The sequence below is a fragment of the Rhodopila sp. genome (assembly GCF_965276935.1).
In the GTDB taxonomy this organism is placed as follows: domain Bacteria; phylum Pseudomonadota; class Alphaproteobacteria; order Acetobacterales; family Acetobacteraceae; genus Rhodopila.
Genome location: NZ_CBDIBS010000002.1, coordinates 113,856 through 170,283, shown reverse-complemented (window position 1 = coordinate 170,283; position 56,428 = coordinate 113,856). Strand labels below are relative to the sequence as shown.

Genomic DNA, 56,428 nt, shown 5'->3' with positions numbered 1-56,428 from the left:
CAGCCTGCCAGTTCCGGGCGGCGCACCCGCTGCGGCATCCGCCAGTCAATCCCTTCCAGCAGCATCGACACCTGTGCAGCCGTCAGCGACACCCGCCCAGTGGTCGTCACCGGCCACACGAAGTGGCCCTTCTCCAGCCGTTTGCTGAACAGGCACAGGCCCTGACCATCATACCAAAGCAGCTTGACCAGACTACCGCGCTTGCCGCGGAAGGCGAACAAGGCGCCGCTGAACGGGTCCTCCGCCAGCACCTGCTGGGCCAGCATCGCCAAGCCATCCATCCCTTTGCGCATATCGGTGTGCCCGCAGGCCAGCCACACCCGCGCACCCAATGGCAAGCTGATCATCCGCGCAGCGCCGACAGCACGCGTCGCAAGGCACGGGGATCGACTTGCGCGTCCACACGCAACGTCGTGCCGTTCGGCAGAACGATCTCGATCAGACCGGCCGGTTGGGCCGATGTAGGGGGTGGCGTCGGCGCCGGGATCATGCTGCCTTCGACGTGCGGCATTGTCCTGCCAGCCGCCACTTCAACCCGGGCAAAGCGTCCAAGCATCGGCGCCGCGACACTCGGCTGCGCCGCCAGCAAGGCCTGTCGCCAGCTATAAAGTTGACCGGTGCCGATGCCGTGCTGACGCGCCACCTCGGTCGGTGACGCACCAGGCGCCAGGCTCTGCGCCGCGATCGTCTGCTTCTGCTCAACCGTCCAGCGTCGGCGCCGCTCACCGCGGGTAATCAACTCGACCGGCGGCGTGCGAGCGCTCTTATGACTGCTCGTATGAGCGCTCTTTGGCGCCGCAGGCATCGCGGCTGGGTTCGCGTTCGTCTCCATGAGACAAACCCATCACATTTTCAGCCGTCAGCGCCAGGTGGGCCGAACGCGACGCTTACCAAACATCGTCCGTGCCGCCGCTGGGATCGCCGTCTCGGCACCCAGCCTGTCCAGCAACGGTTGGACATGCGCCGTGCCTTTGCCGGCAATGACGCCGAACTCGGTGGCATGCCCGCGCAGGGCGTTTATTAATTGAGTGCGTTGGCCGACCAGCATCTCACGGTGGCGCAGAATGACCAGCGCGGCTTGCCGCTCGGCGCTCTTGACCGGCACCGAGGCCATGCCAGGGCGCGACGCCGCGTCATTGATCGCTTCGGCATCGGCGCGATCGTTTTTGGCGCGCTTGACGAACGGCTTGACGTACTGAGCCGGTATCAGGCGCACCGTATGGCCCAGCCGGGCCAGCAAGCGCCCCCAATGATGCGCGCCGCCGCACGCCTCCATGATCACCTCGGTGCTGGGAAGCTTGCCAAAGAAGGTTTCCATTTCTGCGCGCCTGAGATTCCTGCGCACAACAGGATGTTCCTGCTCATCGACGCCGTGCAGCGTGAAAACATGCTTGGAGGTATCAATGGCAATGCGCTTAAGCTTCATCTGGACGGTCCTCTTGTTGGAGCTATGACAACCCAACTTTGGCACGCGATGCCGTGGGGCCGTCCACCCCAACAACTGGCGCAGGAAGTGACACATTGGCGACGCCACCTCGTCATGCCGACGCAGGTCGGCATCCACGCCTTTTCTTTGCACATACAAAGGCGTGGATGGCGGGCGACCGAGCACGCGAGGGAGGGCTTCGCCCGCCATGACGGTTGAGGTCGCCACGCTGACCGGTCAACATCCAAGGCCATCGGTATTAAGCATGCGACGCAGCAGTGCGTAACGGCTGGATCGGGTGTAGCGGGACCGCAACGTCGGCCGCGGAGGCAGTGATTGATCGTCACCGCAATGCATCATGGGACCTTCGGCGGCAATCTGTTGTTATGGATCTGTCGGCTGCAAGCTGTATCAGGCTTCAACCGAGGCAACATTACCGGCGAAGTTATGGTCGCTCCGCCGGAGGTCATTCAAGGGCGAGGTGGATCCGAATGCCGACAGTGAAATACAGATCACTCAACCCAAACCTGCGGCCGCGCCGGACCCGACTGGAGGTTCCAGGCTGGGCCGGCGAATCCGAGCCAAGAGCCAACGGTTCTCATGAATACCCCTGGCACTGCATTCCGTTCTCCGAGGCTGCCAGGGCGGGCCTGGAGCTATGCTATCCGTACGACAACGAATTGCGCGTCACGGTGAGAGATGGGCTGCTCCGCTTCGAGGGAGATTTCGGCGATGCGCCGGAGCCGGATGCGAGGCGACCGCCGTTCCGCAGCTTCGGCAAGGCCTACTATACCTATCAGATCCTCATTGATCTCAAGGTCGAGAAGGATTTCGCCATCAAGACCGAAACCCACCCCCGCTTCTATACCGATCGCACGGGGACCGTACCGATTGCAGTACCGGCCGTGCTCCAGCACTGGTGGCCAATGGTCTTCTTTGTTGTCTTCAAGGCGCCGGCTGAAGGTCAGACCCACATCTTCCGGCCTGGCGAACCATTTATCCAGGTGACGATCGTGCAGGCCGAGACAAGGTTCGACCTCATCGAGATGACGGAGGAAGAAGCGGCCGAGCGTGAGCTGCAATCCCAGCGGATCTATGCGAGCCGCAGCACCCTCTCGGCCGACACGCAATGGATCTCCGCGTCGGATACCGTGTTTGACGGCACCTACCGCCGCATCTTCGGGGCCGCCAGAAGTGCCAGGGAGAAGTAGCCTTCCAGCAGCCCGCGGCAGTCACAGGACAGACGCCCCTACGCGATTTCCTGACCGATCACCCAGGAGCGGACGGCTAATCAATCATAGTCATGATGGTGGTGGTGATGGTGGTGATGGTGGTGGTGATGATGGTGATGGTATTGCACCTGCTGAACCGTTGCTCGTTCATGACTACTCGGCGCCTGAGAGGCGGCTTCGGCCCGTGCTTTAAGCAACGCGAGTGCGTTCGGGATCGGCTTCAACAGGTCGGAATATGAACTTGCCTGCATTTCAGCGTCGAGCCTGACGGGGCGAACAGTCGCCGCTTGCGTGGAACCGGCCACCGCGAGCGCACTCACGGCCCCGATGAAGCCGGATATCCCTTTGTCCATGTCCTGTCTCCAATTCGATCTACGTTCGTGCCTGAAGGCCGTCAGGCACTGTTCAGATATCGTGCGAAAAACGCTACGGCAACGTATCTTTCACCGACACAACGCAATCCTGGTTTGATCGGCCCAGTCTCAAGACCTATTGTGCGTGATTTTGAGTAGACCCCGGCGCAGGTTGTGACTGACTTGCGGTGTTGTTCCGTTCAGCCTTATTAGCCTCATGATGTCCAACGGCGCATCCGCCCGCTGCGCCTAACACGCCGTGACCCGCCAGATGTCCGGCAGCGCCGCCGACGACCGCGCCCTTCAGGCAACCTTTGGCCTCGGCGGGCGACGCCGTTGCGATCAGCAGGCCACATGCAGCAGTCGCGAGTATGACTTTGAGAGTATGTTTCACGTCCGATCCCTCCAGCCAGATGAGGCTTCATCCGGCGACGGCCTGGATGTGGGGAGGCGTCCTGTCTGACCGATGGCAACATTGTGTCAGAACAACGACATCGCGCGCTCGTGCGCTTCACGAGACAGCCGTGGCACACGGTCCAAGCGTTTGCTCATCGATAAATGTGTCGTTGATCCCGATGCATCACGTTGACAACGTCATGGCGGGTGGCCTCTCCTCGCATGAGCCACCCCGTTGATTTGCCACCCGGTCGATTTGCCACGTTGTCACCAGCCATCACGACGTTCCGCTTCTGGCGTCGCTACTGATGCAACCTTGGACGCGTCGGTTCCTTTCAGCTTGCCGCCGCCGCCAGCGCAGCGCCAGCCCAGGCCGTCAGCGTCCACAGCGCCAGCAGCAGGATCACGGCCCGTGCTGTCAAAACCGGCGCCGGCGCATCCGGCGCCAGCGCGCGTCCGCCATTCAGCGTCAGGGCTGTCATCGGCAGGTAAATCACGAAGCTGGCCAATGTCGCGAGCAGCAAGCCGGTCACGCAGGCCTGTGCACCAAACGCGAAATAGGTCGCGATCCCGGCCGTTGCATGCGGCAGTCCGGGAAGCCAGGGCCGGTCGGCGGAAGAACCTGGGCCGCCGGTCAGGACACGCACAGCACGCATCGTTCAGTTCCTTGCTTCAGGTAAGCGGGCCTCGGATGACAGGTTTTCATGAAAATCCAGACCGGCCGCGGTTTCGCGCACGATGCCGGCACGGATCACGTAGTCGCCGAAGCGTTCACCATGCCGCCGCTCCCGCGCGAACGACCCGAACAGTGACGACAGCGCGGCGACGATCGCATCGCCATCCACATCGCGGCGGTGCAGCTTGTTCAGCCGGACGCCTTCATGCGCGCCGCCAAGATACAGATTATAGATACCGGGCGTCCGACCCACCAAGCCAATCTCGGAGATGTAAGGCCGAGCGCAACCGTTCGGGCAGCCGGTCATGCGGATGGTGATATCATCGTCGCGTAGACCGGAACGTTCAAGCTCATCTTCCAATCGGGTTATCAAATCGGGTAAATAACGTTCGCTCTCCGCTAGCGCCAGGCCGCAGGTCGGCAGCGCGACGCAGGCCATGGCGTTGCGCCGCAGTCCGCTGACCGGGATGTCCAGTCTGTGTGCCGCCAGCAGCGCCTCAACATCGCCGCGCCGTGTCGCCGGAATGTCGGCGACAATCAAATTCTGGTTTGGCGTCATGATGAACCGCCCAACGTCGAGCTCGGCGATGGCGTGCAAACCAGTCAGCAACGCCCGCCCCGGCAGGTCGCGAATACGCCCGTTCTCGACGAACAATGTGAAATGCGCGGTGCCGTCAGCGTCCAGCGCCCAGGTCAGCCGGTCACCGGTGGATTCGAACGCGAACGGTTGCGCCGGTTCCAGCGGAACCGCCAGCCGTTCATGCAGGATCGCAACGAACTGATCGAGCCCCATTGCATCGATGGTGTACTTCAGCCGCGCGTGCTTGCGGTTGGCGCGATCGCCATGGTCGCGCTGCACGGTGACGACCGCTTCGGCCACCGCCAGCGCGTCCTGGGCTTGGCAGAAGCCGATCACATCGCCGGTGCGCGGATAGGTCTCGATCTCGCCATGCGTCATGCCCATGCCACCGCCGACCACCACGTTGTAGCCGATGATCCGATCCTGCCGCACGATCGCGATGAACCCAAGGTCATGCGCGAACACGTCCACATCGTTGTGCGGCGGCAGCGCGATGGCGATCTTGAATTTGCGCGGCAGGTAGGTCCGCCCAAGGATCGGCTCGTCTTCCACCACGCCGCCGGCGAGCTTTTCCTCGCCTAGCCAGATCTCATGCCAGGCGCGGGTACGCGGCAGCAGATGCAGGGAGATCGCGCGCGCCAGTTCGCTGACCGTCGCATGATGCGCCCGTCGCCACGGATCGGCGGTCGCGATCACGTTGCGGTTGACGTCGCCGCAGGCTGCGATGGTGTCCAGCATGGCGTCGTGCAGCCCCTGCATCAGCGGACGGATGTTGCCCTTCAGAATGCCGTGGAACTGCACCGTCTCCCGCGTCGTCAGCCGAATCGTGCCGTTCGCGCGCTCCCGCGCGATCCTGTCGACCGCCAGCCATTGCGCGGGCGTCAGGATACCGGCGGGCACCCGCATCCGCGCCATGAAGCTGAACGCCTTCTCCATGCGCTGCTTGCCGCGTTCGGCGCGCAGGTCGCGATCATCCTGCTGGTAGAACCCATGGAACTTCGTCAGTTGCGTGTCGTCATCCGCCAGCGCGCCGGTCGCCACATGCGTCAACCCCTCGGCGATCGTGCCGCGCAGCAGGTCGCTGTTTTGCTTGATGCGCTCGTTCGGTGAAAGCGGCCGTTCGATGTCCATGTCGGAGAATCCTCAATACACGTCGCGCAGATAACGGCCGTCGCGGCGAATTGCGTCCAGTTCGGCCTTCGCCGCGGCTGGGTCCTGCCGGCCCTGGTCGGCCAGGATGCGCAGCAGCATCGTATGCACGTCCTTGGCCATCGCATTGGCGTCGCCGCAGACATAAAGCGCCGCCCCGTCCTTCAGCCACGCGTGCAAATCGTGGCGCGCATCCCACAGCGTGTCCTGCACATACCGCTTCTCCGGCTGATCGCGGGAGAACGCGACATCCAGCCGAGTCAGCAGGCCGCTCTTGAGCCAATCCTGCCATTCAAGCTGGTACAGGAAGTCGTGCAGGTAATTGCGATGGCCGAACACAAGCCAGTTGCGGCCGCCGGCGCCAACGGCCTCGCGTTCCTGCAGAAAGCCGCGGAATGGTGCCACGCCGGTGCCGGGTCCGATCATGATGACCGGGCGATCCGTATCGATCGGCAGTCGGAAATGCGGATTGGGACGCAGGAACACCTTCAGGCTGTCACCGTCCTGGTGGCGTTCGGCGATGTCGACCGAAGCCACGCCCCCGCGCTGCCGTCCATGCGCGGCATAATGCAGCGCCGCGACCAGCACATGCGCTTCCTCGCCCACCGCCTTGCGGCTGGAGGCAATCGAGTAGTAGCGCGGCGGCAGCGGCCGTAGCAGCGTGGTCAACTGCTCGGTCGATATCCTTCCGGGAGCCAGCTCCAGCAGGTCGATGATCTGCCGCCCGGCAACCCAGTCCGCCGGCGGCGTCGGTATCTCGGTCAGCCTGACAAAATTCTCGGCCTGCCTGGTCGTCAGCGTCGTGATGTCCAGCCGGTTGATCAACGCCCCGCGCAGAATGGCATCGCCGGACAGCCCGGCCGCGGCCAGCACCGCGTCGGCCAGCGCAGGGTCATTGGACGGCAGCACGCCAAGCGAATCTCCCGGCTCGTAGGCAATGGCGGAGCCTTCCAGCGACAGTGCGACATGATAGGTCCGGGAGGTCGATCGGCTGCCTGACAACCGCACATGCTCGGTGATTTCGGCCTCGAACGGGCGTGCCCGCGTCGGCGGATCAACCGCCGCCGGGTCAAGTCCAGGGCGTGCGAAGTCGACATGGATGACGGAGGCGCCGGCATCCTTCAAGCCAACCTCGGCGGTCAGCCGCTCCAGCGTCTGCTCGATCCAGCCAGTGGCTGGCGTTTCGTAATCCAGGTCGCATTCGATCCGGTCGGCGATACGGGCGCCCCCCAGCGCGGTCAAGCGTTCATCGATGCGCCTGCCGATCTCGCAGAACTGGGCATAGGCGCGGTCGCCCAAGGCCAGGACGGCGTACCGGGTCTTGTCGAACCTCGGCGCGCCATCCGCCATCAGGGCTTCGTAAAAATCCACTGCGCGTTGCGGCGGGTCGCCCTCGCCCCAGGTGCTGGCGATAATCAGCAGGTTCTCGACCGCCGCCTGGGTGGGACTGAGGTCGGCCATGTCGACCACCTTGGGCGCGAAGCCGAGCCTGGCGGCGATCTTGCGGACCTGTGCGGCCAAAGCCTCGGCATTACCCGATTCGGTGCCGTACAGAATGGTCAGCGGCGCGCGGCGGGCAGGCGGCGCGGCCGGGACCGCCGCCTGCGGATCGTTGGCCGCCTTCAGTCCGGCCAGGAAGCCCGATAGCCAGCTACGCTGCTCCGCCGTCGTCACCGAGATCACTTGATTGAGCGCGGCGATCTGCTCTTCGGCGAACGGGGCGGTGCTTGGCAGCAAGGGAGAGATCTGCATGGCGTGTCCTTTAGCTTTTTGCCCGAACCGGCGCGGAAGGGTCCGCCGCCATCGTCATCGGCGTTGTCTGTTGCCACTCCGTCAGCAGCGGGCGCAGCGCGATGACGGGTCCGACAACAATCAATGTCGCGGCGCCCGCCGGAATGCCGGCAACAGCGTCACCGGCGGTTTGCAGCGTCGCGATCCGTACGTCCTGGTCTGGCCGGGTCGCATTGCTGATCAACGCCACCACATCGGACGGCGCGCGTCCGGCTTCAATCAGGCGCGCCGCGATCTGGCCGATCCGGCGCTGTGCCATGTAGAAGACCAGCACCTCTGACCCGCGCGACAGCGCCAGCCAATCGACATCGGCCAGATTGCCGCTGGAATCATGCCCGGTGGCGAAGGCGACGCTGCGGGCAAGCTGGCGATGCGTCAGCGGGATGCCGGCCGCGGCGGTGCCGCCGATGCCGGCGCTGATGCCGGGGACGATCCGGAACGCGATGCCGGCTGCGGCGAGCGCCACCGCTTCCTCTCCACCACGGCCGAAGATCATCGGATCGCCGCCCTTCAGCCGCACCACGCGCAGCCCCTGGCGGGCCAACTGGATTAGCCGGTCGTTGATGTGAAGCTGCTGGGTACGCACACCGCCGGCGCGCTTGCCAGCCCGTTCATGGCGCGCTTGCGGGGCGAGCATCAGGATCGCATCCGGCACCAGCGCGTCGTGCACCACCACATCCGCGGCCGCCAGCGCGTGCGCCGCGTGCAGCGTCAGCAAGCCAGGATCGCCAGGTCCGGCGCCGACCAGCCACACCGAGCCTGGATCGAACCGCGGGGCTGTCAAGCCGGGAAAAACCATCGAAACGGAGCGCCTTGGAACGGATGGTCGTGGAGTCGGAAGCCTCAAAGAGGGTATTTTTCTAAAAATCGCAAGATTAGAAATGGCAATTAGGCCAAACCTCACGAAAGACCATAAAACAAGAAAGAAAATTCTTTCTGTCCACCTCATCAAGAAAATCCAATCCTTGGTTGCCACCGCCGCGTCCGCCCCGCATGTTGCACGTCTCTAACCGGATCTTGGCGAGACACGAATGGACGAGGATTTCCGTAAGGCCGCACTTGATTACCACCGGCTTCCCCAGCCAGGGAAACTGGCCATCGAGCCGACCAAGCGCATGGCGACGCAGCGCGACCTGGCACTGGCCTACTCCCCCGGTGTCGCCGCCGCCTGCGAGGCGATCAAGGCCGATCCGAACGCCGCCTATGACTACACCGTCCGCGGCAACCTGGTCGCCGTCATCTCCAACGGCACCGCCGTGCTCGGGCTTGGCAACATCGGCGCGCTGGCCGGCAAGCCGGTGATGGAAGGCAAGGCCGTCCTGTTCAAGAAGTTCGCCGGCATCGACGTCTTCGACATCGAGGTCGATGCCGAGGACCCGGCCCGCTTCTGCGACGTGGTGGCGGCGCTGGAACCGACCTTCGGCGCGATCAACCTGGAAGACATCAAGGCGCCGGAATGCTTCGCCATCGAGGCGGAGCTGCGCGCGCGCATGCGCATCCCGGTATTCCACGACGACCAGCACGGCACCGCCATCACCGTCGCCGCCGCCGTGCGCAACGGCCTGCTGCTGCAAGGCAAGGAGCTGTCCGACGTCCGGCTGGTGACCTCCGGCGCCGGCGCCGCGGCGCTGGCCTGCGTCGATCTGCTGGTATCCATGGGTCTGCGCCCGGAGAACGTGACCCTGACCGACATCAAGGGCGTCGTCCGCCGCGACCGGACCGACATGCTGCCCAACATGGCCCGTTACGCCCGCGATACCAATGCCGTCACCCTGCACGACGCGCTGCCCGGCTGCGACATCTTCATGGGCCTGTCGGCGCCGCGGGTGCTGAAGCCGGAGTGGCTGCCGCTGCTGGCCGACAAGCCGCTGATCCTCGCGCTGGCCAATCCAGAGCCGGAGATCGACCCCGACCTGGTCAGCGCCGCTCGTCCCGACGCGATCATCGCCACCGGCCGCAGCGACTACGCCAACCAGGTCAACAACGTCCTGTGCTTTCCGTTCATCTTCCGCGGCGCGCTGGACGTCTGGGCGACCACGATCAACGAGGCCATGAAGATCGCCGCCGTGGAGGCCATCGCCAGGCTGGCCCGCGCCGAGGCCAGCGAAGTCGTCGCCGCCGCCTACGGCGGCAACGCGCCAGTGTTTGGTCCGGACTACATCATCCCCAAGCCATTCGACCCGCGCCTGATCCTGGAGGTCGCCCCCGCCGTGGCGCGTGCCGCGATGTCGAGCGGCGTCGCCCGCCGCCCGATCGAGGACTTCCAGATCTACAAGAGCGAACTGGAACGCTTCGTCTTCCGCTCCGGCACCGTGATGCGTCCGGTGTTCGAGGCCGCCTCCCGCGATCCCAGGCGCATCGTCTTTGCCGAAGGCGAGGATGAGCGGGTGCTGCGCGCCGCCCAGACCTTGGTGGACGACGACATTGCTCGCCCCATTCTGCTCGGCCGGCGCGACGTGATCGCCGCCAAGGTCAAGGACATGGGCTTGCGCCTCGATCTTGGCCACGCGGTGCGCGTGCTGGACCCGGCGGCGGACCGGGACATCTTCGACCCGTTGATCCCACGCTACCAGCTTGTCGCCGGCCGTCGCGGCACCCCGCCCGAATCCGCCGCCCGGCGGGTCTCCACTCGGCCTTCCGTCGCCGCGGCGATGCTGCTGCACGCCGGCCAGGCGGACGCGGCGATCTGTGGCGGCACCGGTGCCTGGTGGCGGCAGATCCAGTATATCCTGCCGATCATCCCGCGCCGGTCGGACGTCAACCGCGTCTATGCCCTGTCCTGCCTGATCCTGCAGACCGGCGTGCTGTTCCTGTGTGACACCTTCATGGTGGTCGATCCAACTGCGGAGCAGATTACCGAGATGACGCTGCTGGCGGCCGAAGCGATGCACGCGTTCGGCCTGCATCCGAAGGCCGCCCTGCTGTCGCATTCCAACTTCGGCGCCAGCGACAGCGAATCCGCCCGCAAGATGCGCCGGTCCCTGGCGATGATCCGGGCCCGTGCGCCAGGTCTGGAAATCGATGGGGAGATGCACGCCGACGCCGCCCTGGTCCAGGTGATCCGCGATCGGGCGGTGCCCGACAGCCGCCTGAGCGGCAGCGCCAACCTGCTGATCATGCCCAATCTGGACGCCGCGCATATCGCCTTCAATGTGCTCAAGGCCGCCGCCGATGGGCTGCCGGTCGGGCCGATCCTGCTGGGCATGTCCAAGCCGATCCATGTCGTGGTGCCCAGCGTCACGGCGCGCGGCATCGTCAACCTGAGCGCCCTGGCGGTGGTTGAAGCGCAGGCGCAGAGCCCCAGGCTCTCCGGCCCGGCCTGATCCATGCTCTGGCTGCTGATCGGCGCGGTGGTGCTGTTCGCTTTCCTGGGCGGGCTGCGCGCGTTCGAGCAGGCTTCGGTCACCTCTATCAAGGCGTTGACCGCGTGGATCGCCGCCTTGGGCGGCCTTAGTCTCGCCCTGCTGCTGATCCTCTCCGGGCGCGGCGGCATGGCACTCGGTGCATTGGCCATGTTTGGGCCATTGCTATGGCAGAAATTCCAGCAGGCCCGCGGCGGTCGCGTTGGCGGGGGCCCCGCCGGCCCTGGCCCGCAGTCCGCCAGCCGGCCGCGCGGCGGTCCCATGACGCGGGAGGAGGCGTATGAGGTTCTAGGACTCCGACCCGGCGCTTCGGCGGCGTCTATCCGCGAGGCGCATATCCGCTTGATGCGAGCGGCGCACCCGGACGTCGGCGGCTCCGACTGGATCGCCGCGCGGATCAATCAGGCGCGCGACATCCTGCTAGGCTAGTTGAAGGCATCATGGCAACTGGCGGGTTAGGAAAGATGCGATAATGCAGGATCTGTTAGTTGTCGTGCCGCTCGTTCTTGTGGGCTTGACTATGATTGTCATGGCCCTGGTTCTTGGCCGCCGGACCATGCTCTCTGGCCGGAAGGTGGATGCGATGATCGCAGACAGGCATAAAGTCTTTTGGGTTTGAATAGAGGCGATCAGGTCACAGGTCGGACTGATCTCAATGACAAATCCTCAGAGGTGCGCCGCAATGCTCCGAAACATTACGAGGCGCACACCTAATCACTGGGTTGCCCATAGGTCACACAGGTTACGCAGCAGGCGGCAGCACCCTTGCCTCCGTGACCAGATGATAGAACCGCCCGTCGAACAGCTTCATCACCTCAACGGTGGCCGCGTGCGATTCAGGCCGGATGGATGAGGCGAGGCAGGCATCGATCGCCGCCATGTCAGGAAAGTCCATCTCCAGGATCATTGCGATCGGCCGAGCGTCCTGATCGGCCGACTTCATGCGCTGGACCCGGACTGCGGTCACGTTCGGAAACCGCTGCCAGAGAGGCTCGAGTTCATCCCGCACGCGGCTGAAGAATTCTTCCTCCCGGCCAGCCTGCACCGTTCCCTCGTAGATCGCGGTCCTGGTCAACATCGTCGCGTTCCTTGGCCATGATGGACCTGCAACGCACAGCGGGCCGCAATGGTTCACAGGCAGGTCCGCGCTCCAATCAGGAGTCACCGGTTCTAGCCGCGCGGCTGACTTCGAAACGCTGTCGGCGACATGCCAAAGCGCCTTGTGAATGCGGTCCCGAAATGGGCTGGTCGAACGAAGCCGCAACGCGCCGCGATCTCCGCCACGCTCAGGTCAGTGGTCATCAGCATGCGTCGCGCCGCCGTCATCCTGATCTGAACGAGGAAGGCGTGCGGGGTGGCTCCCGTCCTTTCGCGGAACAATCGCGTGAAGTGGAATTTGCTGACTCCCGCTTCGCCCGCGAGATCGTCCAGCGCCAGCGGTTCGGCGAAATTCGCGCTTATATATTCAACAACTCTTGCCAGCCGCTTGTCAGCGATCACGCCTGGATCCCGTCGATCCTCCTGCATGTCGAGCCAGGAACCATGGGCGGAAAGCAGATGGATCGAGAGCCACTGCATGGCTGTTTGCGCATACAGATCAGGCGCGCCAGCTTCCATGCCCCGCAACAATGCGAAGACCGTCTGCGCAATTAATGGATCGTTGAACGCGAGCGCCGTTAATGAATTCCCGCGCCAGCGATGACCAACGTGCCGATAGTGATCGGCGGCTTCGTCGAAGAAGCCTTGGGGGATGTATAGATTCGCTTTTTCAAACGGCACGGCCTTCCGCATGCGCCGGCGCAGGCGGTCGATTTCGCCGGTCGGCGTCATGCCGATGGTTCCAGCTCGATAGATCGCATGCCGCCAGGTCCCGGCGTTGAACGATTCGATCTCCTGCTCGCCCCGCGTCATCACGACGATTGTCTGGTCGGGTGTAGGGCGAGTCTCGAAGGGTTCGTCACCAGGATCGACCCGATGGTGGTCAACGAGTACTGAAGTCCAACTATTCTCGCGGCTGGTCGCCATGACGGTGGACGGCAGGGAATGCCTGCACAGCAGGCTTGCTTTTGAGAAATGGAGTGTTTCTTCCGCTGTCGTCACTTGGCTTAACCTCGAAGTGCGGTGCCCTGATCAGGCCGCCAAAGTCAAGCCCGGTGCCACGGCCCAAGACTCCCGCAACCTTGGCAGGACAGGTTACGACGAGCCGGACCCCTCAATGAGGTCGCCAAACCGGTCCCACGTCTTGCCTGTCCACTTCTCCAACTGCATTGCCCGGATCGGATGGTAGTTGGTGGGACTGGTTTCCACCTTGATTCCCGGCAGCAGAACCGGATCGTAGGGATCGTGCAGGTTGGTCACCTGCTTCATGACGTTGGCGCGAGAGAAGTCGCCATTGCACTGCTTGAGTATATCCAGCATCACCATGCTCACGCCGTAGGCATAGCTGAGGTTGCCATCGGTCAGGTCACCGTCCGGCATATATTTCGCCATGAACGCTCGCCACTCATTCATTCCCGGATCGTTCTTGAACGCCGGATCGGTCGGGTCCTTCATGTAGGCGGTGGTAATGATGCCGATGCCGTTCTCTGGTCCGGCCGGAGTCATGACCGAGCCGACCGAGATCGACACGTTCGACATGAAGAACGTCGGGTGCCAGCCAAGGTCATGCACCTTCTTGATCGCCTGAGCGGCGAATTTCGGTGTCGCCGCCACCAGCAGGTAGTCCGCGCCTGATCCTTGCAATGAGGTCAATTGGCTGTCGACCGTTGCGTCTGACGTCTCGTAGCTGGCTTGCTTGATCACGATGCTGTTGTACTTGTCGCCGAGAACATCCTTTACCCCGGACAGGTAATCCTTGCCGAAATCATCGTTCTGATAAAGGATAGCCAGCTTCGCCTGCGGATCATGCGCCAACATGTATTTCGTGTAGATTTGCGCTTCGGTACGGTAGCTGGGCTGGTAGCCGATGGTCCACGGATACTGCTTGTAGTTGCCCCACTTGTTCGCCCCCGTGGCGACCAGCAATACCGGCACCTTTTTCATGTTGGTGTACCGCTCGATCGCCGTATTGCTGGGCGTGCCGAGGGTATTGAACAGAAACGCGACCTGATCTTCTTCGATCAGGCGGCGAACCTGCTCGACCGTCCTGGGCGGACTATAGCCATCGTCGTAGGAGATGAAGTTGATCTTGTGGCCGGCGACGCCGCCCTGATCGTTGACCATCTTGAAAAACGCCGCCTCGGCCTTGCCCTCCACGCCATAGGCCGAAGCCGGACCGCTATAGGGCATTGTGTTGCCGATTTTGATCTCGGTCGCCGTCACTCCCGGTTCGGCGGCCAGGGCACCTTGAACGACCGGCGATACGGTCAATCCGAAACTCAGTAAACCAGCCCCGAGGAGCGAACGCTTTAACCGGCCAATCCGCGCATCAGCCAAAACTCGCACCATCGTTTAGTCCTCCATTGGCAGGTCAGGTCGCCCCTTGATGACTGAAATTCCACGCTGATGCTTTGCCAAAGTCAAGGTAACTATGCGCGTGGGCGCCAGCGGCACGAGTGGACCGGAGCGACAGCACGTCAAACGGGATAATCGATGTCTTGCTGAATTGACTCGATGAATTGCGGAAGCCGGAACCGGGTCGCCAGTAGCGGGTAAATGCTTGTGATCGCTTTGACCAACGGCAGGTACACACCACGGCAGCCGAGTCGGTTCCGGCCCGCGTCGCGGACCTGCATCATATTGAGTGCGCCGAATGAGCAAGGGACGAGTTCATGGCTGAAACCTCGGGGATCGATATCCGATGAGCAGCGCGACCGACATAACCTCTGACAACGTCGCGATGTCGGTCACCGACATCGATAGCTCGGCGGATTGGTATGGGCGCGGCTTCGGGTTTACGCCAGAACACCGCGCAGTTATCGAGCCGTTACAGGCTGACCTCCTGATCCTGCGGCGACCCGGACTGCAGGTGGAACTGTTCTCACGGCGCGGCACACCGCGGGCTCCGGATATGATTCCGGGGTCGCATTTAGATGCCAGCGGCCTGAAGGCGATCGTCATTCGTTTCGATGACATCGGGGCGGTCACATCGTATTCGGAGGGCGAGCAGGCCATTCTTGCGTGGAAATTGCAGCCGCTGTCCCTGGACGGCCTGCGATCAACGATGATGCGCGATCCTGACGGCAGGTTGATCAACGTGCTCTGCTATTCGGCGGCGGCCGGCTGCAACCCGATCCACGGAGGTGTCCGGTGCTGCTGAAGGACAAGGTGATCGTCGTCACCGGCGCGGACTCCGGGATCGGGCGCGCCACATCACGCATCCTCGCCCACGTTGGCGCTCGGCTTATAGTCACCGGCCGCGATGCCCCAAGGATTGAGCAGGCGGCCACGGAAATCCGCGGCGCGGGTGGCGTCGCAACCGCGCTCCAGGCAGACGTGACCAAGGAGGCCGACGTCATCGCGATGGTCGACCGGGCACTCTCCGAGCACGGGCGGTTGGACGGCGCCTTCAACAACGCCGGCGTCAACATGCGCAACAAACCTACTGCGGACCTCGAAGCCGCCGAATGGGACGCCGTGCTCGATGTCAACCTCAAGGGCGTCTTCCTCTGCATGAAGTACGAAATCAAGGCCATGCAGACGTCGGGCGGCGGGGCGATCGTCAATAACGCGTCGAACATTGGCGCCGTCGGCATGCCGTTCGCCACCGAATACGCGGCGTCCAAGCATGGCGTGATCGGTGCGACCCGAGCGGCGTCGTGCGAGGCGGCCAAGACCGGTGTGCGCGTGAATGCCGTGCTGCCTGGCATGGTCATGACGCCCATGATCGATGACCTCGTGAAAAACCCCGACTTCAAGGATTTTTATGATGCCGCATTGGCCAGGCACTCCATCGGCCGGTTCGGTCAGCCCGAGGAGATCGGTCACGCGGTGAAGTGGCTGCTATCGGACGAAGCCAGCTTCGTGAACGGCGCGGCCTTCGCGGTGGACGGAGGTTACACGGCGAGATGATGCACGGGCGCCGGCGCGGCCGCCGTCCTTGGGCCGCATGATCGTGGAGCCCCACTCTGAGGTTCATATACAGAATGAGCAGAATGACATGTCGAAAACCTTCCTGATCACCGGCGTGAGCAGCGGTTTCGGCCGCGCATTTGCGGAGGCGGCGCTGAACGCCGGGCACAAGGTCGCGGGCACCGTTCGCACGGCCGAGGCCGCCTCGGCCTTTGAGGCGCTCGATAGCCACGCGGCTCTGGCCATCGTGCTCGACGTAACCGATTTCGCCGCGATCCCGGACGCCGTCGAGCGCGTCGAGAAAAAGGTCGGACCGATCGACGTCCTCATCAACAACGCAGGCTATGGCCATGAGGGGCCGATCGAGGAATCCTCGCTCGACGCGCTCAAACACCAGTTCGACGTCAACGTGTTCGGGGCGGTCGCCATGATCAAGGCGGTCCTGCCCTACATGCGCCAGCGCCGGACCGGGCACATCATCAACATGACTTCGGTGGGTGGCTTGAGCACCACGCCAGGCCTCGGCTTCTACCACGGCAGCAAGTTTGCGCTGGAGGGCATTAACGAGACGCTCGCGCAGGAAGTGAAGGGCTTCGGCATCCACGTGACCGCGATCGAACCCGGCCCGTTCCGCACCGCCTGGGCCGGTAGCTCGATGGTCCGTGCCAAACGTTCGATCCCTGATTATGACGAGGTGTTCGCACCGGTGCGCAGGAACCGCGAGGGCTATTCCGGCCAGCAGCCAGGCGATCCCAGAAAGGCGGCTGAGGCGATGCTCAAGGTGGTCGCCGCTGAGAACCCGCCCGTCCATCTGCTTCTCGGCAAGGCTGCGCTCAAGATGCTCGACGACAAGCTTGCCGCCCTGAAGGCCGAGATGGTCGAATGGCAGGAGGTCAGCCGCTCCACCGATTTCAAGCCCGGCGCCGCGTGACGCCGGACTGCGTCTAGTCTGGCAACGGCAATCCACACCTGAAGAGGATCATGCGTCCGACCGGCACCCAAGCTGGGCCGGGTGCCGTTTTCGACACCTGCTCGCGGATCAGCCGTCGGGGGAACAAGGTTTTCGAGATCGATGTCATCGTCGTGGGTGACGGTCTCAATCCTTTGTTCTCGTAAACAAACGACAACATCTATCGCAACATGGTCAAGGAAGCACATAATGGACGTTGGGTTCATCGGACTTGGCAGGATGGGCAGCGCGATGGCGCGCAACATCGTGAAGGCTGGCCATAAAGTTCGCGCGTGGAACCGCTCGTCGGATGCCGCCAAAGCAATCGACGGCGTGGAAATGGTGTCTTCACCGATCGACGCGTTCCAGGCGGATGTCGTTTTCACAATGCTCTCCGATGACACCGCGATCCGCGGGGTGCTGCTGTCGTCGCAGGTTCTTCAAGGCGCGCGCCGCGACGTCGTTCACGTGGTGACATCGACCATCTCGGTCGACTTCGCCGATGAACTTCGCGCAAGGCATATCGAGGCTGGTATCGGCTATATCTCGGCGCCCGTGTTCGGCCGACCGGATGTCGCTGAGGCGGGGCAGCTCAATATCATGGTTGCCGGAGAAAATGGCGCTGTCGACAAGGTGCGTCCTCTGCTCGACGTCCTCGGCAGGAAGACGTGGGTGCTCGGTGAGGATCCGAAGCAGGCAAATGCCGCCAAGATCGCCGGCAACATGATGATCACAATGGCGATCGAAGCGATGGCGGAGGCGGTTGTCCTGACAAGCAGCAACGGCTTGGCGCCGGAAGCTTTTTTCGATCTGATCCTGAATACGCTATTCTCGGGCCGGTCATACGAGACTTACAGCACGAAGATCATGAAAGGCGATTACCAGGCCGGTTTCCGGATGCATCTAGGCTTGAAAGACCTGAGGCTTGCCACCGCCGCCGCTGAGAAGGCGGCAAAGCAACTGCCAATGCTGGATGCGGTGCGCACGCGCATGACCGAGGCGATCGAGGCGGGGATGGGTGACAAGGATTGGTCGGGAATCGCCGACTACACGCTCCACCATCAAGGTTAAGAGCTGGTCGAACCCGTCGCCGCTACAGACCGTTACTAAAGGAGCACATTATGGAAATGGTTTTCGTGACCTACCCCGGCGACGCAAGCACGCGCTTCGATCGCGACTACTACGTCAGCACCCACCTGCCGCTGGTGCGTCAGGCTTGGAGCCCGCACGGGCTCGAGATCGTTGCCGCCTTCTTTCCGCACGGCGACGGCGCGGGCACGATCGCGGTCGCGGTATGCGGGTTCCGAAACGAGGCAGCGATCGGCGCCGCACTTGGCTCGCCGCTGACTGAGCGTGTCATGGCCGACGTCAAGAACTTCACCGACGCAGCACCGTCGCAAAGCCGTGCCGCACCGATCTGATACCAGCCGACTTGTTTGTGATCGGTCGCCCGCCATCCGCGCCTTTGTCTGTGCAATAGAACCGCATAGATGCGGAGTGCGGCCTGCACTTCGGCTTGACCCGAAGGTCGACAGCACAAGAATGCGGCGCTGTCGCGCTCCATTCAAGAATAAGGTATGAGCACAGAGCGTTCCACTGGCCCCAAAGTATTTGAGTACAATGATGGACAAGTCACCCATTGATGTCGTCAGGGCGATCCTGGACGATCCCACCAACCCTGATGTCGTCGGACGCCTGGTTGCCCCGGACGCGACCTACGTTTCGCTGAACTACGACAATCCGGAGCTGAAGAAGATCATGCCATGGACCGGGACCCGCATGGGGCCGGAGGCTGTACTCGATACCTACATGCGGGTGGGCCGCTACTGGACCAATGAGGCCTTCGAGATCCGCGAAATATTTGGGTCGGGCGAGAACGTCGCGGTCTTCGGCAGCTTCACCTACCGGTCGTCCACGATCGGCAAGGCGATCACCTCGCCCTTCTCGATCCTCGCGAAGGTTCGCGATGGCAAGGTGACCTACATGCAGTTCATGGAGGACACCTTTGGCACGGCGTCGACCTTCCGCACCGGCGGAACCGCGATATTCCGCAGCGATCTGGACGGCGGCGAGGTCGTCGCTTGAAACCTGCCGGGGTTTGCGGCCGTTTGGCTGAACATCTTGCGAGAAGATCAGCATGAAGGATGACCGGTTCGTTCTGCTCGTTACCATACCCGTCAAGCCAGGCTGCGAGCACGAGTGTCTGGCCCTCATCAATGAGGTCATCGACGCAATGCGGCACGAGCCGACGTTCGTTAATACGGTGCTGCATCGCAGCGCTGACGATCCGGGCCTGTTCATGCTGCACGAGACCTGGATGGATCGGGATGACTTCTTCTCCGTCCAGTTGAAGCGGCCCTACCGCGCTGACTACGAAGCGCGGCTGCCGGATCTGCTGCGCGCGCCACGTGAAATGACGGTGTTCGAACCGCTCCGCGCCGATTACATCGCCCCGACCGGCCTGAAGGCGAACGAGCGGGACAGGTCTCGGGACGTGGATATCGTCGCTGCCGAGCCCATTGCCGTCATCCAGCGTTTCCACGAGGCGGAGAACGCCTACATGAACGCCGGCGGCGCGAGCGGTGGCGCCAGCTTCAGGCACATGGCGGACACGCTCGATCCTCAGGTCGTGCTGCACCAGTCGCCGGACCTTCCCTGGGGCGGCGAGTATCGCGGTCACGCCGGCTATGAGGAGTGGGCGCGGACGATGAGCGACGCTTTCGACCAGTTGGAGGTGAGGGACGCGCGCTTTCTCACCGCCGATGACATCGTCATCATCCTGTGTCGGCTGGTGACCCGGTCCCGGAAACACGGCGATACGCTCGACCTGCCGATGACGCAGATGGTCAAGGTCCGGTCGGGCAAGATTGTCGAGTTCAGGCCATTCTACTGGAACGTGCCGGCATACCGTTCCGCTGTGTGATGCTCGCCTGAACCGTTCTGTTCCATGGCGAAAGAATGCTGCAGAGCCTTCGCAAGACCGTGCCCCTCTAGCGGGGCGGGCTCGTTGCCGCAAACGTCGCACCGGTCGGCATGATCAAACTGGCGGCGCTTACCGGCGGCCGGCACTTGTGTCCCTCAATCGAATTTCGGTCGCTTGACCTGCCAACGCAGGAAGCTTGTAGCAGATTACGCGACATGCAGCCGTCAACCACGGTCGGCAACAGGCAGGAGCATGATGATGGCTAGTCAGGACGCCTCCCCAGGGCTAGGCCGCCGCCGCTTCGTCCGGGGCGCATCCGCAATCGGCGCCGGTGCCGCACTCGGCTTGCGCGGCCGCTCGGTTCAGGCCTTCACCGGCACCGGGCAGCCACCGGCGCTGCGTGGACAGCAATTCGATCTCGGCCTCGACCGTGTCACCGTCAACAAGACCGGCACCCCTTCATGGGCCAACGCCATCAACGGCGGCGTGCCCGGACCCGTGTTGCATTGGCGGGAAGGCGACGTCGTTACCATCAACCTGACCAACAACCTGCCGGTGATGACCGGCGTCCATTGGCACGGGATCATCCTGCCCAACCCGATGGACGGCGTGCCCGGCCTCGAGTTCCCCGGCATCCAGCCCGGTGAGACCTTTACCTATCGCTTTCCGGTCGTGCAAAGCGGCACCTACTGGTACCACAGCCACATGGGCTACCAGGAGCAGAAGGGCGCCTATGGCGCGCTGATCATTGAGCCGGACGATACGCCGCTGATCAAGGCCGGCCGTGATTATCCGGTCGTGCTCAGCGACTGGATGGACGGCGATCCACTGACCGTGGCGAGCGAGCTCAAGCAGTCCAGCGACTATTATAACTTTTGGCGACGGACGCTGGGCACCTTCGTCTCGGATGCCCGGCAAAGCGGACTCGGCGCGACAATCAAGGAGCGTCAGCGCTGGGGCGACATGCGCATGGACCCGTCCGGCCTCGCCGAACCGACGGGTACGCTCTACACCTACCTGATGAACGGAACGCCGCCAGCCGCCAACTGGACGGCGGTATTCAATCCCGGCGAGCGGGTGCGGCTGCGCTTCATCAATGCCTCCGCGATCACCTACTACGATATCCGCATCCCCGGCCTGACCATGCAGGTCGTGCACGTCCACGGCAACGACGTGGTGCCGGTCCGGGTGGACGAGCTACGCATCGGAGTCGCCGAAACCTACGACGTGATCGTCGAGCCACGCGAGAACCGTGCCTACACGATCTTCGCCCAGGACGTGGAGCGCAGCGGCTACGCCCGCGGAACGCTGGCGCCGCGGGCGGGCATGGCAGCGCCGATCCCGGCAATGGACCCACGCCCGCTGCGCAGCATGGCCGATATGGGCATGGGCATGATGAAGAAGGAGATTGGTGCTTCCCACGCGAATGACACAAGGATCGGCGGCATCATGGGGATGATGGCACCGAACGTTCCGACGTCGCGCCGTGTCGGCGAGCAGCCAATGCACCCAAACAAGCCGGACAATCCGGCAATGGGCGTCGAGGTTCAATCGAACGCCAAGATGGTCAGCACACGACTCGACTTGCCCGGCGACGGCCTCAACCTGCTCAACCGCCGGGTGCTCACCGTGGCGGAGCTGCGGTCCGTCCATGCCGGCGTCGATCCGCGTCCACCCGGACGCGAGATCCTGCTGCACCTGACCGGCAACATGCGGCGCTTCATCTGGGGCTTCGACGGCAAGAAGTTCAGCGAGGTCGGACCGATCGACGTGAAACTCGGCGAACGGTTCCGGCTGCGGTTCATCAACGACACCATGATGAGCCATCCTATCCACCTGCACGGCATGTGGATGGAGCTGGAGAACGGCGGCGGCGAGCACAGGCCGTATCTCCACACCATCAATGTGAAGCCGGCGGAAGATGTCAGCCTGCTCGTCACCCCACTGGCGACCGGGCAATGGCCGTTGCACTGCCATATTCTTTACCACTTCGAGGCGGGCATGTTCCGCACCCTGCGCGTGCTGCCGGCATGACGGCGGTGACAGCCGGTCGACTGGCCGGTTGGATCGCCGCGTCGCTGGTCCTCGTCGTGGTGCCGGCCGGCGCGCAGGTAATCGGCACCGGGCTTTCGTCGAACACGCTGAATGGCGCGGCGCCCTATGGCAGCCCGATCCGCGACAACCGCGTCTACATTCATGGCATCCTCAACCAGTTCGAGGGCCGGTCCGGCGACGGCAACTATTTCCGCTGGGATGGCGAGGCCTGGGCCGGCGACGACTGGAACCGCATCTGGCTGAAATCGGAAGGCCGCGACAATGCGGATCGGCGGGGCAGGGTGTCCGATGGCGACCAGGAACTGTTGTACGACCGCCCGATCAGCCGCTATTTCGATGTGCAGGCCGGGCTGCGCTATGATCTCGACAATGGCACCAGCCGGACCTGGGCGGCGCTCGGCATCCAGGGCCTGGCGATCGACTTCTGGAATGTCGAGGCGACCGTCTATGCCAGCGACCGTGGCGACTATGCACTGCGCACCAACGCCTATTACGATCTTTACCTGATGCAGCGCCTGATCCTGCAGCCGCAGTTCGAAACCAACTGGTATACGAAAAAGGACCAGGGCCGCGGTGTCGGCGCCGGGTTATCGGACATCGATACGGGCTTGCGCCTGCGCTACGATATCACGCGGAAGTTCGCGCCTTATGTTGGCGTCGCCTATCAGCGCTTCCTCGGCGGCACGGAAAACCTGACCCGCGCCCAAGGTGGCCGTCCGAACGACGTCCGCTTTCTGTTCGGCATTCGCCTCTGGTACTGACCGGCTACGGCGTCGTACCGGATTGCACGGAGTTTCCCGGCTGGTTGTGAAGCGTGTGACTGAGTTGGCTGCAAGCTGCATTGATGCTCTGGTTGCCCCCGACCGAACCGGCTTGCTCTGGTGTCCGCCGACAACGGTCCAGCAAGGCTTGCACGCTCGTTGCTCGATCTTGACCGATATAGCTGGACACGCCGGGTGTACCGACGCCTCGGAGTTCGGTCTTCTTCTCCGGCGGTCCGGCGCAGGCGGCCAAGGCAAGGAAGCATACCGTGACAGCGGTAATCGCGCAGATATCTGGCCGTCGCCTCGATTTCATCATCCCGCTGCCTTGCGCAGGCACCCAGGTTGCGTGGCTCGGCATCCATCTGGCGCGGATCGTTCCGCCGAACAAGCAGGCGTGGCCGAAGGCGGCGATGAATGCAGGAGCCGCGGCGCGACCGAGGACACCAACCTGGTAATCGCCGCCTGTCGCATTATCATGCTGGGCCTGTCGCTGAATTCTCGCCGCACCAAAGGTTTTATTGCCACAGTTTTGCCCGTCCCGCATGATCAGCCTTATTAGGTGAATTTATTAGGTCGAACGGAGCCGGATTATGATCAAGAAGCTGCGAAAAGCCGTCCTGCCTGTTGCCGGCCTGGGAACCCGTTTCCTGCCCGCCACCAAGGCCACCGCCAAGGAAATGCTGCCGGTGGTGGACAAGCCATTGATCCAATACGCTGTGGAGGAAGCGCGCGCCGCCGGGATCGAGCAGTTCTGCCTGATTACCGGCCGCGGCAAGACCGCCTTGGTCGAGCATTTCGACATCGCCATCGAGCTGGAAAATACACTGAGGGAACGCAACAAGCAGGACGCGCTGGAACTGCTGAAAAGTACCCAGAGCGAGCCTGGTTCGATCGTCACCGTGCGTCAGCAGGTGCCGCTGGGTCTCGGCCACGCCATCTGGTGCGCCCGGGCCTTCATTGGCGATGACCCGTTCGCCATCCTGCTGCCGGACGACCTGGTGCTGGCCGACAAGCCCTGCCTGGCACAGCTTGCAGACGCCTATTACGAAACCGGCGGCAACGTCGTCGCGGTGACGGAGGTGCCGCGGGATCAGACCAACCGCTACGGCATCCTGAAGACCGGCCAGGACGACGGCCGGCTGGTGGAGGTGACCGGCCTGGTGGAAAAGCCGGCGCCCAAGGACGCGCCGTCCAACCTGTCGATCATCGGCCGCTACATCCTGATGCCCAAAATCATACAGTATCTCTCGCTGATGGAGCGAGGTGCCGGCAACGAGGTGCAGTTGACCGACAGCATGGCCCGCCTGATCGGGGAACAGCCGTTCCACGGCTTGCGCTACCAGGGACGCCGATTCGATTGCGGCGACAAGATTGGCTTCCTGGAGGCGCAGATCGCGTTCGCCCTCAAGCGGCCTGATCTGGCGGACGCGGTGCGTGCCTTTCTGAAGACCTATCTGTGACGGAGATCCGACCCATGGCATTCTCCCACCGCTTCGACCCAACCGTCCTGCGCGAATACGACATCCGTGGCATCGTTGGCCGCACCCTGCACGGCGCGGATGCCTTCGCCATCGGACGCGTCTTCGGCTCGATCGTCGAGCGCGCCGGCGGCAGCCGCGTCGCCGTGGGCTATGACGGGCGGCTGACCAGCCCCGAGCTGGAACAGGCATTGGTGAACGGTTTGCGCGCCAGCGGCATGCAGGCGCTGCGCATCGGCTGCGGCCCGACGCCGATGCTCTATTATACCGCCACCACGCTGGAAACCGATGGCGCCGTGATGGTCACCGGCAGCCACAATCCGCCAGACTACAACGGATTCAAGATGATGCTTGGCCGTAAGCCGTTCTTCGGCAAGCAGATCAGCCAGATCGGCGACCTCGCCGCGTCCGGCGACGTCGTGCCGGAGGCCGGTGGTGTCGTGCGGCAGGCCGCGGGTGGTGTCGTGCCGGAGGCCGCGGGTGGTGTCGTGCCGCAGGCCGCGGATGCTGTCGTGCCGCAGGCCGCTGGCACGGATCAGACGGTCGATATCGCCGAGGACTACATCGCTCGCCTGCTGGCCGACTGGGACGGCGGCGACCGCATGTTGAAAGTGGTGTGGGACAACGGCAACGGCGCGGCCGGCGACGTGTTGCAAAAGCTTGTCGACTCCTTGCCCGGCGAGCATGTCGTGCTGAACGGCCCGATCGACGGCCGATTTCCGGCGCACCATCCCGACCCGACGGTGCCGGCCAACCTGCGGCAGTTGATCGACAAGGTGCGGGCGTGCAAGGCCGATGTCGGGATCGCCTTCGACGGCGATGCCGACCGGATCGGACTGGTCGACGACACCGGTGAGATCCTGTTCGGCGATCAGCTTCTGGTGCTGCTCAGCCGGGATGTCCTGCGCGAGCATCCGGGCGCGACCATCATCGCCGACGTCAAGGCCAGTCAGGTGCTGTTCAACGAGATCGCCCGCGCCGGCGGCCAGCCGCTGATGTGGAAGACCGGGCACTCCCTGATCAAGTCCAAGATGGCGGAGACCGGCAGTCCTCTGGCCGGCGAGATGTCGGGGCACATCTTCTTCGCCGATCGCTGGTACGGGTTCGACGACGCGCTGTACGCGGCGGTTCGCACCCTGGGGATCATCGCCCGCATGGACGGGACCGTTTCCGCGTTCCGGGCAGCGCTGCCGCATGTCATCAATACGCCGGAGGTGCGCTTTGACTGCGACGACGCCCGGAAGTTCGCGGTCATCGACGAAGTCGCCGCCCGTCTGCGCGCCGAGGGTGCCAAGGTTTCCGAAACCGACGGGGTGCGCGTGCTGACCGATGACGGCTGGTGGCTGCTGCGCGCCTCCAACACCCAGGCGGTGCTGGTCGCGCGGGCCGAGGCAACCACCGAGGCCGGGCTGGAACGTCTGAAAGCCGCCCTGGTGAAGCAGCTTGCGGCCTCCGGGCTTACAGAGCCGGATTTTTCCGGCAGCCACGCCGGGCATTAGCAGTCGTTGGCATGGCTGCTGCAGGTCAGGCACGGTTGCCCAACTCCGTCATGACGGGCAACCGAGCACGCGAGGAAGAGGTCGGGCCACCATGACGATTTTCGGCGGCGACAAGTCACGCCAACCGTCTTGGAAGGATCTCGATGGTGCGCGCTACCAAGATTACCCTGTGGTGAACGACACAGGCGAAGACGTACCGATACGCCAGCGGTTGTCGGTCACCGGTAGCCGCCGGTGCCGCTCTGTGGAATCTGCATGACAGGTTATGTCGTTCTTGACATTAGCACAGTGGATGTAGGTACACTGCCCTGGTTGAAGGAGGCGATACCGCGCTGTCGCGCTTGACCCTGTCGTTCTGGCCGATCATGTCTCTCGCTCCCCGCACCGGAACGCGCCGGCAGGGTTGGGCGGAGCATGATCGATGACTGAGCCTAAACGTCTGCACGTGATCACCTGGGGCTGCCAGATGAACGTGTATGACAGCGGTCGCATGGCGGATGTGCTGGCCCCGCTCGGTTACGCGCCCGCCGCCGAAGCGGCCGGCGCCGACATGGTCATCCTGAACACCTGTCATATCCGTGAAAAGGCCGTTGACAAGGTTTTCTCCGAACTCGGCCGGCTACGCCAACTGAAGGACGCCTCGGATGGCCGCATGATCCTGGCCGTCGCCGGCTGCGTCGCCCAGGCTGAAGGCGCAGAAATCATCGCCCGCGCGCCCTACGTGGACATCGTGCTGGGCCCGCAGACCTACCATCGCCTGCCGGAGATGGTCGCCCGCGCCAGCAGGGCGGGAAACAAGGTGATCGAGACCGACTTCCCGCCGGAAGACAAGTTCGACCACCTGCCCGACAGCGCCACGCCGCAGGGCGTCACCGCCTTCCTCACGGTGCAGGAGGGCTGCGACAAGTTCTGCAGCTTCTGTGTCGTCCCCTATACCCGCGGCGCCGAACAAAGCCGCCCCGCGGCCGCCATCCTGCGCGAAGCCCGCCACCTTGTCGGCCAGGGCGCGCGGGAAATCACCCTGCTGGGCCAGAACGTGAACGCGTGGCACGGCGACGGGACAGACGGCTCGACCTGGGGCCTGGGCCGCCTGCTGCATGCGCTGGCGAACATCCCCAACCTGCTGCGCCTGCGCTATGCCACGTCGCACCCCAGGGACATGGACGACGACCTGATCGCCGCCCACCGCGATATCCCGATCTTGATGCCCTTCCTGCATCTGCCGGTTCAATCCGGCTCCGATCGCATTCTGGCGGCGATGAACCGCAAGCACACCGCCGTCGACTATCGTCGCATTGTCGATCGCCTGCGCGAGGTTCGGCCGGATCTGGCGCTGTCCTCCGATTTTATCGTCGGCCATCCCGGAGAAACCCAGGCCGATTTCGATGCGACCATGACGCTGGTTCGTGATGTCGGTTTCGCCCAGGCCTACAGCTTCAAATACTCCCGCCGGTTCGGAACCCCGGCCGCCGGCGCACCCGACCAGGTGCCGGAGGCCGAGAAGGACCGCCGCCTGCAAATGCTGCAAGCCTTGCTGCGCGAGCAGCAGAGCCGTTTCGCCGCTGGCTGCGTTGGGCTGACCTTGCCGGTGCTGTTCACCGGGCCAGGCCGCCATCCCGGTCAGATCTCCGGACGGTCGCCGTTTCTTCAGCCGGTGCACCTGTCCGGCCATTCCGACCTGATCGGCAACGAATCACTCGCCCGAATCGTTGCCGCTCATCCAAACTCACTCGCGGGAACCCTTGTCCAGGAGAGACTAATCGCTTGACCCATCTCGCTGTCCCCCCGCCATCCGGCGCCGTCGCCTCCTCCGGCGGAAAGGCCATCACCCTTCAGTTCAACGACAACACGCTGCTGCCCCTGCTGCTGGGCGATCACGACCGGCATCTGGTCCGGATCGAGCAGGCCCTGGGTGTTCGCCTGTCCTGTCGCGGCAACCGGATCGCCATCGCCGGGGACGCGGCCAGGGTCAACGTCGTGCAGGGACTGCTGCAAGGCCTGTGGCGCCGGCTGGAACGTGGCGAAAGCGTGGGAAAGCCGGAGATCGAGGCGGCGATTCGCCTGGCGGATGCCGAGAACGATCCTCGCCTGCCGCTGTCCGACCTTCCGGCGATCCGCACCCGGCGCGGCGCGGTGGGTGCGCGCAGTCCCGGCCAGGCGGTTTATATGGAAGCCCTGGCCAATCATGAGATGGTCTTCGGCGTTGGTCCGGCCGGCACCGGCAAGACCTACCTTGCGGTGGCACAGGCCGTCGCCATGTTGCAAGCCGGCAAGGTAGACCGCATCGTGCTGTCACGTCCGGCTGTCGAGGCCGGCGAACGCCTGGGCTTCCTGCCCGGCGACATGAAGGAGAAAATCGATCCCTATCTGCGCCCGTTGTATGACGCCTTGCACGACATGATGCCAGCCGATCAGGTGATCCGCCGCATGACCAACAATGAGATCGAGGTCGCACCTCTGGCCTTCATGCGCGGACGCACCCTGGCGCATTGCTATGCCATCCTGGATGAAGCGCAGAACACCACCGCGATGCAGATGAAGATGTTCCTCACGCGGATGGGGGAAGGCACCCGGATGGTTGTCACCGGCGACCTGAGCCAGACCGATCTGCCGGCCGGCATCCGCTCCGGCCTGCGCGACGCTTTGGATACGCTCGAAGGCATCCAGGGCATCGGCGTGGTCCGCTTCGAACAGCGCGACGTGGTGCGGCATCCGCTGGTTGCCCGCATCGTCGGCGCCTACGATCAGCGGGAAGCAGCCCAGGGAGAGGTGCGCCGGGAGCGGGAGCGTCCAAATACCAGCGAGCGAAACACGAGCGATGGAACCTCCCGGTAGTCGGCCGCCACCTGACGACATCGACCTGGTGGTCGCGGAAAAGGCCTGGCACAGGCTGGTTCCCCGGGTCGAGGCGGTCGTCAGGCGAGCGGCACGTGCAGCCGGGATGCAGGGCACCATCGTGCTGGCCGGCGACCGCGCCGTCCAGGATCTGAACAGCCGCCATCGAGGACGCAACAAGCCCACCAACGTACTGACCTACCAACATCCAGCGCCGGAAGCGATCCTGGCACTGGGCGTGATCCGGGCCGAGGCAGCAGGGCAGGGGCGCCGCCCGGCGCACCATCTGGCGCATCTGGTCGTGCATGCCGCGCTGCACCTGCAAGGCCAGGATCACCACCACCCCGGACAGGCCCGCCGAATGGAGATGACGGAGTCCCGCATCCTGCGTGGCATCGGCGTGCCCAATCCCTGGAAACGCTCATGAGCGGAAACCGCGACACGCTGCTGGGTCGCCTGGGACATCTCCTCGGCCGCAAGCACAACGAGCATTCGTTGCGTGATTCGATTGCCGAACTGGTGCAGGAGGCAGCCGACGCGCAGCAGCTTCCGGGCGAGCAGCCGGAACTCGACCGCCATGAGCGGCTGCTGATCGCCAACGTGCTGCGGCTGCGGGAAACCACGGCAGACGACGTGATGGTGCCGCGCGCCGACATCGTGGCGATGCGCTCCGACGTCACCCTGGCGCAGGCGATCGAACTGATGCGCAGCGACGGCCATTCCCGCCTACCGGTGTATCGCGAACAGCTCGACGACGTGATTGGCATGGTCCACATCAAGGATGTGTTCGCCTATGTCGGTCGGCCGGAGGCGTTCTCCCTGGAGTCGATCCTGCGCAAGCCGCTGCTGGTGGCGCCGCAGATCCCGGTGCTTGACCTGCTGTTGCAGATGCGGATGCAGCGGATGCATCTGGCGCTGGTGGTGGATGAATACGGCGGCATCGACGGGCTGGTGACGATCGAAGACCTGGTCGAGACCATCACCGGCGACATCGCCGATGAGCACGACGATGTCGAGGCGCCGATGATCACCGAACGCCAGGACGGCGCGCTGGACTTGAATGCCCGCCTGTCGATCGAGGATTTCGAGCACAAGGTCGGCTCGATCCTGACCAAGGACGAGCGTGACGCCGATATTGAAACCGTCGGCGGCCTGGTGTTCACCCTGGCCGGCCGGGTGCCGGCGCGGGGCGAGGTGATCAGCCATCCCTCGGGCATCGAGTTCCGCGTGCTGGACGCTGATCCGCGCCGCATCCGCCGCCTGCGCGCGCGACGGATGGAGACGGCGGTCGCGGCATAGAGCATGATCGCGCTGAGCGGAACGTTCAAAAGGCGTGAATCGTGCGATCAGACAAATAGCCAGACCGTTTCCAGGCTGCACAGTCAGCCTGAAAACGGTCTGGCCGGCATTCCCCGCGATATGTTGACAAGAGCCATGACCGATGCCGCCGCCTTCATCCGCGCCAACACCGTCCTGTCCATGGCCGCGCACGTGCCGGAAATCCGCTTGCATCTGGCCAGCGAGATCACGCCAATCTGGCAGGCGACCGAGACCTGGCTGGCCGAACATAATGTCGAACCACCTTTCTGGGCCTTCGCCTGGCCGGGCGGTCAGGCCCTCGCCCGTCACGTGCTGGACCACCCGTCCTATGTCGCCGGCCGCCGCGTGCTGGATTTCGCCGCCGGCGGCGGCATTGCGGCGATCGCCTGCGCCATGGCGGGCGCGGCGCTGGTCGAGGCCGCGGAGATCGACCCGATGGCGCTGGCCGCGATCCGCCTGAACGCCGAAGCCAACTGCCGCAGGGTGCTCGCGGTCGGCGACGTTGTCGGCGCCGCCTGCCGCTGGGACCTGATCCTGTGCGGCGATGTCTGCTACGAGGCACCGATGACTGGCCACATCATGCCATGGCTGACCCGAATGGCCGACGCCGCCGAGGTCTGGATCGCCGACCCAGGGCGCACCTACCTGCCGAAGAGAGGAATGAACGCGTTCGCGACATACCGGATCGAAACCACACTGGAACTGGAGGATCACTCCAGCCGGCAGGTGGTGCTTTATCAATTGGCAGGCGGCTGAGTGCCTGCCGAACAGAGCCTTGGCGCCGTCATCATGATGGCCAGGTTCACCGGCATGGGTATCCACCGACGCTGACGCGCACTTCGCAAGTCTTCAAGGCTCAGGTTGATAACGGCAGGTCCGGGTGCATGCGAAATGCCAGCACCGCGCCCAGCGGTAGCAGGCTCATTGAAACGATGAATGGCAATGTCCGACTGCCGGTGATGTCGATTATTTCACCAACGACGAAGGGCGAGATGATGCCGGCGATGCCGAAGCCTAGGTTCATCATGCCGCTCGCCTTGCCTGCATGGGCTGGGGCGATGTCCATCGGCACCGACCAGATCGGCGCGACAATAAGTTCCAGTGCAAAGAAGGCGCAACCAAGGGTAACTGCAACCAGGGTGGGATTAGCCGTAAGGAACAGCGGCGTCATGCAGATGCAAGCACCCAGGAATCCGCCTGTTATGACCCAGGCGCGGGCTCGCTGAAGGTCACCGGTATGCTTCAGTATGCGATCGCTCAGCACGCCGCCAAGCGTGTCGCCGACAAGGCCAGCAAGGAAGACGCCGGCGGAAAAGAACGCGGACTTCTTCAGGTCCTGATGATATTCGTTTTGAAAGAAGCTCGGTAACCAGTTCAGAAACAACCAAAGCATCCAGCCGTAACAGAAATCCACCGCGGTCACCGGCAGCATGCGCAGGATTAGCGCGCGCCACGGCGTCGGCGTCTGTCCCCGCTTTTGCCGCGCGCCGCCGAGGGCTCGCAATTCAACCTCGGTAACACGCGGATGCGTTGCCGGCTCGTCGTGGAACCATACTGCCCAGAAAACCACCCAGACCAGGCTGGCTGCACCCACGATCACGAACGAGGCACGCCAGGACAGGGCAAGGATCAGCGCGGAGATCAAGGGCGGCGTGAGCGCATTGCCCAGCCGGGAAGCGGAATGCGTGATCCCCTGGCCATAGCCCCAGCGCGATGGAGGCAGCCAGGATGCCATTGCGCGTGTCGCGGTCGGAAATGCCGCGCCTTCGCCGAATCCGAGTGCCATCCGCACGGCGAAGAGTGAGCCCAGCGCACCAACCAGGCCGGTGAGCATCGTTGTCGCCGATACAATCAGGCCGCAAGCCATCAGCGTACGTCGCGGCCCGAACCGGTCGGCGATCCAGCCGCCGAAGATTTGGAAGAACGCATAGGGATAGGCGAAGGCAGAGAACACCAGACCAAGTTGCGTATTCGAAAGATGCAACTCGTGCTGGATGCTGGTGGCCGCGGTGGCAATGTCCACCCGGTCCATGTAGAAAAGGAAATACATCGCGCACAACGCACCAAGCACCACCTGTCCGGCGCTGGGCCGACGCGGAAGGCCGCGCATCATGTGTCGCTCAGCCGGCTGGCGGAGCCGAACCGCTGATCTGCGTGCGGTGCATGATCCGGCGCGCCGCGGCGTCGAAGGGATCACGCCGATGCATGGTGCAGCGATTATCCCAAAGCACGAGGTCACCGACCCGCCACCGATGCGTCCAGGTGAACGCAGCCTGGGTTGCGTGTGCCCAGATCTCATCCAGCAGGGCTTCCGACGCGGCTACGTCCATCCCTCCAATCCAGGCCATCCGCCGACGTCCCAGATAGAGCATGCGACGGCCACTTTCCGGATGCGTGCACACCAGTGGATGCAGCCTCCCCGGCGCGTCGCGCGGGTCGTCACTCGGGATCACACCCTGGCGCAGATAGCCGCCGCTGTTATAGGTGCCGTCGTGCTTCACCCGCAGGCCGATCGCGCGCCGCCGCAACGTCTCGGGCAGGGAGTCGAACGCGGCATACATGTCGCAGAACGAGGTATCGCCGCCGGCGGCTGGGACTTCAAGGGCATGGAGCATGCTCGCCTTGGGTGGTGCTTCCAGATAGGACATATCGGTGTGCCAGACCGCCTCGCCCGCCCCAAGGCTGCCGATCGCCACGCCGTTTTCGACGACGTTGGAGACTACGTAGATCTCTGGGATTCCGGCCACGAAGCGCTGGCCGTTTTCCTGAATCGGTGCCTGATCCAGATCACCGAACCGGCGAGCGAACATGATCAGGTCATGATCGGTCAAGCGCTGGTCTCGGAACAGCAGCACCTGGTGGTCGATCCAGGCCTGCTCGATGGAAGCAAAAGCAACCTCGGAGAGGCTGCGCAGGTCAATGCCACGAACTTCAGCTCCGAACCCAGGCGCGTCCGACGCGGCACTGGTCGGCACAATCTGGATCGGGGGTAGCACCATGTTACTCATTGCACGCCTGCTCCCGTCTTCGGTGTCTTATCGCCTTTGTCAACAAGACAGTAATCTCCGGTCCAGGCATTCTTCAACCATTACATTGTATATGGTGACGACAGAGTTATGCGGCTTTCGCAAACGCCGGCCGGTTGAATGCACCATATTCGCGAATTGCCGGAACGGCTTGCCATATTAAGATTTTCACGGCTTACCTGTGCCCGGTCGCGCCATGATCCCGACGGTGCACATCAGCTACCCGATGAACGTGATTGTAACGGCCCATCGCCCAACTGATCAGCGGGAGTGCCGCAGCCGGTATGGCAGGCGACGCCCCCGCATATTACAACAGGGACGTGTTGTTCGCCTGGCTGGTGGGAGCAGGCCGGCGTCAGGCTTTTTGCTCAGGAAGCATGCGGTCCAGCACGCCGTCGCGGCGTACTGCCACATGCCAGGCTGTCGCGCCAACGTGTAGCAGGATCAGCACATAGACAAGCCATTGCCCGATCGCGACATGCACCCATCGCGCAGCGTCGCTCACCGCCGGGTTGTTCGGCAGGCTCGGCAGCGTGATCAAGCCGAAGTATGGCACGGATTTGCCGCCTGTTGCCGAAAGCAGGTAGCCGCTGACCGGCATGCCGACGAGGATGAGATACAATAGCCAGTGGGAAGCGAAGGCGAGCGCTTTCTCCCATCGCGCCATCCTGCCAGGCAACGGCGGCGCGGGATGCAGTGCACGCCAGCCAAGTCGTACTGCAACCAAGGCCAGGATCGTTAGGCCAACGGACTTGTGGAGTGTGTAGATCCATTCACGGTCCGGTGCCGTATGTGGCATGTTGACCATGACCCAGGCCAGCGGCAGCACCGTGAACATCAGCCCCGCAACAATCCAGTGAAGCGCCTGCGCCGTCAGCGTGTAACAACGTATTGTCATGACATCAAGCCTGTCGTTTGTCGTGCTATTCATTCATTGATCCTTTGAGGCAAGCGTCGGAATCCTTTCAGCGAAGGGCCAGCGCCGCGCGATCATATGCAGCAGTGACATCGTCACGTTGGGCCGCTGTTCAGCTTCCAACCCATTTGCATAAAATTTTTCTTGCCTGGGTTCGGGTGGACCATTCATGTTTGATGGCCTGCCGATAGCGCAATCACTTGCGTTCAATCGGCGCAGTGCAAAATTGCGCGTTCACCTTTTCAATGGTCAGGCCTATGGGCCAGTCACGTGGTGTTGTCCTCGGCTAGACGCGAACCTGTCCAACCGCCCGCGACAATTTCGTGGACCTGAACCCGGCCAGTTCAGGTTTCACACCGAAGGGTTGACGCAACCTTTCGGTTTCCGCAGTACCGAATCAAGCTTCACCGGCAGCGGCGGAAAATATCTTTCCCGCGACCAGCGATGAGCATGACCTGCAATCATTCCCTTCTTCCAATTCATACCGGAGAACGACGTCTGTGACATGACAGGACCGGCGTTTCCGCCGCCTTCCGCTGACAACGGCATCGAGCCCTGGCATACCGCTTGCATCACACAGTGCATGTCCGGACGCCCTTGCGGAAATGCCAGCCCTGGTCCAGCCCGCGCGCCCCAGCCCCCGCCCGCATGCCATGCCGAGCCTTATTGAGCAGGATCATGCGGCCGCTGCGCCGGCCAAACAGCGCCGGGCAGTGCGGGCCCGCCGCGCCATGGCGCAGCGCGAGGGCATGGCGATCGGCATCGGCTCAGTCGTGCTGTTCCTGCTCCTCTGGTGGGCGGTCACCGCGTCCGGCCTGGTGCGATCCGATTTGCTTGCCGGTCCCGGCGCCGTGTTGCGTGCCTTCGTCCGGTTGTCCGAACAGGGGTACCGGGGCACCAGCCTGGCGCAGGATGCCGGCGCGACGGTCGGCCGCTGCCTTGCCGGCTTCATACTGGCGGTGCTCCTCGGCGTGCCGCTCGGGCTGTTGATGGGCACCAGCCGGATCGCCGCCGCCGCTTTCAACTGGATTGTGCAGCTTATTCGCCCGCTGCCGCCGTTGTCCTACATGGTGCTGCTGATTCTGTGGTTCGGCACAAACAACGGCTCCAAGGTGGCGCTGCTCTTCCTCACCGCCTTTCCAATCGTTGCCTCGGCGGCGATGGCCGGCGTGCGCGGCGTTGCTCTCCAACGCGTCCTCGCCGCGCGGTCGCTTGGTGCGAGTCCGGCACAGCTCTTCGCCTTCGTTATCTTCCCCTCCGCCCTGCCGATGATCCTGACCGGCATGAGCATCACGCTTGCCGCCGCCTTCTCCACCGTGGTCGCGGCCGAACTGCTCGCCGCCAATGACGGTCTCGGCTGGCTTGTGCTGTCGGCCGGGCGCTTCCTGCAGAACGATGTGGTCCTGATGGGGCTGATCCTGCTCGGCCTGATTGGCCTTGTTCTTGCGGCCTTGCTACGCGGATTGGATCGGCGGCTGGTCCATTGGCGGGGCCGGGAATGAGCGACACCTCTCACCGCAACACCGTCTCGCCATGGCTCGTCACGCTGGCCAGCGTCCTGCTGGTGTTCGGGCTCTGGGCACTGGTGACGCAAACCGGGCTGGTCAACGACCTGTTCCTGCCAAGCCCGGGCGAAGTCGTGGCTGGCCTGCTCGACCTTGCGGCCAACGGCTATGCCGGCGCCACCCTGCCGCACGACATTCTCATCAGCCTGGTCCGCGTGCTCGCCGGTTTTCTCACCGGCGCGGCGCTCGGCACGCTGATCGGGCTTGGCATGGGCTACGCGCCGCGGATCGACGCAGCGCTCTCGCCGTTCGTGGAGTTCCTCCGTCCGCTGCCCCAGCTCGCCTACCTCGTGCTGCTGATCGTCTGGTTCGGTATCGGTGAGCTGTCCAAGGTCATGCTGCTGTTTCTGACCGCGCTGCCGGTGGCCGCCGTGGCGGCGCGGGACGGGGTGCGCAATACCTCGCCGATCCGGTTGCAGGCGGCCCAGATGCTCGGCGCCTCGGACTGGGACATCTTCCGCCTTGTCGTGCTGCCCTCGGCGCTGCCCGAGATCGTCACCGGCGCACGGCTCGCGCTCGGCATCGTCTACGGCACGCTGATCGCCGCCGAGATGATCGCGGGCTCGGACGGGATCGGCTGGATGATCATGGATGCCGGCCGCTTCCTGCGCTCGGATTACGTGTTCGCCGGCATCGCCATCATCGCCGCGCTGGGGCTCGCGCTCGACCGGCTGCTTGTGCGGCTCGAAACCCGGCTGGTGCATTGGGCCGGGCGGTAGTCCCACACTGCAAAGGTTCTGGACGGCCTCAGACCCCGAATAGAGTCACTGGCCTCGGACTGGATGCCGATCAGCCATTCAAACAAGCTCGTGGACAGGGCCGCTGGCGGAATGGGCGCGCAGCGCGGCCCGCAGCGCGGCGGCGAACGCCTTCGCCCCTGGGGACCAATCGTGCCCGGCAAGCGACGCTATCCCCCAGTCGCGGGTGAGCACGGTTCCTTCAAGGGTCGCAATCTCCAGACGGGAGTCGTCGATCAGGCCGCCGATCCGCAACACGAGCCCTGGAAGAAGTGTGAGGCCAAGCCCAGCCGATACGAGGCCCAGCAAGGTGGACACGTTGGTGACCGTGCGGACGGGGGACAGATCAAGACCTTCCCCCGCGGCCTTCGCAACCAAGGGGCCGATCAGGGCCTTGTAGGCAGCAAGCAGCAGGAACGGGTGCCGAGCCAATTCGTCGACCGGAACCGACCCGCTCGCCAGCGCCTTGTGCCCCCGCGGCCCCACCACCATCAGGCGGTCGGCCGCGACAATCTCGAACTCGATGCCTTCCGTCGGCGGCCGTTGCGCGACGACGGCAAAATCCACACGCCCGGAGCGAATGTCGGATGCGAGCTGGGGCGTGACCTTGTCCTCGAGTTCCACGCAGATCGCCGGATTCTGGCGCTCGAAGCTGGTGATAATAGGAGGCAGCAGCACCGTCGCGAGCATTGGGGTCGTCGCAACGACCACCGAACGGTTGCGGGCGTCGGCGTCCGCGCTGAACTCCTCGATCACGTCCTGAAGTTGCTGGATCAGCGGCCCGACCCGGCTGCGCAGACGTTCGCCGGATGGGGTAAGCACGACGGCGCGTGTGGTGCGCTCGAACAAACGCGTCCGCATGGCCCGCTCCAGGCGCTGAACACGGTTGCTGATCGACGGTTGGGCCAGCGCGAGGCGGTCCGCGGCCTTGCTGAAGCTGCCCAGCTCGGCGATGACCAGGAACGTTTCCAGTTCGGCCGGGCCAATGTTGATTCGCGCTTTCATGGCATCGCCTGTCCGGTTGCTTCCCCATCCTGGGCATCTGCCGTGCCCGAAGCGCTGACTATCGGCTGGGCGTGCGGGCGCGGCAATGCAGGCTTCGTGGGCTTACGGGTTTCGCAGCATTGCTTTCTACCGGCACTCCGACCTGCCGTGAATGAAACTCAGCCTGCGGGTCAGCAGTCAATCGAGGGCGTGGTTCCCATTCGGGATTGGCGGCAAGGCCGAGGTGCGGCGGCAGGGTTTTTTCTTAAGGCGAATGAAAGGGATGCCAGGGATGAAGGGGGATGGCGCGCCATTAGGCCTGGGCGGTAACGCGGCGGATTTCGATTTTGGGGCGGCCGAAGTTGATCAGCAGGCACAGCGGCTTGCCGGTCGCCCGCAAGTAGTTCCGACATTGCGGGATGTGCACGTCGCTCAGCGCGCCAACCACCTTGAGTTCGACGATGACCTGATCCTCGACCAGGAGGTCGGCGGCATATTCGCCAACGATCACGTCGTCGTAAAAGACGACGATTCCTCGCTGCTGGACGACGCCGAGCCCGCATCTTCGCATCTCGTGGGCAAGGGCGTTTTCATCAACCTTTTCAACAAACCCATGGGCGAGCGTATTGGCAACCCTGAAGGCGCACCCGATGATCCGCCCGGTCACCGGCTCCAGCAACCGCGCATCTCCTCCATCTAACTGCATCCCTTGCATCCGCCTTGGAAAGCCTGCCTTGGCGTTCGACCGGCACCCTGACCGGACACGAATGTCCTACGCCGCAAGTGTTAACGAGCTATGAATCCCTCCCGACCGCAGGCAATCCAGGGCTCGGGCGTGCTGGGCGCCGTCTTCGTCGAACCATTTGCGTGCCTGCTCACCGGCGCTATCCAGCTTCGTCTGGTGGTCCGCAACCAGGATCTCGATCGGCCGTCCCAGCACCGTGCCGCCGAAATCCCATACACCCAGGCGGCTCGCTGTTTCGCGGCCCTGGCGGAAGTTCGCGGAATACACACCGCTTAGGTCCCAGCAGCACCCCGAGACCGATCGGCCCGGCTGCCGGAGCAGCCCGCATGACCTTTGGTGGACTGCACGAACCCAAGCCGGAGCCGGCGCAGAGGGTCGTTTCGTCAGCCCCGCAGAAATTCCTGCGCCTGGCTCTGGTTGTTTCACCGTGGCCCTTCAGTCGGGTGCAATGGAGAGTGCCATTAACCCATCGAGCGACGGCGCAGCGTCCACCGCCAGCACGGCTTCCGCGAGGCGCTGGGCAGCAGCCGGTTCGATGGCGCGGGTCGCGTTGGCCATGAACTTTGCCACCACGGCATCGCGCGCCATCGGCCGGTCGGGCGAGCCATAGCTGGCCGGCTTGCGGCAGCGGAGTATACGCCCGTCACGCAAGTGGACGATGACCTCGCCTGGGAAATGCAGCGGGTAGTCGCTGTTCGGGTCGTCGAGGACGAAGGTCTTGGCCGTGAGCGCCATCAGCGCCGGGTCATCGAGCGGCTCGTCGTGGAAGGCGGCCAGGTCCACCCGCCCCTTGAGCAGGGCCGTCGCCACCACGAACGGCACGCTGAACAGCGCCTCATACGCAGTGCGCGGGCGGATGCGCCGGTCCCGCGGCTCCGCCACGCCCTTGTGCAAGGACAGCTTGAGCAGGCAGTCGATATGGTCCACTTCATCGAGACTGAACTGGTCCCGCAGCTCCAGCGCGGCATCGGCGAAAGCGTGGATGTAGTGGCAGCACGGGTAGGGCTTGAGCGCGATGCCGAGCGCGAACCAGGTGGAGCCAAGCTCGAGACTCGGCAGCGCCGCCCCGCTCGGCGCCTTGCCAAGGTGCGTGACATAGAAGCCGCGCGGCCCCTCCAGCACCGTGACCGGCCCGAGGAACCCGGCCCGGCCCAGCGCCAAAGCCGACAAGGCGGAGTGCGCCGCCCAGCCGGGCCCGAAGCGCTTCAGCCAGGAGCCGTTCTGTTCCAGGATGCCCGCGGCCTGGCTGCCGCACAGGCCGAGTGCCCACACGAGCTGCTGGCGGGTTGCGCCCGTCAGCCGGCCTGCCCCGGCGGTGCAGGCAAAGGCGCCGCACACTGCGGTAGGGTGGAAGCCGCGCTCGTGGAACTCGCCCGCGCCCACCATGGCGATGCGGCAGCCGACCTCGATGGCCGCGATGAAGGCGGTCAGCAGCTCCCGCCCGGTTGCGCGGCCCGCCTCGCCCGCGGCCAGGCAGGCGGCCAAGGCATGGGCGCTGGCGTGGTAGATGGCGCCGATATGGGTGTCATCGAAATCCAGGCCGTGGGCGAGCACGCCGTTCACCAGGGCCGCGGAGGCGGGCGGCAGCTTGGCGCCGCTGCCGATGGCGGTGGCCTTGGTGCCTTCGCCCAGTTCCCGAACCCCGTCCAGCACGGCACGCCCGAAGTCCCAGGTGGACGACGCGAGCGCGATGCCGAGCGCGTCGAGCAGGTGCTCCTTGGCCAATTCGACGACAGCGGGCGGGACACTGGCAAGGTCCAGCCCGAGGACGAAGTCGGCAATCGCCTCCGCTTCCGTGCGGGTCGTGGTGGCGACGGGTACAGGTGTTGCTGGGGCAATGGCAGTGTCGGGCATGGCGTCCTCCTGAATGGTTTGGAGCGGTTATTCCGCGGCCTTCGATAGGCCTGGCCGGGTCACGACCGGGCGATCCAGGCCGAGGTTCTCCCGCAGCGTGGCACCGGCGTAATCGAGATGGAACAGCCCACGCCGTTGCAGCTCCGGCACCACCAGCCGGCCGAAATCCTCGTAGGCGCCGGGGCGATGGGTGGCGGACAGGACGAAGCCGTCGCAGACCTCGCTCATGAACCAGTCCTCAAGCTGGTCGGCCACGTCCGTCGCCGTGCCGCAGAACACCTGGCTCTCGTTGATCGTGCCGCGCTTGCTGAAGTCGATGAACTCCTGCGGCGTCGGATTGGATTTGCCGCTACGTTCCACCACGCGCGCCTTCAGGCCCAGGTGGATGCCGACCTTGACCATCTGGGCATCGCTGAGCGGCTGGTTGAGCGGCACCGAGCTGAAATCGAAGTTCGTCACCTCGGAGATCAGCGTCAGGCTATCCTCGGGCATCGCCAGGGATTCTGCCAGCGCGCGCTTTTCCTCCGCGATGGTGCGGGTTTCACCAACGATGGCGTAGATGGCCGGCGCCAGCTTGACCTGGTCCGGGTCGCGGCCGGCATTGGCCACGGCGTCCTTGAGCTGGCGGTATTGCTTCTGGCCGGCCTCCTTGGCCTTGATGGAGGCGAAGATCAGCTCGCCCCACCGTGCCGCGAAGGCCAGCCCGCGGCCGCTCTGCCCGGCCTGCATGATGACGGGATGCCCCTGCGGCGAGCGCGGCACGGTGAAGGGGCCGCGGGACTTAAACCACTTGCCGACGTGGTTGAGCGCGCGAACCTTGGTCGGATCGGCGAAGAAGTCGTTTGCCTTGTCCGCGACGATAGCGTCGTCCGCCCAGGTCGCCCAATGGCCCATCACCACCTCGATGAACTCGTCTGCGCGGTCGTAGCGCAGGTCATGCTCCAGGTGTTCATCCTGACCAAAGTTGGCAGCCTCGGAGTCGTTCAGCGATGTCACCACGTTCCAGGCCGCGCGGCCCTCGATCATCAGGTCCAGCGTCGCGAACACGCGGGCCACATGGAACGGCTCGTAATAGGTGGTGGAGTAGGTGCCGCCCAGGCCGATGCGGCTGGTCGCCATGCCCATGGCGGTGAGCAGCGGGATCAGGTCCATCTTGACCGTGCGCACGCCATGCCGCACCGCCATGTCATAGTCGCCGCTGAAATCCGGCATGGCGAGCCGGTCGTCGAAGAAGGCGAGGTGAAACTTGCTTTCCTCCAGCGTGCGGGCAATCCGCTGGTAATACTTCGCCGACATGAAATCCGGCATCGCGGCCGGGTGGCGCCACGAGCCGGGGAAGTTGCTGCAATTCTGGGCCTGAAGGAAGGCGATCATCGCGATGCCGCCTTTACGCAGTTCCCGGGTCATGATGTTGCTCCTGCCGTTTGCAGCGCGATAAGAGGCTGATAAGCGGGAAAGACAATTCGATTTTCGCTATCGCCTCCCAGCGGTTATCGATTGGACGCAGTGAGAGTGAGCGGATCATATTCGGGTTGAACAGGCACTCGATCACTGATGAATCGAGTGCGTCGGAGGACGCCATGGGCGTGCAAACGGAAGAACTGAAGATCCTTACGCCGGCCGGCATCCTCGGCTACGGCATCCCCGCGGAGCATTTCTGGCGCGGCGTGGAGCGTGGGCCGGACGCGATGATCGTGGACGCCGGCTCGACCGACCCTGGGCCATACCTGCTGGGCCTGGGCAAGATGATCGTAGACCGGCAGGGATACATGCGGGACCTGGCCCTGGTGCTGCATGCGGCCAGCGAGCGGCATGTCCCGCTGGTCATCAGCTCCGCCGGGGGGCCAGGCATCAACCGGCACGTGGACGAGATGATCGCGATGATCCGCGGAATCTCCGCCGCCAAGGGCTACCGCTTCAAGCTGGCGGCGATCTATGCGGACATCGACCGCGCCGTCATCCATGATCGGCTGGTGGCCGGACGCGTGACCGAATGTGGCCCCTCGGGCGAGCTGACGCACCAAGCCATCGACGACGCCGTGAACGTCGTGGCGCAGATGGGGGCTGAACCATTCGCCCGCGTGCTGCGCGAGCATCCGGACGTGGACATCATTGTCAGCGGCCGCGCCTACGACCCGGCCCCCTATGCCGGCCTGTGCATGCTGCACGGGATCGACCCCGGCGTGTACTGGCACATGGGCAAAATCGTGGAGTGCGGGGCGGTGTGCGCGGAACCCAAAGGCCGCGTGATCCTGGCGACGGTCCGCCGCGACAGCTTCGACCTGGAGCCAATGAACCCGGCTGAACGATGCACGCCCGCCTCCGTGGCCGCCCATACGCTCTATGAGAAGACCCGGCCCGACCTGCTGTCCGGCCCCGGCGGCGTGTTGGACCTGCGCGGGTCGCGCTACGAGGCTCTGGACAACCGTCGTGTCCGGGTCAGCGGCAGCGTGTTCCACCCCTCCGAGCGCTACAGCGTCAAGCTGGAAGGTGCGGCGATCGTCGGCCACCGCACCATTTTCATCGGCGGCATTCGCGACCCGATCCTGCTGGGGCAACTCGACAGCTACCTCGACGAGGTGCGCAGGCGCCTGGTCGGGTTCTTCCCCGAGTTGGAAACCGGCGAGGCGACCATGCACTTCCACGTCTATGGCCGGGATGCCGTGATGGGACCGCTGGAGCCGAAGCGGCACGAAATTCCGCACGAGGTCGGGCTGATGGGCGAAGTCACGGCGGCCACGCAGGAGCAGGCCAACGCGATCTGCAGCCAGGCGCGGATCATCGTGCTGCACATGCCCTATCCCGGCCAGTTGGCGACGGCAGGCAATTTTGCCATTCCCCTGAACCCGCCGGAAAATCCCATCGGCCCGGTCTGCCGCTTCAACATCTATCACCTGATGGAGGTGGAGTCGCCCGAGGAGCTGTTCCCCGTCCGCCTGATGGAGATCTGAGATGCGGAACGCGCGCCTGCAGGACCTGGCCAAGGTCATCCGCAGCAAGAACTCCGGCCCGTTCGAGATCACCTTCGACGTGATCTTCGACGACGAAGACACGTATCAGCGGGTCAAGGCGAGCGGAGCGTTGGACCAGGCGAAGGTGGCGCTGCTCTACAACGTTCCGCCCGAGGACATCATCGCCTGCATGTTCTTCGACCCGGCCATGGCCTTCAAGCTGACGTTGCGCCGAGCCTGGGCGCAGGGCAGCGTCGGCGAGCGTGACACGTTCGGCGCCCAACAGCACGCGCCGCTGCTCGATGTCATCGTGAATTGACGGGGTGCGGACCGCGAAGAAGCCGCCACCAACGGCCGTTGGTTTCGTCTTGATGGAACGGGCATGCGCTTGGCCTGGTTATCAAGCAAGCAGGCCTGGGTTCCTGTAGCAGCGTTGCTGCCGAACTCCCCTCTGCCAAGGCGTCTCGACCTTGCGAACGGCCCGATTTTTTGCGTTGAGGGACTAGCCATGCGCTCCCTCATCCGTAAGGATCGTCCCATGACCGAACCCCGCGCGCTGCGCCGCCGCACCCTGCTTGCCGCCAGTGCCGGCCTGGCCGCCCCCGGCCTGCTGCGCGGTGCCCGCGCGGCGACCCCGGACACCGTGCGCGTCGGCTACTTCGTCAGCACCGACCCCACCATGCTGGCCAAGGGGAACGGCTGGTTCGAGCAGGGCACCGGCGGCAAGATCGCCTGGAACGAGGCCGGCAGCGGCGCCGAGATCAACACCGCCATGGCGGCGGGATCACTCGACTTCGGGCTCGGCATCGGCTCCTCGCCGGTCGCCGCCGGCATCAGCCTGCGCCTTCCGTACAAGCTGATCGGCATGGTCAACAATATCGGCGGCGGCGAGGAAATGACGGTCCGCAAGGCCGCCAACATCACCAAGCCTGCTGATTTCATCGGCAAGAAGGTGGCGACCCCGTTCGGTTCCACCTCGCATTTCCGTCTGCTTGGCTTCCTGGCAGTGAACCACCTCAAGCAGGGCCAGGTCACCGTGCTCGACATGAACCCGGATGCGATCGTCGCGGCCTGGTCGCGTGCTGAAATCGACGCCGCCTACGTCTGGCCGCCCGCCAAGTCGAAGCTGCTCACTGATGGCGGCATCGTGTATGACACCTGGCAGCCGCTGGACAAGGCCGGCTACGACATCGCGAACCTGATTATCGTGAGCGACGCCTTCGCCAAGAAATACCCCGACGCTGTGGTTGGCTTCCTCAAGGCGTACGGCCGAGCGCTCGATGAATACCAGACCCACCCTGATGCCGCCGTGAAGGTGATCGCGCAACAGGCCGGCGTTCCCGAGCCGACGGCGATGGCGGATATCAAGGAGTACGACTTCATCCCGCTGAAGGCACAACTCGGGCCGGACTGGTTGGGGTCGGCCGGCCATCCCGGCAAGTTCATCGACGTCCTGCATCGCACGGCCGAATTCCTCGTCCGGCAGCGCTCCATCGCGCGCGCCCCAGGTCCCCAGGCCTTCGCGGCGGGAACCGACACTTCGTTCGCCGCCCGCGCGGCCGGTTGAACCCAATGGGCGGTGCGGCAACGCAGTCGCGGGAAGCCTTCGTCGCCTTCGATGCGCTGACCGTGCGCTACGCGCCGCGCCGGGGCGAGCCCGTTCTGGCGCTTGACCGCGTATCCCTGTCCTTCGAAGCGGGAGAGTTCGTCTGCATCGTTGGCCCTTCCGGCTGCGGCAAGACCACGATGTTGCAGGTGCTGGGCGGCTTCCTTCCGCCGTCGGACGGCGCGGTGCGTCTCGAAGGCACCATCGTGACGAAGCCGGGGCCGGAGCGGGGCATCGTGTTCCAGCAGCCCGCCCTGTTCCCGTGGATGAGCGTCGCCGCCAACGCCGCCTTTGGCCCGCGCGTCCGCGGCCAGTCACGTGCCGCCCGCGCCGCGGTGGCGGAGCGCTGGCTGCGTACCGTCGGGCTGTGGGAGTTCCGCGACCGCTATCCATATGAACTCTCCGGCGGCATGCAGCAGCGCCTGGCCATCGCCCGCGCGCTCGCCAACGAGCCGAAGATCCTGCTGATGGATGAGCCATTCGGCGCCCTCGACGCGCTAACGCGGGAGCGGCTGCAGCAGGAACTGCACGCGGTCTGGCGGCAGGCCGACATGACCGTCGTGTTCATTACCCACGGCGTCGAGGAGGCGGTCTACCTCGGCACCAAGGTCGTCGTGATGTCGCCGCGCCCAGGTCGCATCGTCCGCGTAATCGACACGCCATTTGCTCGGCGCGCCGATGAGCACGGCATTCGCGCGGTAAAATCGTCAGCCGAATTCGTCGCGGTGCGCGAGCAGGTGCTCGGGCTGATCTGGGAGATGGAGGTGTAGCCAAGGCGTGGCAGCGTCGTGGACTGATCCTTGTTCATGCCATCCCTGCCGCTCGGTACACCCGCTGAAAGCCTGCCTACCGTTTGAAGTCCATCTCCTCCAGGCGGGTCTGCACCGTGCCGCCGCTTTCCCAGACGTTGGCACCCGGAACGACGACGGGCATCGGTATGCCGGCGCGCTTCCGACGTCTGTCGCCGGTCGAGATGCCATAGCGGCGGTCCCGGTCCTCGGCCAATCCTTGGTTGATCTGGCCGTCCTCAGTAAAGCCCATCATCAACTGCGGGATGCCGTAGGGGAAGTCGTGCTTGTCGACCTGCCAGTTATGGAACGTCTTGCCGTATGTCGTCACAAGGTCCTTGAAGTAGGTCCGTTCGGCTAGCTCCGGAATGCCGGGCGCGACCAATTCGCCGGACTTCACCTCGAAATGGTGGCTGTGCCAGAGGCGCTTTTCCTCATCAGGCAGGCCCCGGAACCGGTGCTCGCTGATGATGTACTCGATGCCGATCAGCCGAGCGGTCGGCGTGTTGGAATCAAAGATCACGCACTGGTGCAGGTCGTGCCGCAGATGGGTGCAGAAATGGCACGCCTCCACCTGCCGTCCCATGTCATCGGCATAGAAGTGGAAGCCGTTCAGAAAGGTGCTCATCGCATCCAGCGGGTATTTGTGCTGCATGGCGCCGGCCGCCACGTCGAGGATGCGGTGCTTCAATGGGTGACCCTGGCCGACACTGGCCGTGGTGATCGCCTTGCGCCCCAGCAGCACGGCCGACGCTGCCGCCACGCCGGCGGCGACACCGACGCTGATCGACCCGAACAGCCCTTTTGCCGAACCGTGCGGGGAGGGTGCGTCGTGAGCAGGGGCCATGAACTGTCTCCTTGATCTCCCGACAACGTCGGTTGATCAGGCGGGTCGCCATCAAGATTGCGCAAAAGGTCGAGACCGATGGTTCTTGCGCATTGGAGCGGGATCGCCTGAGGCTGACTTAGTCAGAAGGCCTGAATCACGCGATCAAACAATGAGTTAAAGCGCGACTTCTGGGTCAACCTAAACCAATCGCGCTTTAGACGTCCTCACGTCACGTCCTTCATGCTGGCAATCGACCGATTTATGTGTATCGGTGTAAGGTGGAGCGGCTGAGCGGCGAAAGACGTCCAGCAGCCGGCGCGTCAGCGCCGCCACCGTAGCGCCGACGCGGGAGGACCATCATGACGAGCAAACATCGACCCGACACACCCGTTTCCGACCAAGGCTGATGACGCACGCGCCCTGATCGGCGCTAATCCCTCCACCGTTCGACGAACTCACACGATAGTGTACGGGATTTTGCGAATCAATTCACGCAGCGGCACGGAATCACGTGGGATTCACGCGGAATCGTCGTCTCCGTTGAGGCGCCATCGATAGAAGAACTGTGAAATCTTCACGGGAGGTCCTGTCGATGGATACGCTGGAGGCTCAAAACGATCTCGTCCGCGACCCACTTGCGTGGGCCGCCGATTGCCGGATGCAAGCCGATTTTGATATCGAACCGGAAGCGCAAGCGGCCTTCGTGCAACTAGCCGAGGAATTCGCGGCCGCTTCGGCTGAAATCGAAGGCTTGATCAGCACATTCGAAGCTGTCGTCAGGCGCAGGAGAAGCGCTTAGTCATGATCTGATAGGCTATCGGGATATGCGGGCGCGCCTCTAATTCTTTCGCGTCGGCATCTTGATAGAGGCCTTGCCTGACACCCGCCAGGTTGCACGGACCAGCACTTATGCGCTGTTCCGTGCTGCTGGCGGTATCGGATTAAAGGTCTGAACAAGCCACGGAACTGCCTGGCCGCGTCGCTGTCGCCATGTCGGCACGGGTGAGGCGCTTAAAATCTTCTGGCAACTCGCGTCGCTGTCGCGAGCACTTTGTTTTCTCGCGATAAATCCTGCCGCGTATTTCGGCGCTGCCGAAGTCACCGTGGCCGGATCTACCGACTGAGTGATGGCCATGGCGCGGTAGGAAGCCGAACAACTGCGGGCGCTTCCCTGCAATCATTTGCCGCTAACTGTCATTGTCGCAAGACACCAAACCTGATGGCGGAACCGCGTTCTGCTGCCACCACGGACGGCGACGTATGGGGCCAGCGTCTTCAACATAGATGCGCGCCGATCAGGTCTGCGGACAACACCTCGATCGTGATCTCGACCGGTCGCCTGGTCGCGCTGCGGACTGCCACGGCCACCATGTGCGCCGGCGTGTGACGCATCTGCGCCAGCCACCAGCGTCCGGCAAGGGCCTTTGGTAATCGAGCGAAACGCGGCGGATCAAGTGCGAACCCGACATCGCTGAACCGCTGATGAAGGCCAACGCCCATTGCCTTCGCGACGGCCTCCTTAAGTGTCCAGAGCTGAACGGCCGCCTCACCCTTTGCCGCAAGCGGGAGAGCATGCAACGCGGCGCTTTCGTCCTGTGTCAGCCAATCGCCCTGCAGATCCAACAACCGAACGGCTGCGCAACCCTCCGCATCGACGCCTATTCCATGCCCAACGCCAAGCGCACACGCGGCGAGGCCGCGGGTGTGGGATAGACTGAAACACACGGGGTATCGGATTTGGCCGCCGCATAGAAGCGGGCGTCCAAGCCCGTCGGTGGTGAAACGCCAATTTCGCGGCGGCTGCGGCAGCAAAATGGAAAGCATCACCCGCGCCAGTGAATGGGCACAACTGAAGGAAATCTTATCTTGTATGAACCGAAATCGGTTGGCCCGTGCAATTTCCTCCGTGCTGAGCAAGCTATTCCATCGATCGAGCATCGCTGGGCAGGTGGTATCGCAGGCGGTTACATACGCAATGACCAGCCGGCCGCGCCGCATCGCCTCCCTTCGGTTTTCGATGTCGACGTACATGGCCACGATCCAACACGCAGATTTGCGAGAAATATGCCAGTCGAATCATAAGATAATGGGGAGTGATTCCTAAAATGCAATCCATCTGAGGGTTTGCGAGGTCCAAAATGGACGACCTACGAAATTTCCCGTTGCGCCAGCCGTTATACGTTCCTGATCCCGCCGCTATCGCCTGCTCCGCGTTGACCGGCTTCAGTCATTACTGTGAACAACACACGGCTCTCCGCTTTCCAGACCAGGCGGCGTTGCAGGAATTCTCGGTTACGGATTATCGCACCTTCTGGCGCCTGTTCCTTGATTGGTCCAGGCTGATTGTTGAGGGTCGCCCTGACCCGGCATGCGAGAATGAGGCGTTAGAGCAGGCGCGGTTTTTTCCAAATCTACGGCTAAGCTACGTCGAGAACCTGCTCGCCCAAGAGGATGATGCGCAACCCGCACTGACCGCCGTGCATGACGACGGCCGGCCAACCGACCGGCTCACCCGCGGCGATCTTCGCCAGGCGGTCGGCTGTGCGACGGCCCGGCTGCGGGCGCTTGGCGTGGCCGCGGGCGATCGCGTTGTCGCAATCATCCGCAACGATGCCGAGGCGGTGGTCGTGGCGCTCGCGACCGCCGCGCTCGGCGCCATCTTCGCCTGCGCTGATCCGGCGATGGGGGCGACCGCGATCCTCAGCCGATTCAGGCAGCTAGATCCCACGCTTCTTGTCTACGTGGCTGGCGATGATCCGCGCATGCGGGACCGCGTGGCCGAAATCGGCCGCGGCTTGCCGACGCTGACAGCCGCCGTGGCGCTTGGCGACGACGGTGAACACCCGTTGGCCAATCTGCCATCATACAAGCTGCTCTCTACAATACTAGCGCCAGTCAGGGAATTCTCGCGCTTCCCGTTCAATCACCCGCTTTTCATTCTGTTCTCGTCCGGCACCACCGGGCCACCCAAGTGCATTATGCATGGTGCCGGCGGCACGCTTCTGGAGCACGTGAAGGAGCATCGGCTGCATGGCGATCTGCGCCGCGGCGAAACGCTGTTCTTCCACACCTCCTGCGCCTGGATGATGTGGAACTGGCAGCTTTCGGCGCTTGCCTGCGGCGCCAGGATCGTGCTGTTCGACGGCGCGATCAGCGGCCCCAACACGCTCTGGGACATCGTCGCTAACGAGCGCGTCAACATCTTTGGTACCAGCCCCGCCTACATCAAGCTTTGCCAGAATCAGGGTTTCCGGCCGGACCACGCGTTTCCCACGCTGCGCGCAATCCTCTCGACCGGCTCGATCCTGCATGACCAGCAGTTCGACTGGGTTACGGACAACGTCAAGCACGTGCCGATACAGTCGATCTCTGGCGGCACCGACATCATCGGTTGCTTCGTGCTCGGCAGTCCGAACCTGCCTGTCTGGCGCGGCGAGGCGCAGTGTCGCAGCCTCGGCCTCGATGTGCAGGCGATAGGCCAGCCCGGGGACACCTATGGCGAACTGGTCTGCCGTAATCCCTTCCCATCGCGGCCGCTGGGGTTTTACGGCGATCCGGACGGAACGCGGTTTCATGCCGCCTATTTTAGCCAGAACCCCGGGGTCTGGACGCATGGCGACTTCATTTCCTTCACGCCCGAGGGCACCGCACGGCTGCATGGTCGATCTGATGACGTGATGAATATCCGCGGTATTCGCGTGGGTCCGGCCGAGATCTACGCCGTGCTGCAGGACTTCCCGCAGATCCGCGAGGCGATGACGGTCGAGCAGCGGTCGCCGTCCGAGCCTGGCGGAAGTCGAATGGTCCTCCTTCTCGTGCTGCGGCTGGGCGATTCGCTCGATCCCGAACTGGCATTGCGCATCCGTAAGGCGATCGGCCGTGAGTGCTCACCCGCGCACGTTCCGGCGGTCATCGCGGACGTCGCGTCGCTGCCGACCACGCACAGCGGCAAACGTTCCGAAACCGCTGCACGTGCGGCGATAAACGGCGATGCCATCAGGAACCAGCAGGCGCTTGTCAACCCCGACTGCCTCGACACAATCGCGCGGCACCCGGCGCTGTGCCCACCCGCACGGCAGGCGGCGCGAGACGTGGGGCATGCCACGCTCGAAGAACAGTTGCAGGCGATCTGGCAGGCAGGATTCGGTTTTGCTCCCATCTCCATGGACGACGATTTCTTCGAACTTGGCGGTCATTCGGTGCTCGCGATGGCGATCTTCGCCCGCATCCGACAGCAATTCGGCCGCAACTTGCCGATCGTGACGCTCTTCGGTGCGCCCACGATCGCCGCTCTGGCCACGCTGCTGCGCGCGGACCTCGAGGACCGTTTCGCCTGTCTTGTTCCCGTGCTGGCAGGCAACGGCCGGTCGTTGTTTCTCGTGCATGGCCTGTCGGGCACTGTGCTCGAACTCTCGAGCCTGCTGCAGGCCTTGCGCGGCGGCCGGCCAGTGAGCGTGCTGCAGGCGTGGGGCCTCCAGCCCGGCAACGCGCCGCACGCCAGCGTGGAGGCTATGGCCAGCCACTATCTAGCCGAGATCCGCGCCGTCCAGCCCAGCGGACCGTATGCTCTTTGCGGCTTCTCCTTCGGCGGGCTGGTCGCCTACGAAATGGCGATCCGGCTTATGGCCGAGGGCGAAAGCGTCGAGTTGCTCGCCATGGTCGACACCCACGTTCATCCGCGTCATCTATTGTGGCCCGATTGGTTGGCCTATCGCAGACGCCGGCTTGCGCTGCTGGTGCAAGAATTGGTCGCCAGTCCGCGGCATGCCGTAGCCGCCGAGATCGACGGGATACGCAACGCCATCGGGCTAAGGCTGGGCCGCGGACCGCACTGGCAGGATCCGGCGCTCGCGCTGCTGCCGCCGTTGTTGCAGCACGTCCGCGGGGCTTGCGAGCAGGCGTTCACTGATTATCGACCTCGGTCATACCGTGGCGGCGTGACGTACTTTCGCGCGCTGCATCACGATCCGCGGATCTGCGACCCGCTCGTGGTCTGGCGGCGGATCGCCGATCTCGAAGTGGTACCAATGGCCGGTGGCCATTTTGATCTCGTGCGGCCGCCTTATGTCGCCGCTCTTGCCGCGAGCCTCAATGACCGGCTCGTCGCGACGTCCTGCCATGATGAGAATGCTGAATAGCACAGACGCGGATTCTTGCTGAAGGGACGACCGCGGATAGACAGGCGCATCTCGGGCGCGGCAAAATCCGGTGGCAATCCGGGCCTTCAGGCTATCGGATCCACCACATTCACTGAAGTGTCCAATCGGCGGATTGTGGACGTTGGTCGCAGCCAACGCAAGGTTCCCGTCTTGGCCGGAATTCGACAAGTTGCTGTGCCAGGCACCGAAGGAAACGCCACTGTCAGGCAACGTCGTGTCAGGGCCGGCGCATTTGTCCCCCAAGGTGACCCAGTGGCATCCCGTTTACCGTCGTCACCCCATCAGCGATCGAGATATCCCACACCAGCCCATCACCCTCAGCACGCGCCAAGCCCTTCGCCAGGAACACCAACGGCAGGATCTGCTGCACGGCCGGGCTGTCCTGCCCTTGTGCGATCAGCTTGTCGGCCCCCCTCGCGGTCACATGGATGTCGATGGCGGCCGTGCCGTCGGGCAGCGGACGAAGCCGCGACGACCCCGCCACCTGCAAGGGTCCCGACTGGAAGGACAGATGCGCGACCCCGACATGCGTCTCCGGGTCCGACAGCAGGGTGATCGCCTCGGCCCGCAGCGCCGCCGGGTCCGCATCCGCCGCTGTCGCATCGCGCAGCAACCGCATCAGCATCGTAGTCCGGACGCCGTCGGCGTTCAGTTTGACATCGACCCGATTAGGCACGTAGGCGGCGAGATCGGCCGGCACCAGACGCAGTGTCAGGTCGTCCAGTGCCAGATCGATCTGCGTGCTCAAGCGGTCGCCGCGCGCTTCGCTGGTCAGGCCGAGGCTGACCCGGCCGATGTCGCCGCGGTTTACGCCGACGCCCTCGAAGTGCACGCCCTGCAAGGTTTCCTGGACGTTCAACCGGGTCAACAGCCCCACGCTCGCGTCGAGCATGGCGCGAAGCTGATCGCGCTGGTAAGGCGTAAGCCTGGCCGGTCCCAGTTCGCCGGGGCGGCCGCCTGGGCCGGTGTGTGGCCCGCCGGCGGCAAGCGTGCCTCCGGCCGCCCGCAGCCGCGCCGCCTGGGCGGGATCCAGCCCCTCGACCCCAAAGCTGGCGGCGGCGCTCCTGATCAGGCTGTTCGACGTGACGCCGGCGTTGTCCTGGATGCCGATCCGCCAGTTCGCCGCGGTATCGTTTGTCTGTATCGTCATCCGCCGGTTCGCATCGGCCGACAGCGTGCCATCCAGGCTGAAACGCGCGATCGCCTGCTCCGAACGCCGGCCGCCGCCCTCGGTTGTCAGCGTGATGTTGCCAAGAGCCACCGCAATGGGTGAAGCAACAGACAGGCTTGGATCGACCCTGGCATGGATCGCCTGCCGCCCGATGGAAAACGACACCATGCCGGGGTGATCCGCACCCGGCCGCGGCGCGGTCTCGATCGTGCCGGCCGGCGGCAGGCTTAGCGACGTGATGTCCCAGATCCCGGCGGCCAGGGGCTTGGCCATCGCACGAACGGCCGCATCCGTCGGCGTGGTCAACTCTGGCAGCGGCACGCGGACGCGCCAGGCGTCGCCATCCCGCGTCACCTGCGGCGCATGGTCACCGGACCCGATCATGCCGCCGCTGACCAGCGACAGCACCGCCGAAAGCTGCGACCGAGCGGCCTCCGGCGTCAGAACGCCCTGTGCCGAAGCCGAACCGATCGGCCACGGCACGACGATCCAGGGAACAACCCACAGCGCAGCCAGCGGTACGGCAAGGCAAAGCCTGAATGACGGTGTCATGGATCCTCGTTCACTCTCAATCCGCGTCCGCCAGCCGCGCCGGAGCCTGGGTCATCGGCAGCCAGACACTGACGGTTGTACCTTTGCCTTCCTCACTTTCAATGAGCAACTGGCCGCGGTGCCGGTTGACGATGTGCTTGACGATCGCCAGCCCCAGCCCGGTGCCACCGACCGTGCGGGAGCGGCCCTTGTCCACGCGATAGAAACGCTCGGTCAGCCGCGGCAGATGCTGCCTTGGAATGCCGCTTCCCTCATCGCCGACCGACACGACGATCCCGGCGCGGTTGGGCCAGCGGTCACCAGGCTGTGCCCGCGCCGCGACCACGGTTAGCGTGCCACCGTCCCGGCCATATTTCATCGCGTTGTCCAGCAGGTTCTGCAGCACCTGCGCCATCTGGTCGGCATCCCCCAGAACCGCCGGCAGATCCATGGCGATCCGCATCGCCAGCCGCACCTTCCGCTCCGCCAGCCGGGGCTCGAAGCCGGCCACCAGGCGCGGCAGCAACTGCCCCAGGTCGAGCCGCTCCGACGGCGGCTGATGTTCGGTCAACTCGATCCGCGACAGGCTGAGCAGGTCGTCGATCAGCCGGTTCATCCGCGCCCCCTGTTCGGCCATGATACCCAGGAAGCGCTGCTGCGCCGGCCGGTCATCCGCCGCCGCGCCCTGCAAGGTCTCGATGAACCCGATCAAGGAGGCGAGGGGGGTTCGCAGCTCGTGGCTGACATTGGCGACAAAATCGGCGCGCATGCGTTCGATCACCCGCTCCCGCGTCCGGTCCGACAGCACCACCAGGACCTGGCCACCGTCCGCCAAGGGCGGGTCCATCGGCACCGCCGTGGCATACAGGTCGCGCTGCACCGGCGCCGCCAGCACCACCTCCACGGTCTGCGACTGGCTGCTGGACAGCGCCCGGTCGATCGCGCCACGTACGCCGGGATGCCGCAGCACGGCCGCCATGTCGTCGCCGAACGCGTCCCGCGCCGCGGCGTTCGCGCGCCGCACCGCGCGGTCGTGGGCCAGCACGACCACCGGGTCGGGCAGCCGCTCCAGGATCAGCGTGTCCGCTCTGCGGTGCTGTTCCAGCAGTTCGGCGCGCGACGCCAGCCGCCGCGACAGCCGGGCAACTTCCCATGACAGGGTTTCCATCAGGATGATCCCGGGTACGTCGGCGGCTGACTTGTCATAGGCGATGTGGCGCACCGCCTGGGTCAGCCGATCAACCTCGCGCAGCCAGAGCAGGATGAAGGCGCCAGCGGCCAGGATGGTGATGGCCATGCCCAGGATCGCTGGCACGACGTCGGCCCATCCAGCGATCGCAGGAACCGCGAGCGTCAGCGCCGGGACACCGGCCAGGCAGCCGGCGATGACCAGGACCCTCATGGTGGACAATCACTACGGCTCATCGCGCACCGGCCTGGGCGCCGCTGCTGAACAGACGCATCGGGTGGCGCGTGCTCTCGATGTCATAGCCAGGCTTGACCCCGGCGGCTCCGCCCCTGGCGAATTGACCTTGATCCGGTCAAAGCAAGAGAAGTTTGACCATCTCATGCAACCTCGGACAAGGCTGATCGTCCAGCAACATGGCGTAGGCGGCGCCCCAATGGCGTCGCGGCAGGCGCGGAACTTCACCAGCGGCGTCAGGATACGAATGATCCGAGCAGCGTCGTTCAAGCCCGCTCTGGCCTGGTCCATAGTGCCCGCGGCGAGCACGTCCAGCCGCCCGCCCGCCGCCTCTGCAGGCGCATGCAGCCAGGGTCCGAAGTGGCGAAACGCCGCCGGATCCATGTTGGCGTGAAGCGACGCCTGAAAGCCCCGGTCGATCTCGTGGAAATTCATGCCCTGGCAACTGGGCGCGATTACAACGATGTGGTAGGCGATTCAGGAAACCAGTCGCCTAGCACCTGCTCCTCCGTGAACGTCAGGCCGTCGATATCGAGCTGGGGCTGTTCGTCATACTCCCTCAGCGACACCGCGACATCTTTCCGAGCGCGGTGTGTTTCGATCAGGATCATCTGTGCGACGTCACGCCGCGGGCTGGGACTGTCGTCAAGGTCCTGTTCGATCTCATGGCAGTCATGACGAAGCGAGGCTTTCCACCCATTGCGCGGATCAATCGCCGGCCAGCCTTGCAGCCTGATCAGGTGCTCCAGCACCATGGCGATATGGCCGCGCAATCGCCGCCTAGAGCTCTTGCCCAACGCGTCGATCTCCTCGGCGATTTTGGGCCAGTCCAGCTCAGTGCTCTTGATGCGCTCGCCAGCGGCCATCCGGCCCAGCAGTGCCGCTTGCTGTTCAGACCAGGCCACGACATCGGTGTCATACAAGTTGCTCATAAGGGTATCTCAAGCTTCGTTCAGTGGCAGATTGCCATACCTGGATCACGCTCGCCATGAATGCCTTTCGCGGTTTCGGCTAGCTTTCCAAAATGGCCGGATATCCGCTGTTTTCTGCTGCCACTGTCATCGCGGCCGATGCGAAAACGCAGGCGCTTCACGCCGCGGTGGCCAACGGTCAGGTACCCGCCGCACGGAGCAAGGTTATCGCCCGATAAAGGGACGCCGGTGATCGGGTCCCGCCGTCGATTGATGAAAGGCGGAGCACACCCGGACCGCCGCGGCGCATCGGTGTCAGGATGCCGGATCAACCCGCTGATGGCGCGCACGGACTCCGCGTTCGATCGCCAGGGAGATCAGCGGGTCCAGCCCCAGCTCCGCGCGGACGAAATCCAGCATGTCCAGCGATCGCGGCTTCGATGCCTGATCGCCGGCGACGACCTCGCACGCCAGGGCATAGGCGGTTTCGCGCAGCTTGTGCGTCAGGGCAGAGCGCATCAGGCGGCCGGCATCGGCCAGCCCGTTCTCCTCCCGCAGCAGACGGACCGCCGCGTCGGTGACATCCACCAACTGATCCGTGGTGAAGTCCTGAAAGGCTGGCAGGGTTTGCACCTGGCCGGACATCACGCCGATTTCGCGGTCGGTGATACCGCCATCGGCAGCCGCCACCAGGACCATGGTCAACACCAGGGCTTCGGGCGCGTTCAGCTCGTCTCGGGACCGCATGACATTCTCCGCGCCTGTTTGAAGGGGTGAGCAGCGACACGTTGAACCAGAGGGGTGCGCCGCGCGCAAATGATATAAGGGTGGTGGGCAAAGTGAGCCGGCTGAGCGGTGGTGGCGAGATCGACCGGGCGGCGATTGGCTAGTTAAGTCGCGACAGAGATTGTGACGGGCTGCGGAATGGCTTTCTTGTTCAATGCCAGCCTGTCTATCGATAGGAAGCCCTACGCCGGACAGCCGGTTCCGACCTATTGCGGCCTTCCCTGGTTGCGAGACGCCTGTCATAATTGGAGAATGCTGGACCTCGGTGACGTGGATCGACTTGCTGATAAAGTGGCCACAGCTACGCTGAAAGGGGTTAAGCTGAGCAGAGTTTATAGCACAGCAACCACGGACTCTGACGGTCGCGATGCGCTTAACGTTACGATCGTTGTAGATTCTAAATATAAAAACACAATGACAGGAGACACAGCCCTTAATGCGATTGTCCGCATCCAGCGTGATCTTCGTGCTTCTGGCGAGGAAAGATTCGCTATTGTGGACTTTACGACCGAGGATGAGTTGACTTCGAATGGCGATACTTAATCCTGATCACCTGTTCGATCAGGCTGATAAGTTGGTTGCTCCACCACCCGCCGGGCCACCGCGACAAGTCGACTTGAGGCGGGCCATATCAAGCGCCTATTACGG

55 protein-coding genes and 1 pseudogene (2 of these 56 only partly in view) are annotated in these 56,428 nt (G+C 64.1%); 31 read left to right on the top strand and 25 right to left on the bottom strand.

Annotated features, from left to right (window positions below; all coding sequences use genetic code 11):
* From tnpB to ACQY4S_RS03790, 3 genes and pseudogenes are all read right to left on the bottom strand, one after another.
* On the bottom strand, positions 1-347 hold the 5' portion of the coding sequence (gene tnpB / locus ACQY4S_RS03800) for an IS66 family insertion sequence element accessory protein TnpB (RefSeq protein ID WP_428483620.1). Its footprint begins 1 nt before the window's first position; 347 of the gene's 348 nt are visible here — the first part of the coding sequence; the start codon lies at positions 345-347; only part of the stop codon is in view: it crosses the left edge, with 2 bases visible at positions 1-2.
* Positions 344-832, bottom strand: a complete 489-nt coding sequence (tnpA, locus tag ACQY4S_RS03795) for an IS66-like element accessory protein TnpA (protein WP_428483619.1) — start codon at positions 830-832, stop codon at positions 344-346. The genes tnpB and tnpA overlap by 4 nt, the downstream gene beginning before the upstream one ends.
* Before the next feature lie 60 nt (positions 833-892).
* Positions 893-1,426, bottom strand: a pseudogene (locus tag ACQY4S_RS03790) (IS110 family transposase); the annotation flags it as partial.
* Between the two features lie 680 nt (positions 1,427-2,106).
* Here ACQY4S_RS03790 and ACQY4S_RS03785 point away from each other — a divergent pair.
* Positions 2,107-2,637, top strand: a complete 531-nt coding sequence (locus tag ACQY4S_RS03785) for a hypothetical protein (protein WP_428483865.1) — start codon at positions 2,107-2,109, stop codon at positions 2,635-2,637.
* Between the two features lie 80 nt (positions 2,638-2,717).
* Here ACQY4S_RS03785 and ACQY4S_RS03780 read toward each other — a convergent pair whose 3' ends face one another.
* The 5 genes from ACQY4S_RS03780 to cobA form a co-directional block, all read right to left on the bottom strand.
* Positions 2,718-3,011 (bottom strand): hypothetical protein, encoded by a 294-nt coding sequence (locus tag ACQY4S_RS03780; RefSeq protein WP_428483864.1) that lies wholly within the window; start codon positions 3,009-3,011, stop codon positions 2,718-2,720.
* A gap of 731 nt (positions 3,012-3,742) precedes the next feature.
* On the bottom strand, positions 3,743-4,063 hold the full coding sequence (locus tag ACQY4S_RS03775) for a hypothetical protein (protein ID WP_428483863.1): 321 nt from the start codon (positions 4,061-4,063) through the stop codon (positions 3,743-3,745).
* Between the two features lie 3 nt (positions 4,064-4,066).
* Positions 4,067-5,794: an NADPH-dependent assimilatory sulfite reductase hemoprotein subunit gene (locus ACQY4S_RS03770; RefSeq protein WP_428483862.1), complete on the bottom strand. Its 1,728-nt coding sequence runs from the start codon at positions 5,792-5,794 to the stop codon at positions 4,067-4,069.
* A gap of 12 nt (positions 5,795-5,806) precedes the next feature.
* Complete coding sequence (locus ACQY4S_RS03765; RefSeq protein ID WP_428483861.1) at positions 5,807-7,564, bottom strand: diflavin oxidoreductase; 1,758 nt, start codon at positions 7,562-7,564, stop codon at positions 5,807-5,809.
* A 10-nt stretch (positions 7,565-7,574) separates the two neighbouring features.
* Complete coding sequence (gene cobA, locus ACQY4S_RS03760) at positions 7,575-8,402, bottom strand: uroporphyrinogen-III C-methyltransferase (RefSeq protein ID WP_428483860.1); 828 nt, start codon at positions 8,400-8,402, stop codon at positions 7,575-7,577.
* Positions 8,403-8,634: 232 nt separating this feature from the next.
* On the opposite strand from cobA, the gene ACQY4S_RS03755 reads away from it, so the two are divergent.
* From ACQY4S_RS03755 to ACQY4S_RS03745, 3 genes are read left to right on the top strand one after another with little or no spacing between them, the layout of a single operon-like run.
* The gene (locus ACQY4S_RS03755; RefSeq protein ID WP_428483859.1) at positions 8,635-10,926 is read left to right on the top strand and encodes an NADP-dependent malic enzyme; all 2,292 of its coding nucleotides are present in this window, start codon (positions 8,635-8,637) and stop codon (positions 10,924-10,926) included.
* Positions 10,927-10,929: 3 nt separating this feature from the next.
* Positions 10,930-11,394, top strand: a complete 465-nt coding sequence (locus tag ACQY4S_RS03750; RefSeq protein WP_428483858.1) for a hypothetical protein — start codon at positions 10,930-10,932, stop codon at positions 11,392-11,394.
* A gap of 43 nt (positions 11,395-11,437) precedes the next feature.
* Positions 11,438-11,584 (top strand): hypothetical protein, encoded by a 147-nt coding sequence (locus ACQY4S_RS03745; protein ID WP_428483857.1) that lies wholly within the window; start codon positions 11,438-11,440, stop codon positions 11,582-11,584.
* Positions 11,585-11,707: 123 nt separating this feature from the next.
* On the opposite strand, the gene ACQY4S_RS03740 is transcribed toward ACQY4S_RS03745, so the two are convergent.
* From ACQY4S_RS03740 to ACQY4S_RS03730, 3 genes are all read right to left on the bottom strand, one after another.
* Entirely contained in the window at positions 11,708-12,043 is a 336-nt protein-coding gene (locus tag ACQY4S_RS03740; protein WP_428483856.1) for a hypothetical protein, read from the bottom strand.
* A 92-nt stretch (positions 12,044-12,135) separates the two neighbouring features.
* Positions 12,136-13,065 (bottom strand): helix-turn-helix domain-containing protein, encoded by a 930-nt coding sequence (locus ACQY4S_RS03735; protein WP_428483855.1) that lies wholly within the window; start codon positions 13,063-13,065, stop codon positions 12,136-12,138.
* Between the two features lie 93 nt (positions 13,066-13,158).
* The gene (locus tag ACQY4S_RS03730) at positions 13,159-14,334 is read right to left on the bottom strand and encodes an ABC transporter substrate-binding protein (RefSeq protein WP_428483854.1); all 1,176 of its coding nucleotides are present in this window, start codon (positions 14,332-14,334) and stop codon (positions 13,159-13,161) included.
* A 430-nt stretch (positions 14,335-14,764) separates the two neighbouring features.
* Between ACQY4S_RS03730 and ACQY4S_RS03725 the strand changes: the two genes are divergently transcribed.
* The 17 genes from ACQY4S_RS03725 (at position 14,765) to ACQY4S_RS03645 (ending at position 30,554) form a co-directional block, all read left to right on the top strand.
* Positions 14,765-15,223, top strand: a complete 459-nt coding sequence (locus ACQY4S_RS03725) for a VOC family protein (protein ID WP_428483853.1) — start codon at positions 14,765-14,767, stop codon at positions 15,221-15,223.
* Positions 15,214-15,975: an SDR family NAD(P)-dependent oxidoreductase gene (locus ACQY4S_RS03720; RefSeq protein WP_428483852.1), complete on the top strand. Its 762-nt coding sequence runs from the start codon at positions 15,214-15,216 to the stop codon at positions 15,973-15,975. The genes ACQY4S_RS03725 and ACQY4S_RS03720 overlap by 10 nt, the downstream gene beginning before the upstream one ends.
* Positions 15,976-16,063: 88 nt before the next feature.
* Complete coding sequence (locus ACQY4S_RS03715) at positions 16,064-16,906, top strand: oxidoreductase (RefSeq protein ID WP_428483851.1); 843 nt, start codon at positions 16,064-16,066, stop codon at positions 16,904-16,906.
* 141 nt (positions 16,907-17,047) lie between these two features.
* Positions 17,048-17,995 (top strand): NAD(P)-dependent oxidoreductase, encoded by a 948-nt coding sequence (locus ACQY4S_RS03710; RefSeq protein WP_428483850.1) that lies wholly within the window; start codon positions 17,048-17,050, stop codon positions 17,993-17,995.
* 50 nt (positions 17,996-18,045) lie between these two features.
* The gene (locus ACQY4S_RS03705; RefSeq protein WP_428483849.1) at positions 18,046-18,345 is read left to right on the top strand and encodes an EthD family reductase; all 300 of its coding nucleotides are present in this window, start codon (positions 18,046-18,048) and stop codon (positions 18,343-18,345) included.
* Positions 18,346-18,544: 199 nt separating this feature from the next.
* A complete protein-coding gene (locus tag ACQY4S_RS03700) occupies positions 18,545-19,009 on the top strand; it encodes a nuclear transport factor 2 family protein (RefSeq protein WP_428483848.1) in 465 nt (154 codons plus the stop codon).
* Positions 19,010-19,061: 52 nt separating this feature from the next.
* The gene (locus tag ACQY4S_RS03695) at positions 19,062-19,847 is read left to right on the top strand and encodes an antibiotic biosynthesis monooxygenase (protein ID WP_428483847.1); all 786 of its coding nucleotides are present in this window, start codon (positions 19,062-19,064) and stop codon (positions 19,845-19,847) included.
* Between the two features lie 252 nt (positions 19,848-20,099).
* Positions 20,100-21,881: a copper resistance system multicopper oxidase gene (locus ACQY4S_RS03690; protein ID WP_428483846.1), complete on the top strand. Its 1,782-nt coding sequence runs from the start codon at positions 20,100-20,102 to the stop codon at positions 21,879-21,881.
* The gene (locus tag ACQY4S_RS03685) at positions 21,878-22,663 is read left to right on the top strand and encodes a copper resistance protein B (protein WP_428483845.1); all 786 of its coding nucleotides are present in this window, start codon (positions 21,878-21,880) and stop codon (positions 22,661-22,663) included. The genes ACQY4S_RS03690 and ACQY4S_RS03685 overlap by 4 nt, the downstream gene beginning before the upstream one ends.
* A 269-nt stretch (positions 22,664-22,932) precedes the next feature.
* Entirely contained in the window at positions 22,933-23,121 is a 189-nt protein-coding gene (locus ACQY4S_RS03680) for a hypothetical protein (protein ID WP_428483844.1), read from the top strand.
* A 135-nt stretch (positions 23,122-23,256) separates the two neighbouring features.
* A complete protein-coding gene (galU, locus tag ACQY4S_RS03675) occupies positions 23,257-24,126 on the top strand; it encodes a UTP--glucose-1-phosphate uridylyltransferase GalU (protein WP_428483843.1) in 870 nt (289 codons plus the stop codon).
* A 14-nt stretch (positions 24,127-24,140) separates the two neighbouring features.
* Positions 24,141-25,643: a phosphomannomutase/phosphoglucomutase gene (locus tag ACQY4S_RS03670; protein WP_428483842.1), complete on the top strand. Its 1,503-nt coding sequence runs from the start codon at positions 24,141-24,143 to the stop codon at positions 25,641-25,643.
* A 421-nt stretch (positions 25,644-26,064) separates the two neighbouring features.
* Entirely contained in the window at positions 26,065-27,411 is a 1,347-nt protein-coding gene (gene miaB / locus ACQY4S_RS03665) for a tRNA (N6-isopentenyl adenosine(37)-C2)-methylthiotransferase MiaB (protein ID WP_428483841.1), read from the top strand.
* A complete protein-coding gene (locus tag ACQY4S_RS03660) occupies positions 27,408-28,478 on the top strand; it encodes a PhoH family protein (protein ID WP_428483840.1) in 1,071 nt (356 codons plus the stop codon). The genes miaB and ACQY4S_RS03660 overlap by 4 nt, the downstream gene beginning before the upstream one ends.
* Positions 28,462-28,905, top strand: a complete 444-nt coding sequence (ybeY, locus tag ACQY4S_RS03655) for an rRNA maturation RNase YbeY (protein ID WP_428483839.1) — start codon at positions 28,462-28,464, stop codon at positions 28,903-28,905. Before ACQY4S_RS03660 ends, ybeY begins: the two co-directional genes overlap by 17 nt.
* Positions 28,902-29,777, top strand: a complete 876-nt coding sequence (locus tag ACQY4S_RS03650) for a hemolysin family protein (RefSeq protein WP_428483838.1) — start codon at positions 28,902-28,904, stop codon at positions 29,775-29,777. The genes ybeY and ACQY4S_RS03650 overlap by 4 nt, the downstream gene beginning before the upstream one ends.
* A gap of 135 nt (positions 29,778-29,912) precedes the next feature.
* Positions 29,913-30,554: a class I SAM-dependent methyltransferase gene (locus ACQY4S_RS03645; protein WP_428483837.1), complete on the top strand. Its 642-nt coding sequence runs from the start codon at positions 29,913-29,915 to the stop codon at positions 30,552-30,554.
* A gap of 100 nt (positions 30,555-30,654) precedes the next feature.
* Here ACQY4S_RS03645 and ACQY4S_RS03640 read toward each other — a convergent pair whose 3' ends face one another.
* The 3 genes from ACQY4S_RS03640 to ACQY4S_RS03630 form a co-directional block, all read right to left on the bottom strand.
* Positions 30,655-31,911, bottom strand: a complete 1,257-nt coding sequence (locus tag ACQY4S_RS03640) for an MFS transporter (RefSeq protein ID WP_428483836.1) — start codon at positions 31,909-31,911, stop codon at positions 30,655-30,657.
* A gap of 7 nt (positions 31,912-31,918) precedes the next feature.
* Complete coding sequence (locus ACQY4S_RS03635) at positions 31,919-32,806, bottom strand: TauD/TfdA dioxygenase family protein (RefSeq protein WP_428483835.1); 888 nt, start codon at positions 32,804-32,806, stop codon at positions 31,919-31,921.
* 373 nt (positions 32,807-33,179) lie between these two features.
* Positions 33,180-33,755 (bottom strand): cytochrome b, encoded by a 576-nt coding sequence (locus tag ACQY4S_RS03630; RefSeq protein WP_428483834.1) that lies wholly within the window; start codon positions 33,753-33,755, stop codon positions 33,180-33,182.
* A gap of 590 nt (positions 33,756-34,345) precedes the next feature.
* On the opposite strand from ACQY4S_RS03630, the gene ACQY4S_RS03625 reads away from it, so the two are divergent.
* On the top strand, positions 34,346-35,242 hold the full coding sequence (locus tag ACQY4S_RS03625; RefSeq protein WP_428483833.1) for an ABC transporter permease: 897 nt from the start codon (positions 34,346-34,348) through the stop codon (positions 35,240-35,242).
* Complete coding sequence (locus ACQY4S_RS03620; protein WP_428483832.1) at positions 35,239-36,024, top strand: ABC transporter permease; 786 nt, start codon at positions 35,239-35,241, stop codon at positions 36,022-36,024. Before ACQY4S_RS03625 ends, ACQY4S_RS03620 begins: the two co-directional genes overlap by 4 nt.
* Positions 36,025-36,102: 78 nt before the next feature.
* Here ACQY4S_RS03620 and ACQY4S_RS03615 read toward each other — a convergent pair whose 3' ends face one another.
* From ACQY4S_RS03615 to ACQY4S_RS03595, 5 genes are all read right to left on the bottom strand, one after another.
* Positions 36,103-37,047: a LysR family transcriptional regulator gene (locus ACQY4S_RS03615; protein WP_428483831.1), complete on the bottom strand. Its 945-nt coding sequence runs from the start codon at positions 37,045-37,047 to the stop codon at positions 36,103-36,105.
* A gap of 292 nt (positions 37,048-37,339) precedes the next feature.
* Complete coding sequence (locus tag ACQY4S_RS03610) at positions 37,340-37,705, bottom strand: GxxExxY protein (RefSeq protein WP_428483830.1); 366 nt, start codon at positions 37,703-37,705, stop codon at positions 37,340-37,342.
* Positions 37,706-37,798: 93 nt separating this feature from the next.
* Complete coding sequence (locus ACQY4S_RS03605; RefSeq protein ID WP_428483829.1) at positions 37,799-38,038, bottom strand: ABC transporter substrate-binding protein; 240 nt, start codon at positions 38,036-38,038, stop codon at positions 37,799-37,801.
* Between the two features lie 168 nt (positions 38,039-38,206).
* Positions 38,207-39,625 (bottom strand): MmgE/PrpD family protein, encoded by a 1,419-nt coding sequence (locus ACQY4S_RS03600; protein ID WP_428483828.1) that lies wholly within the window; start codon positions 39,623-39,625, stop codon positions 38,207-38,209.
* Between the two features lie 27 nt (positions 39,626-39,652).
* On the bottom strand, positions 39,653-41,032 hold the full coding sequence (locus ACQY4S_RS03595; protein ID WP_428483827.1) for an LLM class flavin-dependent oxidoreductase: 1,380 nt from the start codon (positions 41,030-41,032) through the stop codon (positions 39,653-39,655).
* A 173-nt stretch (positions 41,033-41,205) separates the two neighbouring features.
* Between ACQY4S_RS03595 and ACQY4S_RS03590 the strand changes: the two genes are divergently transcribed.
* From ACQY4S_RS03590 to ACQY4S_RS03575, 4 genes are all read left to right on the top strand, one after another.
* A complete protein-coding gene (locus tag ACQY4S_RS03590) occupies positions 41,206-42,576 on the top strand; it encodes an acyclic terpene utilization AtuA family protein (protein WP_428483826.1) in 1,371 nt (456 codons plus the stop codon).
* Between the two features lies 1 nt (position 42,577).
* Positions 42,578-42,895, top strand: coding sequence for a DUF4387 domain-containing protein (locus ACQY4S_RS03585; protein ID WP_428483825.1), 318 nt, complete (start codon positions 42,578-42,580; stop codon positions 42,893-42,895).
* A 114-nt stretch (positions 42,896-43,009) separates the two neighbouring features.
* Complete coding sequence (locus ACQY4S_RS03580) at positions 43,010-44,143, top strand: ABC transporter substrate-binding protein (RefSeq protein WP_428483824.1); 1,134 nt, start codon at positions 43,010-43,012, stop codon at positions 44,141-44,143.
* Positions 44,144-44,148: 5 nt separating this feature from the next.
* Positions 44,149-44,952 carry an ABC transporter ATP-binding protein gene (locus tag ACQY4S_RS03575; protein ID WP_428483823.1) on the top strand — a complete coding sequence of 268 codons (804 nt, stop codon included), beginning with the start codon at positions 44,149-44,151 and terminating at the stop codon, positions 44,950-44,952.
* A gap of 76 nt (positions 44,953-45,028) precedes the next feature.
* Here ACQY4S_RS03575 and ACQY4S_RS03570 read toward each other — a convergent pair whose 3' ends face one another.
* Positions 45,029-45,817 carry an OBAP family protein gene (locus ACQY4S_RS03570; RefSeq protein ID WP_428483822.1) on the bottom strand — a complete coding sequence of 263 codons (789 nt, stop codon included), beginning with the start codon at positions 45,815-45,817 and terminating at the stop codon, positions 45,029-45,031.
* 574 nt (positions 45,818-46,391) lie between these two features.
* Here ACQY4S_RS03570 and ACQY4S_RS03565 point away from each other — a divergent pair.
* Complete coding sequence (locus ACQY4S_RS03565) at positions 46,392-46,598, top strand: hypothetical protein (protein ID WP_428483821.1); 207 nt, start codon at positions 46,392-46,394, stop codon at positions 46,596-46,598.
* Between the two features lie 476 nt (positions 46,599-47,074).
* Here ACQY4S_RS03565 and ACQY4S_RS03560 read toward each other — a convergent pair whose 3' ends face one another.
* Positions 47,075-47,830, bottom strand: coding sequence for a 4'-phosphopantetheinyl transferase family protein (locus ACQY4S_RS03560; protein WP_428483820.1), 756 nt, complete (start codon positions 47,828-47,830; stop codon positions 47,075-47,077).
* 107 nt (positions 47,831-47,937) lie between these two features.
* Between ACQY4S_RS03560 and ACQY4S_RS03555 the strand changes: the two genes are divergently transcribed.
* Positions 47,938-50,937, top strand: coding sequence for an acetoacetate--CoA ligase (locus tag ACQY4S_RS03555; RefSeq protein WP_428483819.1), 3,000 nt, complete (start codon positions 47,938-47,940; stop codon positions 50,935-50,937).
* A 238-nt stretch (positions 50,938-51,175) separates the two neighbouring features.
* Here the strand turns inward: ACQY4S_RS03555 and ACQY4S_RS03550 are convergent, their stop codons facing one another.
* The 4 genes from ACQY4S_RS03550 to ACQY4S_RS03535 form a co-directional block, all read right to left on the bottom strand.
* On the bottom strand, positions 51,176-52,681 hold the full coding sequence (locus ACQY4S_RS03550) for a hypothetical protein (protein WP_428483818.1): 1,506 nt from the start codon (positions 52,679-52,681) through the stop codon (positions 51,176-51,178).
* A gap of 16 nt (positions 52,682-52,697) precedes the next feature.
* On the bottom strand, positions 52,698-54,062 hold the full coding sequence (locus ACQY4S_RS03545; RefSeq protein WP_428483817.1) for an ATP-binding protein: 1,365 nt from the start codon (positions 54,060-54,062) through the stop codon (positions 52,698-52,700).
* A gap of 476 nt (positions 54,063-54,538) precedes the next feature.
* Complete coding sequence (locus ACQY4S_RS03540; RefSeq protein WP_428483816.1) at positions 54,539-55,015, bottom strand: DUF29 domain-containing protein; 477 nt, start codon at positions 55,013-55,015, stop codon at positions 54,539-54,541.
* A 294-nt stretch (positions 55,016-55,309) separates the two neighbouring features.
* Positions 55,310-55,741 carry a tellurite resistance TerB family protein gene (locus ACQY4S_RS03535; RefSeq protein WP_428483815.1) on the bottom strand — a complete coding sequence of 144 codons (432 nt, stop codon included), beginning with the start codon at positions 55,739-55,741 and terminating at the stop codon, positions 55,310-55,312.
* Between the two features lie 177 nt (positions 55,742-55,918).
* Between ACQY4S_RS03535 and ACQY4S_RS03530 the strand changes: the two genes are divergently transcribed.
* Together ACQY4S_RS03530 and ACQY4S_RS03525 are read left to right on the top strand one after the other, a co-directional pair.
* Entirely contained in the window at positions 55,919-56,323 is a 405-nt protein-coding gene (locus tag ACQY4S_RS03530) for a hypothetical protein (RefSeq protein WP_428483814.1), read from the top strand.
* A protein-coding gene (locus tag ACQY4S_RS03525; RefSeq protein ID WP_428483813.1) for a hypothetical protein crosses the window boundary here: on the top strand, positions 56,310-56,428 show its beginning. Its footprint extends 244 nt past the window's final position; only the first 119 of its 363 coding nucleotides appear in the window; it begins with the start codon at positions 56,310-56,312; its stop codon lies beyond the right edge, outside the window. The genes ACQY4S_RS03530 and ACQY4S_RS03525 overlap by 14 nt, the downstream gene beginning before the upstream one ends.

Bases quoted from the DNA above. Each gene is read 5' to 3' on its own strand.
- tnpA (WP_428483619.1), bottom strand. From the start codon at position 832: ATGGAGACGAACGCGAACCCAGCCGCGATGCCTGCGGCGCCAAAGAGC.
- ACQY4S_RS03780 (WP_428483864.1), bottom strand. From the start codon at position 3,011: ATGGACAAAGGGATATCCGGCTTCATCGGGGCCGTGAGTGCGCTCGCG.
- ACQY4S_RS03775 (WP_428483863.1), bottom strand. From the start codon at position 4,063: ATGCGTGCTGTGCGTGTCCTGACCGGCGGCCCAGGTTCTTCCGCCGAC.
- ACQY4S_RS03770 (WP_428483862.1), bottom strand. From the start codon at position 5,794: ATGGACATCGAACGGCCGCTTTCACCGAACGAGCGCATCAAGCAAAAC.
- ACQY4S_RS03765 (WP_428483861.1), bottom strand. From the start codon at position 7,564: ATGCAGATCTCTCCCTTGCTGCCAAGCACCGCCCCGTTCGCCGAAGAG.
- cobA (WP_428483860.1), bottom strand. From the start codon at position 8,402: ATGGTTTTTCCCGGCTTGACAGCCCCGCGGTTCGATCCAGGCTCGGTG.
- ACQY4S_RS03755 (WP_428483859.1), top strand. From the start codon at position 8,635: ATGGACGAGGATTTCCGTAAGGCCGCACTTGATTACCACCGGCTTCCC.
- ACQY4S_RS03750 (WP_428483858.1), top strand. From the start codon at position 10,930: ATGCTCTGGCTGCTGATCGGCGCGGTGGTGCTGTTCGCTTTCCTGGGC.
- ACQY4S_RS03745 (WP_428483857.1), top strand. From the start codon at position 11,438: ATGCAGGATCTGTTAGTTGTCGTGCCGCTCGTTCTTGTGGGCTTGACT.
- ACQY4S_RS03740 (WP_428483856.1), bottom strand. From the start codon at position 12,043: ATGTTGACCAGGACCGCGATCTACGAGGGAACGGTGCAGGCTGGCCGG.
- ACQY4S_RS03725 (WP_428483853.1), top strand. From the start codon at position 14,765: ATGAGCAGCGCGACCGACATAACCTCTGACAACGTCGCGATGTCGGTC.
- ACQY4S_RS03715 (WP_428483851.1), top strand. From the start codon at position 16,064: ATGTCGAAAACCTTCCTGATCACCGGCGTGAGCAGCGGTTTCGGCCGC.
- ACQY4S_RS03710 (WP_428483850.1), top strand. From the start codon at position 17,048: ATGTCATCGTCGTGGGTGACGGTCTCAATCCTTTGTTCTCGTAAACAA.
- ACQY4S_RS03705 (WP_428483849.1), top strand. From the start codon at position 18,046: ATGGAAATGGTTTTCGTGACCTACCCCGGCGACGCAAGCACGCGCTTC.
- ACQY4S_RS03700 (WP_428483848.1), top strand. From the start codon at position 18,545: ATGATGGACAAGTCACCCATTGATGTCGTCAGGGCGATCCTGGACGAT.
- ACQY4S_RS03695 (WP_428483847.1), top strand. From the start codon at position 19,062: ATGAAGGATGACCGGTTCGTTCTGCTCGTTACCATACCCGTCAAGCCA.
- ACQY4S_RS03690 (WP_428483846.1), top strand. From the start codon at position 20,100: ATGATGATGGCTAGTCAGGACGCCTCCCCAGGGCTAGGCCGCCGCCGC.
- ACQY4S_RS03685 (WP_428483845.1), top strand. From the start codon at position 21,878: ATGACGGCGGTGACAGCCGGTCGACTGGCCGGTTGGATCGCCGCGTCG.
- galU (WP_428483843.1), top strand. From the start codon at position 23,257: ATGATCAAGAAGCTGCGAAAAGCCGTCCTGCCTGTTGCCGGCCTGGGA.
- ACQY4S_RS03670 (WP_428483842.1), top strand. From the start codon at position 24,141: ATGGCATTCTCCCACCGCTTCGACCCAACCGTCCTGCGCGAATACGAC.
- miaB (WP_428483841.1), top strand. From the start codon at position 26,065: ATGACTGAGCCTAAACGTCTGCACGTGATCACCTGGGGCTGCCAGATG.
- ybeY (WP_428483839.1), top strand. From the start codon at position 28,462: ATGGAACCTCCCGGTAGTCGGCCGCCACCTGACGACATCGACCTGGTG.
- ACQY4S_RS03650 (WP_428483838.1), top strand. From the start codon at position 28,902: ATGAGCGGAAACCGCGACACGCTGCTGGGTCGCCTGGGACATCTCCTC.
- ACQY4S_RS03645 (WP_428483837.1), top strand. From the start codon at position 29,913: ATGACCGATGCCGCCGCCTTCATCCGCGCCAACACCGTCCTGTCCATG.
- ACQY4S_RS03640 (WP_428483836.1), bottom strand. From the start codon at position 31,911: ATGATGCGCGGCCTTCCGCGTCGGCCCAGCGCCGGACAGGTGGTGCTT.
- ACQY4S_RS03635 (WP_428483835.1), bottom strand. From the start codon at position 32,806: ATGAGTAACATGGTGCTACCCCCGATCCAGATTGTGCCGACCAGTGCC.
- ACQY4S_RS03630 (WP_428483834.1), bottom strand. From the start codon at position 33,755: ATGAATAGCACGACAAACGACAGGCTTGATGTCATGACAATACGTTGT.
- ACQY4S_RS03625 (WP_428483833.1), top strand. From the start codon at position 34,346: ATGCCAGCCCTGGTCCAGCCCGCGCGCCCCAGCCCCCGCCCGCATGCC.
- ACQY4S_RS03620 (WP_428483832.1), top strand. From the start codon at position 35,239: ATGAGCGACACCTCTCACCGCAACACCGTCTCGCCATGGCTCGTCACG.
- ACQY4S_RS03615 (WP_428483831.1), bottom strand. From the start codon at position 37,047: ATGAAAGCGCGAATCAACATTGGCCCGGCCGAACTGGAAACGTTCCTG.
- ACQY4S_RS03600 (WP_428483828.1), bottom strand. From the start codon at position 39,625: ATGCCCGACACTGCCATTGCCCCAGCAACACCTGTACCCGTCGCCACC.
- ACQY4S_RS03595 (WP_428483827.1), bottom strand. From the start codon at position 41,032: ATGACCCGGGAACTGCGTAAAGGCGGCATCGCGATGATCGCCTTCCTT.
- ACQY4S_RS03590 (WP_428483826.1), top strand. From the start codon at position 41,206: ATGGGCGTGCAAACGGAAGAACTGAAGATCCTTACGCCGGCCGGCATC.
- ACQY4S_RS03585 (WP_428483825.1), top strand. From the start codon at position 42,578: ATGCGGAACGCGCGCCTGCAGGACCTGGCCAAGGTCATCCGCAGCAAG.
- ACQY4S_RS03575 (WP_428483823.1), top strand. From the start codon at position 44,149: ATGGGCGGTGCGGCAACGCAGTCGCGGGAAGCCTTCGTCGCCTTCGAT.
- ACQY4S_RS03570 (WP_428483822.1), bottom strand. From the start codon at position 45,817: ATGGCCCCTGCTCACGACGCACCCTCCCCGCACGGTTCGGCAAAAGGG.
- ACQY4S_RS03565 (WP_428483821.1), top strand. From the start codon at position 46,392: ATGGATACGCTGGAGGCTCAAAACGATCTCGTCCGCGACCCACTTGCG.
- ACQY4S_RS03560 (WP_428483820.1), bottom strand. From the start codon at position 47,830: ATGTACGTCGACATCGAAAACCGAAGGGAGGCGATGCGGCGCGGCCGG.
- ACQY4S_RS03555 (WP_428483819.1), top strand. From the start codon at position 47,938: ATGGACGACCTACGAAATTTCCCGTTGCGCCAGCCGTTATACGTTCCT.
- ACQY4S_RS03550 (WP_428483818.1), bottom strand. From the start codon at position 52,681: ATGACACCGTCATTCAGGCTTTGCCTTGCCGTACCGCTGGCTGCGCTG.
- ACQY4S_RS03545 (WP_428483817.1), bottom strand. From the start codon at position 54,062: ATGAGGGTCCTGGTCATCGCCGGCTGCCTGGCCGGTGTCCCGGCGCTG.
- ACQY4S_RS03540 (WP_428483816.1), bottom strand. From the start codon at position 55,015: ATGAGCAACTTGTATGACACCGATGTCGTGGCCTGGTCTGAACAGCAA.
- ACQY4S_RS03535 (WP_428483815.1), bottom strand. From the start codon at position 55,741: ATGCGGTCCCGAGACGAGCTGAACGCGCCCGAAGCCCTGGTGTTGACC.
- ACQY4S_RS03530 (WP_428483814.1), top strand. From the start codon at position 55,919: ATGGCTTTCTTGTTCAATGCCAGCCTGTCTATCGATAGGAAGCCCTAC.